This is a genomic window from Mariniradius saccharolyticus AK6 (assembly GCF_000330725.2).
Classification (GTDB): Bacteria; Bacteroidota; Bacteroidia; order Cytophagales; family Cyclobacteriaceae; genus Mariniradius; species Mariniradius saccharolyticus.
Genome location: NZ_AMZY02000007.1, coordinates 57,672 through 115,342, shown reverse-complemented (window position 1 = coordinate 115,342; position 57,671 = coordinate 57,672). Strand labels below are relative to the sequence as shown.

Here is a 57,671-nt window from a genome sequence, read left to right as displayed (position 1 = left end):
CGACACCCAATGAGTTGGTAGGGCTCAGGAATGGCATCGGCGTGCTCCAGGATACGCTCAAGGCATAGGTCAAAAGCACGGAAAGGTGCAGGGTCCATTCTTGCGTTTTGCTCAAATGGATCGTTTTTCCCTTTTCCTCCAGGTAATGCATCAGCACGCCAAATACCGCATAGGTAAACCAGCCGCTTAGCTGAAGGTGCAAAAACCACTGCACGCTCATGAAGTACAGGGGATGGTTGCGACCTAGGAGTACGCTAACGGGACCTATCGCCAAGAGCCCCAAAGTCGATAGCAACATCCAATAGATGCTGAACTGAATCATTCGTACGGCTGTGGAAGATGGAGCTTTCTTGAGGTCTCGTAGAATTTGGACGGAGAAATAGTAACTCGACAGCAGTTGGATCGTGCTGAAGAAGATACTCACGGCACCGTATCCCTGTATAGGGAAGCTCGCCAACATGCCCAAGCCGGCGACTACGTTGATTGTGAGCATCTTTTTGTATAGTCCGGCCCTTTTTTGATCCGAACCGAAGCTAAACACATAGTAGCCCATGATCAACATGTATCCCCAGCCCAGCAAAGCGATATGGGAATGGGTGTGCAGTAGATTCTTGTAGGCGAAAAATGGAATCTCGCCCAGAAAATAGTACCGCATCATCAATCCAAAAACACTGGCGGCAAAGAAGAAAAACAATGCCCAGCGCATCCAAGATTTCACCAAGTATTGGGTCGAATTCACTCCCGGTAAATTGGCTTCGATATGTGGTCGCTGGGTTGACATGGGATTATGAATTCAGGAGTTCAAAGGCTTCCAAAGCTTTTGGGAACAGGATGTTGTTTTCCAAATGGATGTGGGTGTGGAGGTCGTATTCAAATTCTTCGAGCATCGCAAAGGCCACTCTGTAGGTTTGGCACCCGTCTTTGGGCGGGGTGTAGCCATGACTGAGTTCAGAAATGATGCGGAATCTTTCGCCCTCGCCAGCATGATCATCTTCCATCATGTGGATGGGATTTTCGATATGTCCAAAGTGGGGTTTAGAAAGGGGGAAATGGCTCTTTTGGGCTTCTTCCATGGCTTTGATGTAGGGAAAAAGTATTAGTTCCTCCTTCTTCATATGGATTGTCAAAGCGTCGGCAGCTTCAAAAAACAGCCTGCGGATTTCGAACAGCTCAGGATGTCTGTCGCCATGTACATGCTCCAGTTTTTGGAGATAGGCCTTGAGGGCCGGGATGGTTTTCTCAACATACTTGTGGTGAGTGTCGACGATGTAGTCAATCAAGTCGGTCATCCCAAAATCTCTGAAATGGACCTCCTCGGGGGTTGTCATCGTTTTTTCCAAATCACTGAGGACAGATGCGACCGATGCACCGTTCAATTCACAGGCAGCCTTTAAGGTGATGCCACCTTTGCAGCAGAAGTCTATTCCGTATTGTGAAAAGACTTGTGCGGTTCGGAAATTGTCGGCCACGATTCGTCCGACTTTTTTTTCTGCGAGGTTTTCCATTTCTGTAGTCATTTTTGTGGGAGTTTTTTGTCTTTTATTGATTCAAATTTTTTTTAATACTTCAGGAAGCTGATGCCCACATTCACCCGCTCAGCGACATCTTTGAGACTTGTCGTCATTAGCATGCCCGTCAGGTGGTCGCGGATAGCCTTGAACTTATGATGTACAGGGCAGGGGTGCTCTTCGGAGCACTTTTCAAGCCCCAATGCACAGCCTGTAAAAAGCGTGTCTCCGTCGATCGACTCCACAATTTGGGAAAGGACGATTTCGGCGGGATTTTTTGCGATAAAAAAGCCGCCATTTGGGCCTTTCGTCGATGCAAGAAGCTCGTCCCTGACCAAGGCCTGCAGGATTTTTCCCGTAAAGGCTTCTGGTGAATTGATCGCTTTCGAAATCTCCTTCAAGCCGACGCGCTCCTGTTCGGTGGGTAGCGTTGCCACGTAGATCATGGCGTTGATGGCATATTTGCAGGTCTTCGAAAACATCTTCGGTTGTATTACAGGACAAATATATCCTTTTTATAAAAAAGACAAAAATATCCGATAATATTTTTTTAAAAATTTCGACTCAATAGGAAACCGGAAGAGGGCACCTCAATTGCGGGATTTTCTTTTCCTGTCTTGTTTACCTATTTTGGGATATGCATCCAGCGTTGAAAGCTTATTTCCAGGAGAAGACGAATATTTCTGAAGAGAGATTGGCTTTCATTTCTTCGTTTTTCAAAGAGAAGAAGTGCAGGAAAAACGAGTATTTGCTTAGACAGGGAGAGGTATGTCGTTTCAATTATTTTGTTGTCGCAGGCTGTATGCGGATTTTTTCGACAGGTGAAGGCGGAATGGAAAACACAAGATATTTTGCGTTTGAAGGAAAATTCGGCACTTCGTTCATGAGTCTGATTAGTAGGGAACCATCGATCGAGTCCATCCAATGCCTCGAAAAAACAACCGTCTATTATATATCGAGGGAGGATTTTTATTTTTTGGTGGAGAGCGAACCGGCCGTCAACAAAATATATCGGAACATTCTCGAATCCGCCTACATCACCACCCAAAAACGGATTTACAATCTCCAATCCGCAGATAGCCTGGATCGGCTTAGGTGGCTGCTGAAGGAATATCCGACGATTTTGAACAGGCTCTCAAGCAAAATCGTCGCCAGCTACCTCAGTGTATCACCCTACACGCTCAGCCGCCTCAAAGCAAAGCTGTAGCTTTCAAATCCTTGCTTTGGAGCAACTTTTTACCGCTTTCAATTCCGGAACTTTGTCGGGAAATAATCCTTATATCATGAAAGACGCTATTCGAAATTCTCCCCATTCCAGATTTTTTGTCCTTTTACTGCTTGTTTTTTTCAGTGCACATTACCAAGCCATAGCCCAAGCGACTGCACCGAAAGTTCCAACACCTGTTGAATTTATGGCTGGCAACAACCGGCTCTTTTTCCAAATGGTAGTGAAAAGGAAATTCAGCCCAAATAGCAAATTTGGGTTTCTTAACGTGTCTTCATTTTCCACGAGTTATGACAACGAAAGGGAGGAATTGGATTTGGTTGCGCCGGTTTTGATCAATTATACGCTGTACAAAGGTTTTGGCCTGGTGGCAGGAACGACCATTAATAATCGGGTTGGGTTTTCTCCGCTTGTCGGGGCACAGCACTCATTCACAAACCAAAAGTGGGTCGCAGTGACGATTGCATCTTTGTTTCTCAACTCCAGCCGAAACGTGGAGCTTTTTGGAATTTATGAGTTCAAACCCCAGCTTACTCCAAAGACCAACTTGTACACCCGGGTGCAGTTTATGTATATCCATAACACGGCCCAGAATTTCCATGCGCGTAGTTTTTTGCAATTGAGGGCTGGCGTTAAGAAAGACGCGCTGAATTTTGGCCTGGGTGCCAATTTGGATCAATATGGGCCAGAAAAGGACTTCAAGCCAAATTACGGGCTTTTCGTGGGTTGGGCATTTCTCTAGTAACCAGCTAGAGTGACATAGATTTTGTTAAAGTGCAAAAAAGAAAAGCGATTTAGTCTCCGCGGTTTTGATCGAATAGCTTGAAACAGCAAGTAATTCTAACAAAACAAAAAAAGCCCGAGCGATCGGGCTTTTTGGTGAAATATGGGAATCTGCTTAGCTATTTACCAGCTCGTTTTCTTTGACAGACCACTCTGCCCATCCACCTGCATAGTTTAGGATATTGTCAAATCCATTGGCAGCCAAGATGGAATAGCCGATTGCAGACCTTGCGCCACTTTGGCAATGGATGATGACCGGCTTGTCTTTGGATATCTTGTCCAGGTTTTGGGTAAGTTTTCCTACAAAGATATGTTCCGCGCCTTCGATGTGGCCTTTTTGGAACTCTGAAGCAGCCCTCAAATCCACGACTTGTACCTTTCCTTCCGCAATTTTTTGTTGTGCGGTTTCAAAATCGATAGGTGCGTAGCTTTCGAGCTTACCGCCTTCATAGGCATTCAGCTGCGCAGGCGTGATGTATCCAGCGAGGTTATCCAATCCGATACGCATCAGTTTTCTGGTAATATCTTCTATTTGCGCGTCTTCGGCAATGACGTAGAATTCCTCATCATAGCTGACGTACCAGCCCATCCACGTGGAGAATGAGTTGTTGTTGGTGATGCTCAAGGTTCCTCCCAGATATCCTTTGGCATAGTCGGGCCAAGGTCTGGTGTCGATTATTTTTGCTCCTTGGGCTTTGACTTGTGCGAATTCAGTTTGGCTCAGGTTTTTGATTGTTGGGACTGTGGTCACCAGTTTTCTGTCCACCTTGTTGAGTTTTTTCATCATCGCAAAATACTTAGGCGGCTCGGGCTGACCTGCTAGAAGTTCCTGTGAGAAGGCTTTCTTGTCGTTCAAGAGCTGCAGTGCCCAGTTTCTGATTTTCTCATACCCGACAGTGGTCATCGGTACAGCGCCCAAGGCCTTGCCGCAAGCAGAACCTGCCCCATGGCCCGGCCAAACTTGAAGGTAATCCCCCAACTTGACGAATTTGTGTAGGGAATCAAACATCTGTGCAGCGCCGATATCCTGCGTGCCTTTGATACCCGCAGCTTGTTCCAAAAGGTCAGGTCTTCCAACGTCGCCGACGAACACGAAGTCTCCCGTAAAGAGCATCACGGGTTCAGTGGTAGCCGGTTTGTCGGTCAAAAGAAAGCTGATGCTTTCTGGTGTATGTCCTGGGGTATGGATGACTTCAAAGGTAAGGTTGCCCATTTTGATGACATCTCCGCCCTTGACTTTGTTGTGGGGGAATTCATATTTCCAGTTTTCATCGCCCTCGTCGGACAGGTACATTTCGGCACCGGTCAAGGCCGCCAATTCCCGCGAACCACTCAGAAAATCCGCATGGATATGCGTTTCCAAGATATGGGTGATTTTCATGTTATTGGCTTTTGCAATGTTGAGATAGGTATCCACATCTCTTTTTGGGTCGATCACTGCGGCGACACCTTTTGCTTGGCAGCCAACTACGTAGCTGGCTTGTGCCAAACTTTTGTCATAGACTAATTCGAAGAACATATGATATGATTTTTGACTTGTTTCAATATACCTGAGATCGGACCGAAAACCTCGTCATCGGTGATTCCGACATTCACGATACAAAACAAGGGATAAGATGACATTTGTCATGTGATAAAAATTACTCAGGCAACCCTGAAGTCAGCATAGGATAGTGATTTTTCGGCTTTATGGGTAAAGTCGAGTTGTTTAGCTTGGAAATGCTTGGTTTTGCGTGATTTCCTTATTTGATCGATTTCAAGCCTTCCAGTGCAGACGCATCTTCCGGTGAGTTCAGCAGGACCTTTTGGAATAGTACTTTTGCTTCCCTGGTTTTTTGGAGTTTCAGCTTGTTCCACGCTAGCAAAATCAATCCATCATAATCAAAAGGATACAGGTTCACCACTTTTTCCAGATAAGGATCCGCCTTATCATAGCTTCCCCTGTTGTAATAGATCAATCCCAGTCTGTAATTGACCAAGGTGTTTTGTGGATCAATTTGAAGTATTTTTTGATAGATTTCTTCCACTTCGTTCCATTTGCCCTGTACCGAAAGGGGCAAAACCAGACCTAATTTGGGCTCGATGGCATAAGGCTTCAAGGCAACCGCTTTGTTGTAGTACTCCAATGATTCGGATAGCTGTCCGGCAAGGTAGGTCAGCCAACCAAGCCGCAGGTTGATTTCGTATCCATCTGCCTCATACACCTGCCCTAAGGAAGCAATTGCTCCTTTGTAATCTTGGCTTTTTTCCAAAGAATAGCTTTGCTTGAAGGCCTCAGTGGTTTTGTCTTGTGCAAAGGCTTCCATAGCGACAAACCCACTAAATAGCAGGGAAAGCACAATGGTATTTAAGAAGTGCCGCTGATAAGACTGACTTTCATTTGAAGGTTTCATGATCTTTTTGGTTAGAATGTCCATGTGATGATGCCTGTGATTGCCTGTGTGTTGTAAGTCTGCGTGTTGAGATTTTCGCCCGCAGAAACAGGAAAAAATTCACTTTGATTTTGAAAAAGGGTATAGTCCAACGTCAGTTTTAGATTGGAAGAAGGAAGGATCAAAAGCCTCCCGCCGAGTCTTTGCTTGATGGTATCCATGCGGTTAAAAACCAGCAAACCGTCATTCATGAAGAAGTTGTTCATATTGCCAAATGTCCCATACCCTTCCACCCAAAGCCATCTTGTAGTTTTCAATCCGATTTGTTGGTCAAAAACAAAGTTTGCGCTGTTATTCCCTCCCCCGAAATCCTGCTGATGCAGGGAAGCGGTAGATGCGGTATAAAGGTTTAGATTTCCGAAAGGGAAAATGATGACTTTGCCGTCCGCTTGGTTTTGGGTGAAATTGCCCAATGAACCTCTGTAATAGGAAGCTCCAATGGTGACTCGATTCAGTCGCTTGTAAAGCGAGACGAATCCGGTAAGGTCATTTTCTCCCGCATTTGAAATTACGGTGGATTCCACGGATGGACCGGGAGGCCCGGAGGTGATGGTGCTGGTCACAGGAAAAATCCTTCTGACGAAATGTAACCCTCCCAGGAGCGTGAGACCCTTGCCAATAAGCAAGTTGGCCGCCACATAGTATTGATGTACAGATGAGGCAAACGTTTTGTCCAGAATTTGTTCGTTTGCCGATTGACTATACAACAAATGACTTACCTGGAGATAGGAGTATCCTTGATAAATCGAGAAACGTGGAGAAAGGTCTAGCCCCAAGCCTCCGAAATAGTAATGGTGGTAGTCTGGGATAAACTGTGAACCGTCCGTACCGATCGGAACATCAGGATTGAAGTCTTCAATCACCGAGGGGTCGATTTGTCCCGTAAAATTGTAGGCAAGATCAAGTCTTGAAACTACGGGAAGTTTCTCAATTCCAGTCTTTTTTTTCAAGACTGGATCAAATCCCGCGGCAATTACTTTGGCTTCCGCAGATCTTCCCGAAAACAAATTGGCATAATAGAGGTATTCCTGGACGTAGGATTCAGAATCGTTTAATTTTCTTGCTTTTTCAAAGTGTCGAATGGCTGCGTGGTAATTTCTTTTTTCATAATGGGCAATGCCCATTCTTACCCTGAGGTAATAGAAATCTATACCCTGCTGAATGGCCTTGTTGCCTTCCTCGATCAATCTGTCCCAAGCACCTTGTTGAAATAGCTCATAGGTTTTGGCATCCACCTGTGGAAGGCTCTGCTGGGCCTGGACAAATGCCCCGGGAATTGCAAGCAGTGCGATGAAAATCAGTCTGCGGTACATGTTGCCTTAATTTGGGAGTGTCTGTTTTTGAATTCAAAGCTTTGAAGGCCGTTAGCTGCAATCAGGAACTGGAAGCGTGAAGTTTCCATTTCTTGCCCAAATGCCGATTTCGTGATCTTTCCATCCAATTGGATCGGCTGAAAGCCAATTCCCCGGGCTTTTTCGGGATAATTGAGCGTGTATTCTCCCTTCAGGTATCTGTAGAACGGTGCAAATAGATCCTGTACGAAAAGCCTATTCGGTTGGAAGACCATATTGATGGCGAAGGTGTCCTGCAATCGAAGCCTATTGGAGTACCCAAAACTCACTTTGTAGGCTGATAGAAAGAAAAAATACAGGAGCGATTCCCGATCGCCGGTAAAATGAATGAAATGCAGGGTGCCTTCGTCCAATTTGTAAAAGGCCTTGGAACCGGTCGCCTGACATTCCAGGTAGGTATTGAGCCAGTAGTCTCTTTTCACTTCCCACACCACAGCTTCACCCTTGTTGGTTTCCCAATGGAATTGGTTTCCAATGACAAATGAGAATGCTTTCTTCAATTGCATATTTGTTGTAAGTGAAGAAACTACCGCATCCAATGGTGGAATGCCTACTGCCTCGAGGCTTTCGGTTCCTGCATATCTCATCCAAAAGTCGGAGATCGGGTAATCGATCGTCTTTGAGCCGATGAATGGCGTCGCCTGCAGCTGGAAATGAAGGTGGGGAAATGCGGAATTGCCGGAATTTCCCACTTTGGCGATGATTTCGCCTTTACTGACTTTATCTCCGATTTTGGGTAGGATAGAGCCTTTTTTCAGGTGGCTGAGTTTGCTGTAGAGAAATTCCGAATGTTTGATCACCACGGTGTTTCCCCAATTCTTGTCGAGGTTTCTGGTTCCGACGGTATTGTCTTCGATGTCATTGACAAGGACCTCTACTACTCCGTCGGCGGGTGCAAGAACGTTTTTGTCAAAACAGAAGTAATCCGAAGCAAAATCACCCTCATCGCGAAATGTTTTGCCCTGATCGTCCCTGATCTCAAAATCCCAAGCATGTTTCCAGTCATCTTTGTGGGTGAAGGCACCATTGTGGCCCTGGGTGACTGACCATTCTCCGAAAAAGGGAAGATAAATTGGGATAGGGCTTCCGTTGCCAAACCGTTCTTGGTAATTGACAAAATTGTAAAGATTTTTTTCAGGTGATTGCTGCTGCCAAAAGATCGTGCTGAGACCGATACGGTTGTCAACCCTAAATTTTAATCCATACAAAAACAAAAGGACCGTGATATTGAATGGAAAAGAATATACCGGCAAATAGAGCTTGTCAAAGACCTGTTGCAGGGAGATTCCGATAATGGCTGTGATCGGAATAATGAATAGCAGGCTGAGATAGGTGTTCCTGTTTGGAATAATGAAGTATCCCCCAAGCGCAATGGCCGTGAGGATATAATTGAAGCCGATGTAGCTGTAGGATATTTCGGAAAAGGGTATTCCTAAAGCAATATAAAAAAGGTAGGCGATATAAAATCCAAGAAGTGAAAGGGTGAATCCGATCCGGGAATAAATCAACAGGCCAAGTGCAGCAAAAAAACCCGAAAAGATGTTTTGCTGGAAAAATATCGCTCCGATGGAAAGGAAATATGCCTTGATGGAGGTGTGGAAAGGGATTTGGTTCCACCATTCGTACATATCGACGAGGTTTTTTCCACCCAACAAATAGAGTTCATTGAGGAAATAGACACCCCGTTCGCTCAATCCCAAAGCCTCAAATTGACGCGTAGCCAGCCTTAAAGTCCAAAAGACAAGAATAAAAGGAATGCTCAGGAATGGCAGTCCATATTTGCCCAGAATTCCCTCAAATGCCAAGGCCACAAAGACGGTGAGCATGCCGGAAAAAACCACCAAAACCAGCAGCAATGGCCTTGGCTCGAAATAGATGGATAGACCGACACCTACCAAAAGGGAATTGAAACCATAGTATCCCTGCCGTACGTTGGGTTCGTATAGACCCAAAAAATGACCTGTCAGCAAGGCTGTACTGACAGCGAAAAATCCATACATTCCCACGTAAAAATCCACAAAAGTCACCGCCATCAGGATAGTTCCAAACCATTTGTTGTTGGAAAAGAATACCTGTGCATAACTGTTTAGGAGCGCTTCTATGAACCATTCCAGCCTTTTCATGGCTCCGTAGGGATTTACAGGTCAAATTTCGCCAAGTGATCCGGCGTGATTTCTTGGGAGTTGATCGTTTCCAGTGTTTCTGCTTTTCTGATCAGATGTGGCTTACCCTTGCCGTCCAACACCACCACGTTTGGTCGCATATTGATGAATTGCAGCCATTGTGTATTGTTATATGCACCAACTCTTCGGATGACATAGTGGTCCCCTTTTTTCAGAAGAGGGAACATGATATTGCCGCGGATGACATCTATGTTCATGCAAAGCGGCCCATAGATCGTCGTGTCTTCGGATTGTTCGGAGACAGGTTCCACAGGTCTGATGTCATGTTCATACCAAAATGCCGTAAACAGCAGGTTTACACCGGCATCAATGATTGTAGCCCGACGACCGTCTGCCAGTCTTTTGTTGGCGATTACAGTCCCAGCCAGATATCCCGCATCGTCGATCATTGCACGGCCGGTTTCCAGTATCAGCAAAGGAAGATGGTCAGGTTTGATTTCACTGCTCATGAGCGCGGAGGTGATCGCTTCCGCAAAGTCATCGAAAGAAGGCGCTGTATCGGTTCCTGGATAGTAGGCGCCACGAAGCGTGTTTTTGGAAGCAAATCCGCCACCTAAGTCAAGATATTGGAGTGCCTGGCCAAACTTCTTTTCGATCCTCACAGCCAAATCTGCCAACTTTGTCGCAGCTACTTTGTATGCCTCTGTGGTCATGATATATGTGCCGATGTGGGTATGTAGGCCGACGAGATCCAGCTGCTTGCTTGCCATGATCCGATTCAACGCATCCCAAGCTTCGCCATTTTCATAGTTGAAGCCAAAACGGTCCCATTGTGGGTAAATACCTGTATTCATGTTTACACGGATGGCGACTTTGGGTCGCAGCACGGATTCCTTGCTGAGCGAAATGATTTCATACAGTTCGTCAAAATGGTCAATATGGATGAGGGAGCCGTTTTTGATCGCTTTGGACAGGTCTTCCCGGCTTTTGTCCGGGCCGTTGAACACGATCAAATCTCCCGGAACGCCATTGGCAATTGCCTTTTCATATTCGAACCCTGACACGACTTCCGCCCAGGCGCCTTCTTGATGGAATACATTGCATACGGCATTGAGGTAATTGGTCTTATAGGACCATGCAAACTGTACCTTGGGGTACCGCGAGCTAAAGGCCCGATGTGCAGTTTTATAGGTTTTCCGAATAGTGGATTCGGAGATGATGACCAATGGTGATCCGTAGGACTCAAGCAAAGACTTGATGGAAACACCATCGATATGGCTGACAGGCTCCAGTTTATGCGCCATTCCATACTTACTGGGAAGACCCGCATTGATTCGCTGGATGATGGGCCGTTCGAATGTTAGCTTTGTCATGGTTTCAGTTCGGGTTAGAGTTCTCCCTTGGTAGAGAGTTGTTCAAATTCCTTGAGGTCACAAATCATATCATACGAATAACGGATAAACATTTTTCCGACTTCGTAGTGGGTAAAGGGTTTGACCTCCATGCCCATCGCCAGCATGACCAGCGCTTCGGGTAGGTTTTGCCCGGCCGCCACGGCCAGATATACCCATGCAGGAAGCCTTGGATTGATTTCGATCATGTAAAGCTCGTTTGCCGCAGTCCTGATCAGTTCGAGCTCCATCCCCCCACGCCAATGTGTTTGTGAGATAATCTTGTGGGTCAAGTCCAGCATCGCGGGATCTTGGAGTGTAATTCCGCCCCAGCCTTTGCCTTTGTCGGTGATATAGGTTTTGCGCATGGGGACAGCGCCGACGGTATTGCCATTGCCGTCACCGAGGGCGACTACATTGACCTCTGTACCTCTGACAAATTCCTGGATGACGATGGGTAGGCCCCATTTTGCTGCAATCTTATTGAAGTAAATCCCGACTTGCTCCAAGTCATAAGCGATATAGGCATCGTAGAATTTACCCTTCACGACTACGGGATAATCAAATTTTTCCTCGATTTTCCGAAAGTCCATGATGCTGCCAATGGGCTCACTGTAGGGGACTTTTACTCCGTATTTTTCTCCGTACTGGGGGAGATTGGATTTGTGCCTTTCTTCAAACTGCTGCAGGGTAGGGAGGAATGTCCGGATGCCCATGTCGCGCAGGACCTTTTCGGACTTCATGAAAGTGAACAGTTCGGAGTCAAAATTTGGGATCAGCACATCCACGTGCTCTTTTTCCTGGATGTATTTGATCCTATCGAGCAAGGGTTCCACGCCATCCGACGGATAGGGTACTTTGTAGGTTTTGTCCACGAGCTCATGCATGTAGGGCCCAGGTTCCAAATTGTCGTATGCCAGTCCAATGATCCTGGCATCGATTTTCGTCGAATCTCTGATTCCTCTGATCACGGGGATTCCCGGTCCGGGACTATCAATATTATTGAGTCCCGATAAGGCGATATTGAGTTTAATCTTCTCCATCGGATTCTGTCAGCCGCAACTGCTTGAGCGTTGTTGTGAAGTCGTAGTAGTACCTTTCAAATGATTCAGGATCTACTTCATATTTTATCGACATTTCTGCCAGGACCTGCTGGAAATCTTTCCCCGATTTGATCAACTGTACGATTTCCAAGCCTGTCGGATTGAGCGAATACGAATCACCTGTACCCGGGTCAAAAACAAATCCCGAATCACTGATTGCGATATTTTTCTTGATTCTTGTCATAGCAGGGATGTGAAGGGTTCAATCTTTATTGATGGTTAAAAATTAGAAAGATTTAGGGAGGGAAATTATGACATTTGTCACCCAATAGAGAAAATCTATCGTGTTTTGAGTCAACCAGACAAATCCATTCATGTGTGGATTTTGATGCTTCGAAAGTTTATTGAAGATAGCTTATGTAGATACCGTTTCTTTCAATTGGGTTGAGTTTCGGCCAAGTTTCTCCCGTAATTTCTCGATCGCTTCATAAACCACCGGAACGAGGTACACCGTGAGTATCAGGGAAGAAAGAAGCCCTCCGATAATGACCCAAGCCAAACCGTTTTTCCACTCTGAAGCTGTCCCTGTCGCTAGCGCGATGGGAAGCATCCCAAAAACCATGGATAGGGTAGTCATGAGGATGGGACGCATCCTGCCTTTCCCGGCTTCAATCAGCGCATCGCGGACTGTGAGCCCCTTTTCCCGCAGTTGGTTGGTGAAATCCACGATCAATATCGCGTTTTTGGTTACCAGTCCCATCAGCATAATCAGGCCAAGAAGGGCAAATAGGCTAAGGTTATTCATTGAGAGGTTAAGTGCCAAAAACGCCCCGATCACGGCGACAGGGATCGAAAACAGCACCACAAACGGATACACAAAGCTGTCATACAATGCCACCATAATCAGGTAAATCAGCAAGAAGGAAATCAACAGTACCGAACCGAGCGCGCCGAAACTATCATTTTGTCTTTTGATGTCCGAACCCCATACATAGCTGATATTTTCTGGAAGGGGATTTTGTTTCAAAAAGGCAACCACTTCGTCAGCAACGGTGCCGGATGGCCTTCCCAACGCATCTGCGGTAAGTGTCACAGCGGGTTGTCGGTCTTTTCTTTCGAGTAGTGACGCTGACTTTGTCTGAACAATAGCTGCCACTTGGGAAAGGTTAATTGGCATCCCCATGGGATTTACCAGCAACACACGGTTGATGTCATCATAATTTTGTCTGTTAAAATTGTCCAAAAGGATTCTGACGGGATATACCGTCCCCCCTTCGGTCAATGTCGCGTCATCATTCCCGCTCAATGCATTTCGTAGGGTAATGCCCACATAGGCATTGTTCAGTCCTAGGCGTTGCAGGCGGTCAGGATCGGGAATGACTTGGAATTCAGGACTTCCTTCCTCTACCGATAGTCTGACATGGTCTGCACCGGGGATATTTTCAATTACTTTTTTCAATTTGTTGGCTTCTGCCATGACCTCTTCATTGTCAGGACCGCTGAGTGTAAGCTCGATGGGAGCGGATCGGGGAACCAAACCCAAGGCTGCCATGGAATAGCTGATTCCGGGGTAGTCCTTTTTCAGCACTTCACGGATTTGCTTCATATTGCTCTCCGTCGGAATGTTGTTGCGCTCCTGAGCACCTTTGAGCTGTATGGTAAGTTCTGATTTGTAGGCCGAGCCAACTCCGAGGCTTCCAATGCCCGTGGAGGGACCGCCTACGTTGCTGAACACGGTCGAGATCTCGGGCTGTTGGAGTAAGAACTGCTCGATTTCCAGTGTTCGGACGTTGTTTTCCTTGATGCTGGTGGATTTGTCAAACTCCAAGTAAAGCCTAAATTTCCCCTGATCTCCGGTAGCGATCAACTCCTTTCCGATGATCCCCTGCTTCAGGGTGATTGCCGTGAAGGCAAAAAGGGCAAGGACGATTCCCACAAGAACGAGTTTGTGGTCCAATACCCAAACCAATTGACGTCCATACCAAGCGATGAAGCGATCCAACTGTTCTTCAAACCAGATCAAAAACCGATTGAATAGGTTTTTCGGTTGCAGGTCCTCGGATTTCCCGATCCGTGAAGCCATCCAAGGTGTCAGGGTGAAGCCGACCAATAAACTCGTCAAAGTTGAAGTGATGACCACTACTGAAAATTGCTTGAGCATATCCGCCACAAATACCTGTAAGAAAAGAATAGGAAGAAATACAACTACATCGACCAAAGTGATTGAGATTGCCGAAAATCCGATTTCCATCCTGCCGTCCAAGGCGGCGGCGCGCTTTTCTTTGCCCATATCCAAGTGTCTTTGGATATTTTCTAACACTACCGTGGCATCGTCCACCAAGATCCCGATGATAAGCGACATAGCCAATAAGGTCATCAGGTTGAGTGTATAGCCCAGTATCCACATCACGGCGAATGCCGTCACAAGAGACGTAGGTATCGCGACCAATACAATCATCGAGTTCCTGAAACTTCGCAAAAACAACAGCATCACCAATGAAACCAGGATAACTGCGAGGATGAGGTCAAACACAACCGAATCTACCGCCGCAATAGTGTTGTCCGTGCTGTCGTCGGCGATGATAAAATCGACCCCATCTGCGGCATTGAGTTTTTCAATCTGTTCCAACTCGGCCCTGACGGCACGTGACACGTCCACTGCATTGGCATCCCCCTGTTTTTTGAGCATCAGGCCGATTCCTTCTTTTCCGTTGTAGCGACTGATCGACGTGATTTCCTTGATCCCATCCTTCACCACGGCCAAATCCCTGACGTAAATCGGGCTTCCGGGTATTGGCATGGCTACCTGTACCATTTCGATATCTGACAAAGTCCTGAATTTCCCGCTTAATCTTACCGCGCTCTGCTCTTTTGCAGTCTGTACGATACCTGCTGGGATATCTAATCCAGAGCGGTTGATTGCTTCAACTACCTGCTGCAGCGACACGCGGTATTGGCGCAACTTTTCTTGGTCGATCTTTACCTGAACTTCCCGCTGTTCGCCTCCAAGAATGGTGATTTCTGCCACGCCTTTGATCTGTTGGATTTGAGGGAGATATTCGTCGATCATATTTTGGAAAAACTCCGTGCTGCTCAGCTTGCTGGTCGCAGTGATGGACATGATGGGTAAGTCATTTGGCGACACTTTGGACATCTCGGGGGCCATCACCTGCTCGGGCAAGTCCTTCCTGATATTGTCGATGTAGCGTTGCGCATCCAGCATGGCTTGATCCAGATTGACGCCATATTTCATGTTGGCTATGACGACGGAGGCATTGGGAAGGGATTTTGTCACGAGATAATCGACACCTTCCAGGTTAGAAAGCGCATCTTCAATTTTCTTGGAAACGGAAGTCTCGACTTCTTCAGGTTCTGCCCCTGGATAGACAGTCTTGATCACTACAACAGGTTGGTTGAAGTCAGGCATCAACTCGTATGACAGGTTGGTGAAGCCTATGTAACCCAGGAGAATGAAAATCGAGAAGAGTACAATGACCAGCGAGGGCCTATTGATCGATATGGATGTAATGTTCATGGCTTCTTGGATTAGAGTTTTTTGGTCACGGGGGCGCCTTCGAAGACATTGATCAGTCCGCCTGTGATCAGGATTTCGTTCTCCTGAAGTCCTGAGTGTAGCAGGACTTGGTCTCCGATTCGATTTTGGATGACAATGCTCTTCAGGATTGCCTTGCCTTCCTTGATTACAAAAACCTGTGGAGCAAGATCAGAACCGACGATGGCTGAGGATGGGATCACGATTCCTTTAATGGCAGAGACACTCTGCAGGCGCAGATGACCAAACATCCCTGCTTTGATCTTTTGGTCTATGTTGGCAATTGTAATTTCTACAGGGAAACTATTGGCCGGATTGCCTCTACTGCCGATCAGACTTGCTTCGCCTGTTGTTTCCAAATTGAGGGAAGGAATGGCGATGGGGTAATCATGGCCTATTTGAAACAAGATCAGATCCTTTTCTGGAACCTGAATGCTCAACTTCAACCAAGAAATATCGGTCAACTGAAGCAGTGGCTTTCCGGGTGCAGCAAAGTCCCCTTCTTCGGTAAGCTTGGCCGTCACGATACCGTCAAATGGAGCCCTGATTTGGCATTTATTGATTTGTTCATTCAACGTATTGATTTGGATCTTTGCAGTTTCCAAGGCCAACTCGGTTTTTTCAAGTTGTATTCCTTGGACTGCGTCATTTTCAACAAGGATTCGAAATCGGTTCAAGTCGCGCTCCAGCCCTTTCACTTGCACCTCAGCGGTTTTGCGTTGCCATTGCAGCAAGGCATCGTCCAATTGAATCAGCACCTGCCCCCTTCGTACGGTTGCTCCATTTTCAACCAAAACCTTGTTGACCTTACCTTGCACTTCAGCGCTGAGTTTACTTTCGCGATTAGGCTCCAAGGTTCCCGTGTAGTCGTATGATGGCTGCACTTTTGAGACGCTGATTTCCATCGTAGCCACCTCGACGGCCTTTGAAGGATCAAATTTGTAAACCCTTTCTTCGGCGGTTTTTTTGTTGGTGGCCAATTTTCCGATGACCAAGCCGACTAGAGCTATTGGGATTAGGATATAGAGTATCTTTTTCATGGGGATTTCATTTTAGGAGGTTTCCTGATGTTTTTTTGATTTCAAGATCGGCTTTCAGGTAGTCGACCATGCTGCTGAGGTAATGCTGCTGCGCTTCTCTCAGGGTATTTTCTGCCAATAATACCTCTGTAAGGTTGACCAAACCCTCCCTTTGTTGTAGCAGGGTTCTTTGGTAAACCGACTCGGCAAGCCGAATTTGGCCTTGGGCAGTTTCAAGCTGCGTTTTGGAAGCCTTTAGCTGAAGCTGTGCGTTTTCGTACAGCATGGAGGTTTGCGCACTTATCCATTCCTTTTGGAGCTGTTGGTTTTCGAGTTCAATTCGCTTTTGCCTTATTTTCTTGTTGGTGATTGTACCATTGAAAACTGGGAAATTGAGTTGAATGCCTGTGAAGCTCACGGGGTAGAAATTCAAGAAGGATTGTGGGTCGCCTGTGAAGCCAAAGCCGGTTCGACCGTAGCTGCCATAAAGGGCAAGGGTAGGGATTCGGGTATTTTGCAGCGTCTTGAGTTCCTGTAGGGTAAGTGCTGCCTTTTTTTCTTGGATTTTATGGTCGAGGCTTTTCTGGAATTCGCCATGGTCGGAAATAGCACCTTCAATATCCATAGGGACATCAATTTCTCTTTCCGAGTCTAGGCCAATTACAAATTTCAAAGCATTGAGCACCGACTGGAATTGGCTTTGTGCCTGCGTGATCGCGCTTCTTAACTGTGTCTCCTGTAGGACTACTTTGTCCCAATCCGTGCGCTGTGCGAGTGTCTGTTCGTAAAGAAGCCGGGTGTTTTTTTCCAGTCGCTGACTATTCGCCAAGTTTTTTTGAAGGAAGTCCAGCGTATTTTTCAAGATCTGCGCATTGTAGTACAGATTGGCTACTTCCAGATAAACTTGTTCTTTGGTTTTCTGTGCCTGCAACGAGGATAGCTCCTGGAGTGTTTCTGATGTTTTGATCGCTCCGGTAACCTGCGGGTCGTAAAGGGGCATTTTGAATCCGAGGTTCGCACTGATATTGTGTGGAACTCCAAATTGGATTTCCTTAAATACTCCTTCCGGTCCGCCAAATGCAGATTGGGGCATCAATTGGATCGGAAGCTCTGTGAAGTATCTGTAATCGCCCTGTAAAAACACCTTGGGTAAAAGCGAGGCTTTCGCTTCTTGGTTTTTAAGCACCGCAATGTCCTGGTTATTCTGGGCGATTTGCAACGTTTTATTGTAGGCCCAAGCGGAATCGACACATTCATCGAGGGTCCACATTTTTACCTGTGCACTTACGGGCGCACTGGCTAACAGAAGTCCAATTAGAACGCTCTTCTGTATGTAAATATTTACTAACATATAATTGAAAATTTTTTTAGGACGCCATCAAGGTCAACAACGCCGCGATCATGTTTTTTCCCTGACGGATGATATCAAACTGAAAATTGGCTATTCGCCACTTGAACATTTGCAGGCGGAATGAGCCCATGATGATATGAACGAGTTCTTCCGTAGTGATCGCCTGTGTAAACGTACCGGACTGCTGCCCTTGCATGACCAAGGGTGTAAGGTATTTCATTTTGACCTGCATGAGGTCCAATATCGCTTGGTTGATTTTATAGCTTTCCTCCAATAGCCCGTCCGAAAACACAGCGACAACGAAATGGGGATTGTCTCTGAAAAACTCGAATTGACTTTGGAATATCGCCTGAAACTTCTGTTGAGCCGAAGTATCTACCATGTAAATGCGTCCAAGTCTTTCGTCCATGTTGGATTTCAAAAAACCGAGCAATGCAAGGATTATTTCCTCTTTGCTATCGAAATGCCTGTAAATGGCTGCTTCGGAAAATTCCATTTCCTTTGCAAGGTTTTTGGTCGTAAGTCCACTTAGGCCTGCTTGGGTGAGGATTTTTCCTGCCGCGTTGATAATTTCCTTTTGTCTTTCCGAGACTTCCATTGGCATATGTGAATATTCACTAACAAAGGTACCGTATTTTTTTCAAGCCAAAAATTTTGATGAATTATTTTTTTATCGCTTGTTGATTTTCTCAAAGGCAGGATAGACGCCGAGGTTTATCCTAGTTCGATTGAATCGTTAGTCACCGCGGTTTCGAATAACCTGCAAATAGGTTGAGTCGTTCCTAGGTAAAGATTTCATATTTAGAGCGATTTCCAATTATTCAAAAAGCATCCCTTTGCAAAAACAAGTTCAGAACAATCTGATTCCGAAATCAAAAAATGGCCGCACATTTTGTTCTTCTAAAAAATTGTTTTTTATTTCGGATAAAATTGTCTGAATAATGAAAGTCCTTTCCCAAACCAGTAAATACGGTATTCGCGCACTCCTTTATATGGTGTCCCATCCAAGTGGGTCGGAATACATGAGTATAGGCGAAATCGCTCGGGAAATAGACCTTTCCTTTCACTTTCTGACCAAAATTTTCCGGGAACTCACCGCTAAAGGCATCCTTTATTCATACCGTGGCCCCTCTGGCGGCATAGCCTTGGCAAAACCCGCCTCAGAGATCATGCTCGTTGATATCGTGTTTGCCCTCGAAGGGAAAGACTATTTCGACCAATGCCTGCTTGGTTTGCCGGGATGCGGACACGCCAAGCCTTGTCCGGTCCACGATTTCTGGAAGGACGTCAAGCATGACATCCGTGTACATCTCAGTGGTACCAGCCTGCAACACCTATCTGAAAAAATAGTCTCAGAGGAGGTCCGCCTCTTGCTGTGATTTTTTTTCTTTATAAATAAGAATAAATACTCCGAAATATGAAATAAACTTTACTGCACAAAACCATGAAATCCGAAACTACCTTTCTGCATTACCTGATGAAGCCCAAAAACTGGTGGGTTCCCATTGGTATCATTTTCCTGGTCAGCATCATTGGGCTGGGATTCATTGCCTATCAGACCTATGAAGAGGCACCACCAATCCCTGATTTTGTGGATGAAAATGGTAATAAAGTCATGAGCGAAGCCGAAATCTTGAAGGGGCAGGAGGTTTTTCACCGGTACGCACTCATGGAATACGGCAGCATGTTTGGGGACGGGGCACTTCGTGGGCCTGATTTCACCGCCCAAGCGCTGAATGTCCACGCCAAGGCAATGAAGGAATACTATATAAAAAATCTCCCCAATTATCAGGGGCTTCAGGAACTCGGTGAAGCAGCCGTCACTGGAAAAGTACAGCAGGAAATAAAGGCAAATACCTATCAGCCAAGCGATAATTCTGCGGTTTTGAACTCGGCGCAAATTGCCGGCGTTCGGGCGGTGGAAGATTTCTATGTGCGTGTTTTTACAGATGCAGGTTTTGGCGAGGCGTTCAATCCCACCGGATATATCCAAAACGAGGAAGAAATCCGGAATTTGGCTAGATTCTTTTATTGGGGCGCTTGGGTATGCAGTGTGCAGCGTCCGGGCGAAAAATACAGCTATACCCACAACTGGCCCTATGATCCTGAGGCGGGTAACGTCCCAACCCCCTCCACTATGATTTGGAGTATTGTAGGGCTTTTGGGTTTAGTGTTGGGTCTTGGGATTGTGATGTACTATTACGGCCAGTTTGAGCAGCTGAACCAGGAGTATTATTCCAAGGGCGCGTCCGAAATGGTCACGGAAGAAAAGCTCCATGCCTTTACGCCAAGTCCCACTCAGCGGGCAACTTTCAAATTCTTCTATGTCGCGATTCTATTGTTTTTGGTTCAAGTCCTAGCTGGGGTACTCACTGTGCACGACTTTGTGGGCTTCACCAATTTCTTTGGGGTCGACCTTCAGGAGGCGATTCCGGTGACGATTTCGCGTAGCTGGCACGTCCAATTGTCGCTTTACTGGATTTCCGCCTGCTGGGTTGGGATTTCGTTTTTTGTGTTGCCTTTGCTCGCTAAAAAGGAGCCCAAAGGACAATTGTTGTTGATCAATTTGCTGTTTGGGATATTCTTCGTGATGGTGGCCGGTTCATTTGTGGGGATTTTCCTCGGCCCAAAAGGCATGTTGGGATCCTATTCCCGCTGGTTGGGCCACCAAGGTTGGGAATTCGTCGAGTTGGGCAGGCTTTACCAATATTTCCTCTTGGCCATATTTGCACTTTGGGCCCTGATCGTCTATCGGGGAGTAAAAAATACATTTCGCCCTGGCATGCCCTGGGCCTTGCCAAATTGGCTGGTGTATTCGATAGTCTGTATCCTGATCCTGTTGATGTCAGGATTTGTGGCAAGACCGGAGACTAACTTTGTGATTGCTGACTTCTGGCGCTGGATGGTGGTACATATGTGGGTGGAGGCGTTTTTTGAAGTGTTTACGACGATCATCGTCGGATACATGATGGTAATGATGGGCTTGGTCAACCGACAGGCTGTTGTGAAGGTGGTCTATCTGGCGGCTTTGTTGTTTTTAGGTTCAGGTCTTTTGGGTATTTCCCACAATTTCTATTGGAATGCAAAGCCTGTCGGAACCTTGGCCTTGGGGAGTGTTTTCTCCACCCTTCAGGTAGTGCCATTGATCCTATTGACTTTGGAGGCATGGAAGATGCAGAAAATGCCGCATCTCTTGGAGGATAAGTCCAACGGACGCGGGCGGTCTTCGTTGTTTGCCATGCCAGGAGTGTTTCTCTATATACTCGGTGTGACATTTTGGAATTTCTTTGGGGCGGGCGTATTTGGTTTGATCATCAACCTTCCTATCGCCAATTACTACGAGCACGGCACCTACCTCACAGTCAACCACGGGCATGCTGCTTTGATGGGCGTGTATGGCAATCTGTCCATTGCAGCTTTGCTGTTTTGCCTGCGGTATTTGATACAGCCCGAAGCCTGGAATCATCAATTGATCAAAGCGTCGTTCTGGTCCATCAATCTCGGCCTTCTGCTGATGGTCGTCTTGGATTTGTTTCCCGCCGGGATCCACCAATTGGTCACCGTGATGGAAGAGGGGTATTGGTATGCGAGGTCGCAGGAGTTTATCCAAGGCACTGAATTTCAAAGCATGACTTGGCTTCGCATAGTGGGTGGCTCGATATTCTGTGTGGGAGGTTTGTTCCCGCTCACTTGGTTTGTGCTTCGCAGTGCGCGGTATGTCAAAAAGCAAGGGCCTTTGAACCTAAGTGAAATCGAAAAAAATGAAGAAGAAGTAGTGGAGGTAGTTTGATCGCCCAATATCAATGCCAACGGGAGATGTCCGTTACGGATGTCTCCCAAATTCCGAAGAGCAAGTTCACAAAAATCAAAAAACAAATAATTGAAATTCTATGTTCGATTCGCATGATTACGAAGTAAGTGTCCATTGGAAACATGGACGGGTGGGAGAATTGTCTTCACCCCATTTGGATAACACGGTGACTTGTGCCACGCCGCCTGAATTTGAGGGAGGGGTACCCGGAATTTGGTCCCCCGAACATCTCTTTGTCGCAGCGGTAAATTCCTGCCTGATGACGACATTCCTTGCGGTTGCCCAACATTCGCGGCTGGAATTTGAGGGCTTTACCTCCCATGCCAAAGGGAGGCTTTCCCGTGAAGATGGCAAATTCCAAATGACGGAAATCATCCTCAGTCCTGAACTTTCCCTGCCGCCCCACGAAAATCCCGAGAAGGCGCTCAAGGTTTTGGAAAAAGCCAAAAAGGCCTGTTTGATTTCCAATTCCATCCTTACGAGGGTTTTTATGGAGCCGAAGATTTTCGTGAAGGAATTCCAACCCTGAGAAATATTGACTGACATACCTTTTTCATCCCAAAAGGCCGGGCCATTGGCTCGGTTTTTTTTCCTTTTTCTGATAGCTTAATTCCTCCAAACCACCTCAATTTCTTGGCTGGAATAGTCATCGAGGACTTCATTCTTTAAACTTTTGGGAAGTGGCTCCAATGTTTCGGATTCAGCGACGAAATGCTGTAGGAAATATTTGCCGCGATACCCGAAAGCCGCTAGTTTGCCTACCATCTCGTGCAGGTCTGTTTTTGAAAGTAGCCCCGCGTGCACTGTCGTGCGGACTTCAAAGGGAATGTTGGACGAAAGGAGCAGCAGGAGGCTTCTTTCGAACTCTGGAAAAAGTGGGCTATTGGTAATCGATCGGTATTTGGCAGGCATGGCTTTGAAGTCCAAAGCCACGTAGTCCACCAAACTGTCCTCAATCAGGCGGCGCACCACATCGGGTTTGGATCCATTGGTATCGACCTTGATGCGCATGCCGATTTTTTTGACTTCGGCCGCAAGCCATGGTAGGTCGGGGTGAAGCGTACATTCTCCGCCGCTGAACACGACCCCGTCGAGTAGGGTTTTTCTTTTATTGAGAAAAGTCAATACTTCCTTAAACCCGATCTTGCCTTTGCCTTTGACAATCTCGGGATTGTAACAATATCCGCAGCGCATATTACAGCCTGCAAACCATAGGATGCAGGCTGTCTTGTCTGGATAATCCAATAGCGTAAATGGACTGATGCTGAATATGGGCCTAGGATCGGTCACCTTTTTCTTCGAAATGCGTACGCTGTTTGTGTTCGCCTTTTTTGCCGATGTTGAAGCTCTCGACGGGTCTGTGATAGCCCATGACCCTGGTATAGACAAGGCATTTTGTTCTGGATTCTGTGTGCTTTTCAAGGATGGATTGTGTTTCAGGATAGGTTTGCATAATCGTTTTGGTTTTGGATTTTTTGGACTAGGATTTCATCGCATTTTGGGCAGAACTCGTGCTCGCCATTGAGGTAGCCATGTACCGGGCAAATACTGAATACCGGCGTGACCGTGATATAGGGCAACTTGAAGTTGGTCAGTACCTTCTTTACCAGATTTCGGCAGGCTTCGGCTGTGGATATTTTTTCCCGCATGTAGAGGTGGAGGACTGTGCCTCCTGTGTATTTGCATTGGAGCTCATCTTGGTGGAAAAGGGCCTCAAAGGGGTCGTCGGTAAAGTTGACGGGCAGTTGGGAACTGTTGGTATAGTAAATGTTTTCCTCCATGCCGGCCTGAATGATTTCGGGATACCTTTTCCGGTCTTCTTTGGCAAAGCGGTAAGTAGTTCCTTCCGCAGGTGTTGCTTCGAGATTATATAGGTTGCCCGTTGTTTCTTGGAATTCCCGCATTCTCCCGCGAATATGGTCCAAGAGATCCGCAGCCAACTGCTGTCCTTCGATGGAGGTGATGTCAGACTGTCCTTCTGTGAAGTTCAAAATCATCTCATTCATCCCATTGACCCCAATCGTGGAGAAGTGGTTGCGGAAGTGGGGCAGGTATCTTTTAGTGTAGGGGTAAAGACCCCGATCGTGCATTTCTTGAATAAACTTTCGTTTTTTCTCCAAAGTGGATTTGGCCAAGAGCAGCAGGTGGTCCAAGCGTATCATCAGGGCTTTTTTGTTTCCTCTGTACAGATAGCCCAACCTCGCCATATTGATTGTCACCACGCCGATGCTGCCGGTCATTTCCGCCGATCCAAAGAGGCCGTTGCCACGCTTGAGCAATTCTCTCAGGTCAAGCTGTAGTCTGCAGCACATGCTTCGGACAGCATTTGGCTTATAAGCATTCGGGTTTTCGACTTTGTAGCCGTTTTCGTCAAAGGTGTACTGGCTGCCGATGAAGTTTTGGAAATAGGAGGAACCGATTTTGGCCGTGTTTTCAAAAAGCAAATCCGTATTCTCCCCATGCCAATCAAAGTCTTCCGTGATGTTGACCGTCGGGATTGGGAAAGTGAAGGGTTGTCCATTGGCGTCTCCCTCGGTCATGATCGTGTAGTAGGCCTTGTTGATCATGTTCATTTCCCGCTGAAAATGTCGGTAAGTCATATCCTCCAAACTACGCACACCGCGGTTTTGGGCACTTTTTTCCAATTCACCATTACTGAACCCCCTGAAAAGGTGCAGGTTGTTTTTGGTGGGGATTTGGTCGGCCAAGTCGTTGGGTACCACCCAGTCCAAAGTAATATTTGTGAAGGGAGATTGACCCCAGCGGGCAGGGACGTTGAGGTTGTAGACAAATGAACGGATCGCCTTTTCCACGTCTTTTTGGGAAAGTTGATCCTTGAAAACATATGGTGCCAAGTAGGTGTCAAAAGAACTGAATGCTTGGGCGCCCGCCCATTCGCTTTGCAAAATGCCGAGGAAATTGGCCATTTGGCCCAATGCTTCCCGGAAGTGGGAGGGAGGACGACTTTCTACCCGACCGCGTACGCCATTGAAGCCGTCATTTAAAAGCACCCGCAGACTCCAGCCGGCGCAGTACCCCGTTAGGCAATCCAAATCATGGATATGGTAATCCCCGTTGCGGTGGGCATAGCCTTCCTCTTTCGAATACACCTTGTCCAGCCAGTAGTTGGCGATGATTTTTCCGGCCACGTTGTTGACCAGGCCGGCATTGGAGTAGGAGGTGTTGGCGTTGGCGTTGATCCGCCAGTCGGTGGCGTGGATATATTCCTCTATGGTTTGGGTGCTATCGACGTAGGTCGTATCCTCGTTGAGGCCGGCGACATGTTCTCGTTGTAGCTTTCTGGTATGCCTGTAGAGCATAAATGAACGCATGACTTCAAAAAAGCCGGCATCGAAGAGTTCTTTTTCGATCAGGTCTTGGATCTCTTCGACGGCCCAAGTGGTCTTTTTACTAAGCCCTTCGAGGATTTTTCCGAATATATAAGGGTCATAAGCTTGGTGGACGGAGTTGAAGCCTTTGACCAAGGCATCTTTGATTTTGTAGGATTCGAAAGGCACAAAAGCGCCGTTTCTTTTGATGACAAATTGATCCATAAAGGAGTCGGGTTGATGGTTCTACTTTAAAATTTGTCCAAAGTAGAAATAGACCATTTTTTCGAGTATGGAATTGATCATGATTCACGGTGATATAAATCATACTTTTTTGTCCTAAATAAAATTGCGTTTAAAACTTGAGTTTCCGAGCTTGCTATTCTTTTCTAGTGAATTTTTGGACTAAGTAATTCAACAGGTCAAGGAAGGTTAAGTTAAAATGCGATTTGGAATCGCATGCCTTATCTTCAAATTAATGGCCGTTTTCCATGACCAAAATCACCTTTAATTACCCTCTAAAAATTCTTCTTTCCCAAAAATGGCGGATAGCTTTGTCCTTTTATTGGCATGGCCTGTTCGGGTCAATTGCATCAAGTTCAATCTGCGTACCATGAATACATTGCATTCCTTCCACATCCCGGTCATGGGACTGGGCTACACGGTAGATTCACCCCTCAAAGTCGCCCGATTTGGTATTTCATCCGTCGTTTCCATCATGGACGACCACCTTCTAGAGGAAATGCGGAGAATTTACAGCCGCAAGGGCGGGATTCCTTATCAATATATCGACGAAAAGGAAGAGGATTATCGGGCAAAAAGAATTACCGCCTACCTCGATTTTCTCCACGAGAGGGTCGAAGCCCATATGACGGAAATGAAGTCCCAATCGTTTGGGGAAGGGGCCGATATTGACAAATATTTTGAACTGCTGCCGAGTGAAAACCCGCTTTTCAACCTGTATCACGAGATGCTGGGCGCCAAAGGTCCGGAGCGTCTTGCTTTGGAGGAATTGTTGAGAAATGCCATTCAGCCCGGTGCGATCGATGTCAACATCATGACTAAGGTGGACAAAATCAACAGCGATAAGGAGGGGAACGAACTTCCGAGGGAATTTTCTGATGCGCTGTCAGCCTTGCGCGGATTTGCCATGAGTAGAGTAGACGGTGCGGTCGTTTTTTCTGCTGGTCTGAATCCGGCTTTGTACAGTTATGCGGCACAGTTTCCGGGGTTTTTCCCGGATCAGTTTGGAAGGATTACCAAAAGAATCATCCTTAAGGTATCCGACTATCGCTCTGCACTGATCCAAGGAAAATTCCTTGCGAAAAAGGGCCTTTGGATTTCCGAATTTAGGATCGAGTCGGGATTGAATTGTGGCGGGCATGCCTTTGCAACCGATGGTTTTCTGGCTGGGCCGATTTTGGAGGAATTCAAAACCAAAAGGGAAGAACTCAGCCAAGCACTGCATGCAGCCTGTCAACAATACCTTTCCGATACGGGAGGATTTATTCTTCCTGCCGACATCCAACCAAAAATCACTTACCAAGGCGGGCTTGGAACCGCAACCGAAAACCGTTTCCTGACTGAATACTATGCACTCGATGGTACTGGATGGGGAAGCCCGTTCCTACTTGTTCCCGAAGCCACTTCCGTGGATAAGGACACGCTGGATCGCTTGATTCAGGCTAAGAAGTCGGATTTTTACCTCAGCCATGCTTCACCGCTGGGTGTTCCTTTCAACAATCTGCGTACCAGTAGTGGCGAGCAGCAGCGGGTCGAAAGGATCGAAAAGAACCGTCCGGGCAGCCCTTGCTACAAGAAGTTCTTGGCCTTTTCGAAGGAATTTTCGGAAAAATCCATCTGCACCGCATCCCGGGAATACCAAAATCTCAAAACCAAACTTTTTGAAAGAAACGAGATTTCAAGGGAACAGCTAGATGAGACTTTGGAAAAAGATTGCCTCTGCGAGGGACTCAGCGCGCCTGCAATCCTGGCACTTGGAGAAACGCCCAAGAGAAACCTCAAGGCCGTCACTATTTGCCCTGGACCCAATTTGGCATATTTCAAGGGCGTCTTCAGCCTTCGGGAAATGGTGGATCATATATATGGAAAGATCCAGATTACCATCGATGCCTCCCGTCCCCATGTATTTATCAAGGAGTTGGAACTTTATGTCGCGCATCTGCAAAAAGAAGTGACAAAGGCGCTACCCGAACCTACAGCCAAATACGAGGCTTATTTGTCTAAATTCAGGGAAAACCTGACGGCGGGCATCCAGTATTACAACAAACTTATCGACGAAGTCAGCTTAGACGCGGAGGAAGTCATGCTGCAAATGAAGGAGCAGTTACGATTCCTCCAAGAACAAATCGAAGGCTTGGTCCCCAGCGTATCCTGAGTACTGATCGAAGTTTTGATTTTAAGCATTGATGGAGAAAATAATAACGGATAAATTTGTCCCTTTATATTTTCTTTCTAAATTCGAAGCATCAAACAAAGGGAGAACCTATCTCCCTTTTCTTTGGAAAAAATAAAGGATAAAAATATCCCCTATTTGTTATGAAAGTTCTCAAACCCATATTGGTATTTCCACTGGCAGTCGCTGCCTTGCTAATGGGGGTTTTGGGAGGATTCAATCGCCTTGGATATGTAGGTTGGATTGTCCCTGAAGCTGCTGCCGGGCATGGGTTGTTGATGGTTGCAGGATTTTTAGGCACTTTGATCAGTCTGGAAAGGGCCATGGTGATGCAGGCAAAGACTTGGATGCTGGTTCCGGTCTTCAATGGTCTGAGCATTGCGGTTGTGCTGCTGGGATTTTCGCAGACAGGATCTGTTTTGTTGATTTTGGCAGGCCTTGGTTTGATGGCAATGATGTACCTGCAGACGGTCAGGCATCCACTGATGCACCAATACGTGATGGCTGCCGGCGCGGCATTTTACCTTATAGGTATTGTAGCTTGGGTCCAAAAAGGCCTGATTGCCGCGGCAGTTCCTTGGTGGATAGGTTTTGTATTCTTTACCATCATTGGGGAGCGATTGGAACTCAGCAAGTTCCTGCCAACTCCGACTTGGGCAAAAAAGGCGCTTCTCGCCATACTCGGTCTTTTCTTTTTGGGTATGTTGTTGCCTTTCCATGGTCATGGCAGGTGGTTGATGGGATTTGCGGCGGTGGCGGTTTCCTATTGGTTGCTGCACTTTGACATGGCAAAAATTGCCGCCAAAAAAGAAAAGCAGTTTCGCTATATCGGTGTAGGCCTTCGGGTGGGTTATGTTTGGCTGACGCTGCATGGGCTCGCATTGTGTTTTCTGGACAACCACGGGTTTTTCTACGACCTATACCTGCATACCTTCTTTTTGGGATTTGCATTTTCGATGATATGGGCACATGCGCCGATTATCCTGCCGATGGTGCTGAACCTTAAGCTTTCCCTATACCATCCTTTGCTGTGGATAGGGTGGATAGTATTTCAACTATCGCTTTTGGGAAGGACCTTGGTCTCGCTCATGGGTTGGGCGGAATTGCGGCTCTTTTTCGGTATCGTCAACGGCCTAAGCATTCTATCAATGTTTGTATTGATGGCATTGATTGTCCTGTTTCGAACCATTGGCGCAAGAAAGGATTTTGTCCGATTGTCCCACCCACGGCTAAGAAACCATTCTGGTTTTCCGGAAAAGAATCTCAAGATTTCCCCTCAGGATTCATTCAAAAAGAGTTCAAATCCATTTGAGGTTGATAATCTTAACAGTTTAGAAAGGATCGGTTCTGACCCGTTTTCCCAATGATGCCATGCTGAGAAGCATCCTCCATATCGCCCTTGCTGCCCTCATTCTCCTGAATGGTCTCGGGTATTCGCTGATTCAGGCGGATTTTCTCCTCAATCAGGAAGAAATAGCGGCGCTTTTTTGCATCAACAAGGAAAAACCCGAGCTCACTTGTGAAGGTAAATGCGAACTCGAGAGGAGATTGGGCGAGGCACAAGACCACGAGGAAAAGAAACAACAACTGACCCAAGAGGAGGCACAGATATATGTTCTACCCAGCCATTGTACGGCACCTCAGGTCATCTGGAAAGAAATTCATCCTGTATATGGGGTTTGGGATGATGATGAAAACGAATTGTTGGAAGCATTCGACTTTTTCCATCCCCCCAGCTTTTCCTGATTTTTGGTTTGGCTAACTCAGGCCTTGCCCTGATGAAAACCCTCATTTTACCCAATTAACACATTGGCTGGACCACCGTGTCCTTTCCGATCATCTCAAATTCCAAAATCATGAAACCGCAAATACATTTACCCCTCCGCCTACTTTTGGTGGTGCTGCTTCTGTGCATTTTCAGCTTGCCATCCTTTTCCCAAACAACCCGACAGCTTCGTCTGCTAGACCAAAAATCCGGTCAGCCGATCATTGCCGCTACCTTTCATCACGACAGCCAACAAGGCGTTTCCGATGAAAACGGCCTGATTTCATTTGTTTTGGTTGAAAATGCCAGGCTACAACTCAGCCATGTTCTCTATGGGAAATGGTTCCTGACGCCAGAGGAACTCATACTTGCCTTGGAGCGAGGAAGTGTTTCCCGCACAGAACAAGTCATCAATCTGCAACCTGTTTCGGTTATTTCCCTGAAAATGACCAGCGAAAAAGACGACAAAATCCAAATCTCCGACCAGGAGCGACTCCACCACGATGCGGGGGCGATTTTGAATCTCAATCCAGCTGTTGCTTCTATCCGAAAAAGCGGCGCATTTGGCTTCGATCCGGTGATGAGGGGCTTTAAGTACGAGCAACTCAATGTCGTCGTCGATGGTCTTCAATCCGCCAACGCCGCTTGCCCCAACAGGATGGATCCGCCGACTTCGCAAATTGCACTCAATCGGATCAAGCAAATTGAAATTCTGAAGGGTCCACATGCTTTACGTTATGGAATTGGATTGGGAGGTACCATCAATTTCATCCAGGAATCGCCCAATTTCAATCCCTCACCCGGGGCCTACGGAAGACTCTCTTCGATGTACGAGTCCAATGGACAGGTTTTCAGAAACGAGGGCAGGGTTGGTTTTTCGGGACAAAACCATGACATCGGAATCCTCGGATCTTGGTCCCAAGGATCGGATTATTTGGATGGCAACGGGGCAGTCGTACCTGCCGAATTCCGAAGAGGAACGATTGGAATGTACAGTGACTTCAAATTGAACGCCAGCAACCTGCTCCAAGTAAACGTGAACCGCAACTTTGCACGCGATGTGGATTTTCCGTCCTTGGCCATGGATTTGAGGTCTGACGATACTTGGATGGGCAATGTCCGCCATACCCGATTTTTTAGCGGAAGGCCGCTCCAAACATGGACCACCTCGGGCTATTTCACTTTGGTGGACCATTTTATGGACAATTTCAGCCGCGAGCTCAATCCCCGCATGATGAATGCGAGCACAGCAGCCAATACCCAGAATATCGGTGCCCGGACTGAAGGTTTCTGGTTGCTTGGTAAGGGGAAACTCTATGGCGGAGGCGATTTCCGGCACGAAGCCGCTCAAGGACAGAGAGCCCGGGAGTTTTTGATGGGGCCCAATATGGGCAAAACCATGTACGACAATGCATGGCAGGATTCAAGGATCGACAAATTGGGAATTTTTGCCAGCTACCAACTTCCAATCGGGATATCTACCTTGAGCTTGGCGGGCCGACTCGATGCCAACAAAGCGCAAGCCCATGACGTTGCGGGGGAATTCACCCAAGTCAATCAAGACGCCGAGATCATGCAATTGAATCCCGGACTATCAGTCGGCCTGCAGCGTGACTTGGGCAGTCATTTTCATGGCGGTATTTGGTTGGCAAGGGTCAAGAGAAGCGGTAGCTTGACTGAGCGTTTCATCAATTATTTCCCCGTTGGTGTGGATCCCTATGAAATGGTAGGGAACCCTACTCTCCAGCCAGAGGCCAACAATCAAGCGGATTTGATTTTGGGCTTCCACAGCAAAAGCATTGAGGCCGAAGTCAATTTCTTTGCTGCCTACCTCACCGATTACATCACTGCGGTAAAGACCGACCTGAAACCCAGGATTGCCACAAGTCCCGGCGTCCGGCAATTTGTCAATGTGGATCAGTCGCTGAAAACAGGTTTCGAACTGTCCTTCAGACAAAACCTCGCTTGGGGTTTGAGTCAGCAGATGATGGTGGCATATACTTATGGTCAAAATTTGGTTCTCTCAGAAGCCCTACCGGAAATCGCACCCTTGGACTTGCGGTATGCACTCTTGGGTAATTACTTTGACGGAAAACTGCAAGCTGCCGTGCGACTAAGGCATGTGATGGGGCAGGATCGCGTTTCCGAGAGTTTTGGCGAAAAGTCAACCCCCAAATTCACGCTCTTTGATGTGGATGCCAGCTACAACTTTACAGCAAATATCGGAATGAAGCTCGGGGTACAGAATCTATTTGACCAGGCTTACTACGAGCACCTCAATCGCCCCATCGGAACCAATCGGGTTCCCCTATACGCGCCAGGGCGCAACTTCTACGTGATGTTGCGATTGACTTTGCCCTGACCATAGGCGAAAAAGAAAATCCGGCCAGATCATGACCGGATTTTCTTTTTGTTCGATTATCATCTCGGGACCTATCCCAAAGCCACATCCAAGATCATCATGATCGTAAAGCCCAGCATAAACCCGAGTACGGCCAAGTCGGTGTATTTGTCCCTTTGGGTTTCGGGTATTACTTCTTCCACCACGACGAATATCATCGCCCCCGCTGCAAACGAGAGCGCAAAGGGGAGGATGTTTTGCATGTAAATCACCGCCACCGCACCAAGTACACCGGCCATGGGCTCGACGATCGCGGAAAGCTGCCCGTACCAAAAGCTCTTTACCCGGCTTACGCCCAGGCGCCGAAGCGGCATCGATACGGCCATTCCTTCGGGGATGTTTTGGATGCCAATCCCCACGGCCAAAGCAATGGCCGCCGACACTGTGGACCCGTCCAAATGCTCCGCGGCGGCACCAAAAAGAATTCCTATAGCCAAACCCTCGGGAATGTTGTGCAGAGTAATGGCCAGCAATAGCAACGTTGATTTATGCCAATTGGTCGGCAAGCCCTCGGTCTCGTTTTTGCCGAAATTGATGTGGAGGTGCGGGAGAAACTTGTCCAGCGAGAATATGAGCAGTCCGCCCAGCAGAAAGCCAAATGCCACAGGCAACCAAGGCATGCCACCGTATATCTGCTCGGCGTATTGGAGGCTGGGATTCAGCAGGGACCAAAAGCTCGCGGCGATCATTACCCCTCCCGTGAAACCCAGCATCGTGTCAAAAACCGCACGGTTGATCGTTTTGAAAAAGAGCACCACTGATGCGCCCACTGCGGTCATCAGCCATGTGAAAATGGTAGCAAATAGAGCCGCTTTGACGGGACCCAGTTCGACAGCCAAATTTTCCAATGTCTCTATCATCGCACTTGAAGGAATGGATTTGAAAAAGCCTTTTGCCCGAAGGTAGAAAAATCGGCTATATCTAAAAAATCAGTCCCCAGCCTTGATGTAAATCCAGCCTTGTTCCTGCTTGATGACCAACTCCAAGATCGCGGATGGCACGAATCCGGCCAGCGGAAGAAAAATGTCCTTTGCCAAGTTGCGCTGCTTGAGGGTATTTTCACAAACGACAAACACCACGCCCCTTTTGCTCAAATCTTCCAGGGCCGATTGGAAGGCATTGTTGTCCTTCAGCAGCAAATCCACACCCATGCCATGTGTCACGACCTCGATTTGGGCATTTGGCGCGGCCTCGAGGATATTGTTGAGTTGGCGGAGAAACTTCTCGTGCGTGGCAACCTGTCCGTTGCTCAGTTGGAAGATGATTTGATGGTTGCCGGAGGAGACAATCTGTGCCATCGCAGACCAACCGGCAAATAGCAACAGCAGGAGAATAAAGGATCTTTTCATATCGGATATTTGAATGATGGACAGTGAACCAATTTGCATCGAAATTAAAACATAATACACCAGATTCAGCTCGCATTTTGAAACCATTATCTTTTGGTGCATACCAAAATTGAATTGATTGCCGGCTTGTAATGTCATTTTTGATCTGGTCGCCAAACTGGTGTTTCATTGCGTTTGGGTTCGGTCGTCAGGCGGAATTTCTTTAGCGATTTTAAATGGATTACCCAAACGTCATATTGTTTCGAGGTACCGCTGGTATATGCAATCCATTTTCCATCGGGAGACCAGTCGGGTGAGTAGTCTTCCAAAATGTCGTTTGTCAAATTTACAACGTCTGTTCCATCAGCATTCATCGTAAAGATCTCAAAATTCTTAGAGGAGTCTTGTCCATAGAATGCAATCTTCTTGCCATTTGGTGAAAACTTCCCGCCAGAATCATATCCTTCCCTAAAAGTCAAACGCTTTTCATTTTTTCCGTCAATATCCATGACGAATAGCTCACCATTGGTGGTTTTTACCGTATCGACCATTTCTTCGAGCTGTCGGGTGAAAACTATTTGTTTGCCATTTGGCGACCAGGTCGGGACCTCCTCAAATAGGTCGTTGTGGGTTAACCGACGAACGTTGGACCCGTCAATTGCCATGATGTAGATTTCCCGATTATCGGAATCTCGGTTGGAAGTGAAAGCGATTGTTTTTCCATCAGGCGACCAAGCTGGGAGATAGTCATTTGCAGGATGGTTCGATAGGTTGGTAGGATTGCTGCCGTCTGCATCCATACGATAGATTTCATTGTTTCCGTCCCGATTGGAATAAAACAATATATACTTTCCATCGGGCGACCAGGAAGACCAGAAATCCAAGGCTTTATTTTGGGTGAGGTTATTTACTTCCCGTCCATCGGCATTCATCGTGTATACTTCGAAGTTCCCATCCCGCGTGGTTAGGAAAGCGAGCACACCCCTTGGAACCCCGTTTGCCTCATTATTTGCTGAGAGCTCAGTACTTGGTTTGCAGGATTGTATAAGCAAAAGAATACCAACTATCGGTCTCAAGAAGTGCTGAATGGATGGCATAGGATCTTTGGTTTTGCTTGGGTTATTGAATTTGAAGGTAAGAAAAATGATCAATTGAAGTGTTGTGTCAAGGGATGGATTTTGATTCTTCGTAAATGGTCCATAGTGAAAGTTGATGCTTGGTGTATCCCGATAGCCATCATTACTTTGAATGTTACATTCGGAAATGATTTTTTCCTACTAATTTGATAATAAAAAAACCGGAGGAAGATCACTTCCCCCGGCTATTCCCTTTACTTCGATTTCACGGTGGCCTGACTGACCGCCGACAGGACCGCCCCGCCCGTGACCAGGTAGCCCGCGGCGGTGACGAGCACCGCAGGAAGGCTTACCGGCGCCGCAAGGATGGCACCACCCACCCCCGCCAACACCAATCCGATCGTCCTCAGTTGCCTGAAAAAGGGCGGCGTCGGCTTGGAAACCCTTTCCCTTACTTCTTCCAGTTTCATAGTGGATCTGTTTTTAGGTTTGATCTAATCCCCGGATCTTGGGAGGCCCTGCGCCTCCCGCCTTCCAGGTACATCTTCAGTTGACCCTGCTCGGCCTTGAGCCAGATGCAGAGCTCCCGCAGGTCCATATGCTCCCGCTTCAGGTCGCGTATGTCCTGCACCAGCAGCCTCAGGAAGTAGGCTATCACCGACAGGAGGAAGGTCACCAGTCCCCCCAGCAAGAGCGTCAGTTCGCCAGTCTCCATCGCTCGGGGCGGTTTCGGGGTGGGAGTTCCAATACTTCCAGTTGCCAGTCCTCGTCCACGAACCTCCCGAGGCGGTCAAGCAGCTTCCGCAGCTCAAGCTTCGAGAACTTCGCACCACTGCCATACCGCGCCACGGGTGCCAAGGCCCCGAGGGGGACTCCTTCTCCGGAATCTTTTGACACGATCCGACAGACCGTGTTGCCTTCGTGGGAGACTACTTCCACCTGCCAGCCCTTTTCCTCGGTAAATCCCAGCCGCAGGCCGTAACACCCTTTCGGAAGGGAGCCGACTGTCGCAGGGATACCCAGGAGCCTTGTCCAAGGCCGGGCCCCGTGGTACAGCAGGGCCCGCCTTTGGTCCAATCGCCACATCAAAAGCCTCACGGCCTAGCTCCTTTCGGTGAACACAATCGCCCCGGAGGCATTCGAGCCGTTGTTCAAGGGGTAGAACTCCCCGTTGACGACCTGAAGGAACTCCACCCCGACAAGGACGATCTTGTGGCTTTGTGGAAGGCCGCCCTTTTGGACTGCAAGGCTGAGGCCTGCGCTCGGCGTGGCGACCGGTACCTCGGCGGATTGCGCAATCTGGAAGGACTTCTCGCCGGTGGCGAAATCCACCGCAGCGCCCGCAAGGATGACCCGCATGTGCGAGGCACCCTCCGGGATCAGAACATCATCCTTCGGAATGAAGGCAGGGACATCGATGCCCCATTCGGTGGCCCCGTCACTGATCGTATAGGCCATTTTTAGGGTGCCTGACAAGGGGGTAAGTCCATTCATCTCCAATCCCCTGAGCAGGCTCCAATCACCCTCGGCTACTTGGCGCTCGCCCCGGACGTTGACGGGATCGGATTTCAACACCTGCATCATCCTGCTGGTAAGCCGCAAATGCAGCCGCGTGTCCTTGAACCGCTGGATCGCCGGACGGATGGCGTCTTTCAGCATCCGCGCCGCGGCAGCGTTGTTGCTGAACTCGGCGATGTTCTCACGGGTACGTGCAAACTTCGGGTCCGACATGATCCGCGACTTGGGGACTCCACCCTTTTCCCGGGCCTGGAACCCGGTCCTGTTTTTGAAGAAGTTGATCCTTCCGATGTTACCGCTGAGGGTAAGCACACTCATCTGTTTTGCCATAGCTGTATGGGTTTTAGGTTGAACATGCAGCCAATTTGAGGGAAGGAATTTTGAAAACTAAATGAATGTGCGTTCCCTGCGCATTCTGCGCGTTTTTGACCATCCTGCGCACCAAAACCCCAATAAACTGCCCTTTATTCAACCAAATCGAGGTTATTCATCCAACCAGACTTCTTAATGAGGAAATTTGCGGACCAGAAAAAACCAAGACGTGTTTGAAATAGGGATACCTATCCGCCATGAAGGGGCTCCCGACTGTACCCCAGTAAAAAAACAAAGTGGGTTGGTCCAGCCCCGAGGCAGTTGAAAAATAGAAAACCTGGACCTTATTGATTCGATCGTAATAAGAATATCCGCACGTAAATATACTCCGGACCCGGCCAATAGCCCTGATTCGGACACCGCGCAAAAAAGGCATCCATCAACCTTTACTGAAGGAGCCGTTCAATATCATCCTCGGGTATCCCCGAAAACCTCGAAAACTCGGTCAGGGTCACAAACTGGTCCGGGTCCTTCTTGCACAGCTTCCTGATCTTGCAGAGAAGTGCCTGACTGTACCGTTGGCTGCGTCCGGTCAAAACCATGACGTCCTTTGGATAAATTACGCATCTTTTCTTCAACATGGCTTCAAGTGGTTTATGGATGATCTTTGTGTATCTTATTACTTCGTTTGCGAAACGGCTCCGTTCAGGTGCTGCATGTACCGGTTGGTTTCAAGCAGGCTCCAAGCGTTTGAGCCCGCCACCATACGCATCAGCGACCTGAGATACACGGCCTCAGTTTCCGGGATTTGACGCTTTTGTCCATTTGCCAAACGCAGCAGGTTCCCGACATTTCTGTCGTGGAGCGCCTTCGTCTTTTCAAGCGCCTGCTCCTTGGTTTGCCCATATCTCCGCATCAGGATGATCGGATAGCTGTTTGCTTCCCCCGCCTCCAACTCTTTTTCAAGCGAACCCAAGTCGTTGGCAAGGCAGATCAAATTGGAAGCATACACCTCCGCAAAGTCAAGGCTGCAATCCCAGACAAATCCGGAATCATACCAGCCCCCGAGCCAACGAAGGAAAAACAATGCAACCCCACAACCAGAAGAAATCCTCCTCCACCGCAAATACTCATTGATATCTGCTACCCGCATTTCGAGGCGGTGGCCGGATTCCCAAAGCTGTCCCTCCCAGTAGTTTTCCAAGACCTCAGCCAAAACCCTTCGCCCCTCAGCTTCCAAGTCGCCTTCGATTTCCTGCCACAATCCGACGTAGGCGATCAGGAATGCGTCACGGAATTGACCTCCCACAGTACTCCTCCGACGTCGCGACGTAGTGGCCAACATACGTTTTACCTGCGAATGTGCCCTCCTTGGGGGCTCGGCAGCCATTTTGTCGTCCAACAGGAAGAGTAACAGGAAAAACCTTGAGATTTTTTCGAGCTGCTTGGGACCGGCATCGGGATACAGGTACCCCGCGAAGTAATTGAGCCTGCCGGAAACGACGGCGAGCCTGGCCTGTTCGCCCTTCAGGAGCCCACAGCCCTCTGCCCAAGCAGTAACCAAAACATCGATTTCGGGGACAAAAGGATTGACGGAATAGGGAAAGGGGTATCTTATTTCCATGGCGACAACATCTTTGGAATGATTATTTTGAACCCCGCAGCCGGAACATCGTCCGTTCGGGTATATTGAGCAGACTGGCGATATCCTTCACCGCCAGCATCCCATATCGGGGAAACTGCTTCTGAAACATTTCGTAGCGTAGTGCATCCGGTTGCAAAAGCAAGTCCTTCCACTGGCTATCCCGGACCGTGATGCGCTGGTTGATCCGGATCGCAAGGCTCCCAAAGGAAGGGATCGCGTCAACTACCCGCAGCTCCTGGTCCTTGGTCAGATCACAGACAACACAGTCGGTCAATGCAACAAGCGAGAACCTTGACGGATTGCCCGTCGCATAGGACTCAAAATCACAGACGGTGTCGGTCTCGGAAAAAATCCGACGGCATTGGGGGACTCCGGACCAGTGGTCGTACATCGCCAACACCCCCTCAAAGACATAACGGCTGCGGTCCTCAGCCATTCCTTCCTTCCTGATGACCTCCTTCTTTTGGAAACGCCTAAATTCAAGGAATCCCAAAAGCTTCTCATAATCCTGCCAGCCAACCGGGTGAAGGGAATCGTAATCCTCCTTCATCTTTTTGATCAAATCATCCATAGCATCCTCAATTAAGTTGTACAGCTCCCCAAGGGTCGTATTACTCCCCGAGGGGCAAGGGCTTTGAACAGCAGCGAATGGCCCACACCATCACCTGATCAATAGTATGTCGATTAATTAATGTACTGTTTTTATCATTTGCAAATTAGTTATGTGCTTTTTTCGTTTTGTTGACGATTTCCTGCCACTTGGCAGTTTTTTTAGGTGATTCATGATTTCCTGCCAAAATTTTTAGGCTTAGGGATACCTCTGGGGTAATTTTCATTCATGGAAAAAGACCAAGCCATTCCGACCCGCAAAAACCTTCCGACAGAGGCTGCCGCAATCATCCTTGCGCTGGTATTCGTCTATACCGCGGGCTCCAAATGGCTCGACATGGAAGCTACCCGGAATGGGTTCATGAACCAACCCTTTCCGAAATGGATGGCGATGGCATTGGTTTACATAATCCCATCGGTGGAGTTTGTTTGCGGTATACTATTGTTGGTACCAGTTAGAAGGAAAATCGGATTCGGGATCGCAGTCATGTTGATGGGGCTGTTTACCGGTTACGTGGTCCTTGTGCTTACCAGCGTCTTCGGCCGTATCCCCTGCAGTTGCGGCGGCATCGTCTCCACCCTCGGCTGGTCGGAGCACCTGGTTTTGAACATCGTTTTGCTGGCAACCGCAATACTCGGTTACCGCCTCGAAAGGATTGGCCAATGAAAAATCAAAATTGAAAAATGAGGCATCCGAACCACAAACCCACACCAACCTATCCACGCTCCATGGACTATCAACTATGGACTATAACCTAATAACTATTTACCAATAACCAATACCCGTACCTATGGACTATCGTCTATCGACTATCGACTATCAACTACTAACCACTAACCAACAACAAGCAACCAATTCTCCGCCACCCCGGGTACCAGGTACCCGACTGGCTCCAGTGGGGGGAAATCACCGGCCGCCCCTCCCCGAAAGCACGAAGCCGAAGCGACCGGATCATTCATTCTAACTTAAACAAAACTATGAAAAACCAAATGATGAACCTCCTACGCGGAGGTGTTTTCCTCCTGGCAATGGCCGCCGCCTTTGCCTTTACAGCGCCCGTTGACCGGACAAGCGAAAAGTATGGTTTCCACAACGGGCAGTGGTACGACGCCACGGATGCCGAAATCGGCACGGACTACAGGTGCGACAACCCGACCACCCAAGTCTGCCTCCGTGCGCTTCCCCAACCTGGCGCTACCCCGGTAAGCAACGGCGTCTTCGTTCCGATCACGCTCTCACCGATGTAAACGGAAAGGCGGGCCCCAATCGGCCCGCCTTGACTTTTTCAGTCCCTCGGGTTTTGCTCCAACCCGTTCAGGCTGATCTCGCTGTCCGGGATCGGGAAGGTGTACCGCAGGCTTCCCGGCTGCAGTTCAAACACCTCTTCCCCAACAGTCCTCCTCAGTGTCTGCGCCCGCACCGGATCGGTGTTGAGGCGACGCAGGTCCATCCAGCGTATGCCCCGGTAAAGCAGGGACTTCCGCCGCTCGGACAACACCGTGTCCAATGCCGACACCGCATCGGAAAACGAAACCGGCCCAAAGGCCCCCGCGGCATACCTGCTCCCCACAAACTCGTTGTAGGCGGAAGCCGCCTCTTGCAGCCTCCCCAGGCGCACGAGGCACTCCATCCTCGTGATACGCACCTCGTCGGTGGCGAGTCCCGAAAACAGGAACACCTGCCCGGTATAGTTTCCCCGGAAAACCGCACCCCCGTGACCCTGAGAGAAGAACAGCTCCCTCCTGAGGTCGCCCTCGGCGTAGGACGACAAAAGCCCCCCGTCCACAAACACCTCGTTTGAAAAGAGGAAGCCATAGGCGGTCACTATGGACTGGAACAGTACCTCCTGTTGGTTCCCGGAGAAAGGGAATGCGGGAGAACCATCCACCGTTTTGTAGTCAAGCAGCGCAGGGTTGTCGGCCAGGGATTTTTCGGCATGGGCCAAGGAAGATGCATAGTCGCCCATCAGCAGGTAAACCCGTGCCAGTAGGGCATGTGCCGCCGCACGCGAGGGACGGGAGCGGAAGTCCGCCACCGGAGGCAGGAGCTCCGCCGCTCCCCTGAGGTCGGAGATGATCGCCGCATAGGTGTCACGCAGGCTCGACCGCGGTACGAGGTCGTTCACGTTGGCGTTCAATCTCAGCGGGATACCGGGGGTCGAGGCGGGATCGGAAGCGCCATAGGGCGCCGCAAAGCTTTCGGCCAAGCAGTGGAAGGCAAATGCCCTGTAGAATAGCGCCCTGCCCTTGACCGTGTTCTTTTTGGCCTCCTCGGCAGCAGTCCGCGCTACGACCTTCCCGATACGCTCCAGCACCAAATTGGCATTGAACACCTGTTGATAGGGGACATTCCATTCGGTGACGCCGGGCTGACCGGCGAAGACATCGCGCTGCCAGGTGTACACGTTGCGCTCAAGGTTGCTGAAGGAAGGCAGGGCCCCCTCGCCCGCAAACAGGTCGTCGGAGCTCAGTACCGGGATCCCCGGGCCCATGTTCATGCTCCTTAAGACGTCGTCGTCCAAAAGGGCCTCGAGCTCGTCCACGGTGCCCGGCACCACCATCGAGATGTCGGGCTTGACGTCTAGAAACTCCGCACAGCCGGGCAGGATGGCAAATGCCAACAGCAGGAGCGGATACAGGATATTGCTTATGGTGTTTTTCATGGTATCTGAATTTTTTGGTTTATCTGGTTCATTTTTGCAATCACCCGCAACAAGGTGGGCCCCGCATGGTGTGGGAAATGCGGGACGCCACCAAGTCCACGGGCTTTGTTGTCCGTCCCCGGCAGGTTCCCCGACCCGTAACCCCGTCACCTTTTGTGAATCCGAAAGCTACATTTGGGTACTTATCAACGTTAAACCTTATGGAAGAAATGGGCCGGGAACCCCGCTGCCCGGGTATTCCCTACAGGTCCAGGTGGATCCCGAGGGATAGGCCCAAGGGGGGACGGACGGTCCTGAAATCAGGGTCAAGATCGAGATCGGTAGCCTTCCAGAGGATACCGATGTTGTTGGCGTAGAGGAAGAACTCGGCGTTCCGGAAAACCTTCCCCTGACCGCTTCCCAGAGAGTAGGAAAGGCGGATATCCTGCAGCCTGATGTGGTCGCCGGGCTCCACAAGCACGGGTGAGGACCGGTACAGGGTCTCCCTGTTGGCATTGTTGGCCAAAGGCAGCGAAGGCACATCCGTCAGCAACTCATCGCCGGGGTTCCGCCATCGGCGCTCATAGTCCCGGTGGGTCGTGAACCCGTTCAGCAGGTTGGTATAGTTGACCGTCGGCCTGCGGAACACATAGCCCAAACGGTAGCTGATGTTGGCCGAAAGGCTGAACCGCCCCATCCTGAAATCGTTGCGCAAGGCCCCGAAAACGGTCGGCCTGCCGGAGCCCTCGAAGATGAGGTCGGAGGGCTTCGCGTTGGCGATGATGGCATTGTAGTCGGTGCTCGGTTCGCCGTCGAGGAACCCGACCGGGTTGCCCGTGGCGGGGTCAAGCCCGGCATAGGGCAGGCTGAAGACCGAAAACAGGGGATATCCCTCCAGGGGGCTCGGCGCGATTCCGGGACCGGATGCCCCGTAGTCCAGAAACTGCGTGATGAAGAAGCTGCCCTTGTAGTCGGTGACCTTTTCGTCGTTGTAGGTAAACATCAACGCGGTGTTCCAGCCAAGCTTCCTGTCGAGTACCTTGGCGTTGAGCGCCAGGTCCAGGCCAAGGGTACGCGTGTCGGCAAAGTTGCCCGTGAAGTCAAACACCCCCGAGGACGGCGCAAAGGGCACGGTCCCGATCAAATCACTGCCGTTCTTGGCGAAAAACTCGACATTGCCCCCAATCACGGAGTTCTTGGACTCGAAGTCGAACCCGAGGTTCAGGATACCGATGCGCTCCCAGCGGAGATCCGGGTTGCCCGGGTTGGCCAGGGCAAGGTACCGAAGGTTGGAGATCATCGAGCCCTGCCGGAAAAAGGCGGTCGGAAAGGCACTCAGCGAACTGTTCACGTTGCCGTTGTAACCAAAGGTCGCCTTGAACCGCAGGAAGGGCATTCCATTCCATCCATAGAAACCCTCCTCGCTCGGCGTCCACGAAAATCCCGTCGACCAGAGCGGCACGAGGCGCTGGTTGGAATTGACACCAAAAATGTTGGAACCGTCCTGCCGCACGCTCGCGCTGAGCGTGTACTTCCTGTCAAGGGTATAGGCCGCATTGGCGTACCAGGACACAAACCTGCTGACCGTCCCCGTCACCCTGTCGGGCCTCGGGATATTGGCCAGGCTGTTGTTGTGGAGGCGGCGGAAACGGGTCACCTGGTCCACGGGCAGGCTCGTGCCAAAGGCAGGATCGTACCCATACAGACGGCTGAGGCTTCCATCGGTCCGCAGGTCCTTGGCCTCGAGGCCAAACAGACCCACCAACTGGGACCTTGGCCCCAGCTCGCCGTTGTAATGCACCTGACCCCGCAGGTAGTTGGCCGATGAAAATCCCGAGCTGAAATCACGAACCGCACCGACGGGGATGTTCCTGGTCACGCTCGCATCGGGGTTGATGACGGAAAAGAGGTTCACGAGGTCCCGCGCAAAGTAACTTTCCCGCGCGGAAATGTTCTCTGTCTGCCTGCCGTTTGCCCAATACTGGTGGAGGATCTCCGCCCGCAGGGAGGGAGCGATTTTGTAGGCGACGGAGGTGTTTACCCTGATGTCGTTCTCGGAAGCGGTGAAGCTGTTGAGCCCCAATTCGTCGAGCGGCACGAAATTCCAGTTGAGCAGGCCCCTAGGCTCTGCGGTGGCCACAAACCGCGAGTTGTACCCGAACACGAGGGGCAAATGGGTCCCGTCCTCGGCGGCCAGCATCTCGTAGGGATAAAAGGAACTGGGCGCGGTGGCACCCGAACTGCGCCCGGAGCGCACAAAGTAGATCCCGGAGTTCAGCTCCAGCCGATCCTTGGCAAGCCTGAAACCGTTCTGCACACCCAGCGTCAGGCGGGAGTTGTCGTTTTCCACGACCCCTTCCCGGTTGGCATCGAGACCCGCCGAAACGGAGTAGGTATGTACCTCACCGCCGCCCCGGATCCCGAGGCTGTACTGCTGTTTGAACTCCGGACGGAAGTAGTACTCCGCAAGGTCGCGGCGCAGGTCGCCCCTGCCGTAGGCCTCGATACGCCGCTGTGCTTCCTCGGCGCTGATGGTGCCGTTGCGTTGTTGGATCAGGGTTTCCACCACGGGCGAAAGTATCGGCCGCGCATTGTTCGTTTCACGGCTCCTGAACTGTCCCCTGTTGAACAGGAAGGTCTCTGCCTCGATAAAAGCCGGGATCGACATGTTCTGGTCATAGAAAAGATCGCGCTCCTCCACGAGCGTGGTGTTGGAAACAAAGTTGATCCTCGGGGCCTTCGACGAAATCCCCCGCTTGGTCGTGATCACGATGACCCCGTTGCCTGCCCTTGCCCCCCAGATCGAGGCCGCGGCGGCGTCCCGCAGGACGGTCACGCTCTCCACGTCGTTGGGGTTGATGTTCTCCAAGGGGCCATCGTACGGAAAGTTGTCGATGACCACCAGCGGACGGGTATCTGAAAAGATCGTGGCGGTACCCCTGATGCTGATGTTGTTGGCCTGGTCCGGCCTGTCCCGGTTGAAGATAAGGCTGGGCGTCACGTCCTCCAGCCGCTCAAGCAGGTTGCTGCTTACCCGGCGGTTGACCATTTTCCGGTCAACCTGCACAAAGGAGCCCGTTGCCCGCTCCCGCGGGATTTCCTGGAAGCCCGTGGACAGCACCTCGACTGCACCCAGCTGCACCTCGTCCGGAGCCAGCCGCACCACCAAGGGGGAGGATCCCTCGAAGGGGACATTGACGGGCACTTCCTGGGCGACGTAGCCGATCGAACTAAAGACAAGTACATGCCCGCCCGGGGGAAGGGCAAGCACAAACTTTCCTTCCATATCCGCCACGGTACCCTTGGCGCTCCCCTTCAGCACGACCGTCGCGCCGACGGCGGCTTCGTTCCCGGGAAGCAGCAGAACCCTGCCCTCCAAGGTCTGGGCGTTTGCCCCTGCCATGGCCCCGATCGCCAACAGGAAGAGGCATAAGATGGTTGTTAGGTATCCCTTTCTCATAGGTTTTATGGTTTTTTGTTGATGGTTTGTTCCAATATCCCGATCAGCTCGCCGGGCCCGACCTGCATCCCCGACACACGGGCGACCCTGCCCTCGCCGTCGATCAGCAGTTGGGAGGGGAAGGCATGCAGGTTGTAGTGTTTGGTCAGGGGATGGTCGATCCCCAAGCCGCCCGTATAGGCATTGACCGCCTCGGGGGAGCTGTAGCGCCCGCTTTTCACGCTGTTCTGCCAGCGCCTGATGTCCTTGTCGGTGGACACCGACAGGAACACGATGTCCTCCCTGCCACGAAAATGCGATTCCACGGGCTTGAGGGTATTGGCATGGTAGGCGATGCAGGCCTGGCAGCCGGTAAACCAGAAATCGACGAACACCGTCTTGCCACGCAGGGAGGCAAGGCTCACCTCCCCGCCGTCGATCCCCGTCAACACGAAGGGGAAGGCCTCCCTCCCGACCGATAGGTTGTCCCTATACTGTACCAGGGAGGCACGGCTTTGCGGATCGGCCACATACCCCAAGGCATCCAACAGGTATTCCTCCCGCTTGGCGATCCGCTCGAAATATTTCACCAAATACTTCGTGACGAGCCTGTCCCTGAGCAGCGGATCCGCTTCGGCCTTCAGGGCCGCATAGGGGTGCGGGCCACCGGCGATAAAGCCCGCAATGGCTTTTTCCAACAGAAAATCCGTGAAATGGTGGGCCCGGTAAGCGGTATGGGGAGGGAAAAGTCCCGTAGGCAGCCCTGCGATGCCGCTATGGTACAGTCCGGTCCAAAGTCCCATATCGGACTTCTTGGCGACATTAAAGCCAAACACCGCCGACTTCATGACCGTGCCGTAAAGATTCGCCTCCATCACAGCCAGGAAATCCGGATCCACTTTTCCCCGGTACCGCTCGATCACCTCGTAACCCGGGTGCCTACGGTAGTCCGCTGCCAACAGCCGCCCGATATGGTTCAGCTGCGCACTGTCCCCCGTGATTGGGTGGAAAGCCTTGATCCCATAGGGGAGCCCTTCCTCCAAGGGGGCACGGGAAAGGAAACGCTCCATATTCGAGACAGCCAGCACCGCCGGCTGGTCCAACAGGTAGCTGCCCTGGGCGGATTCGAGTTCCCTTTGGAGCCGGTAACGGTCCGCATGGGGACCGGAGAAGGAAACCGTGTTCGCATGCCGGTCGAGCCGGATACCCACGGTATCCCCGGGAAGGGCCATGTAATGCTCGACAAGCACCCCACTCTTCGCACCCGACACATGGATATAGGCAAAGTCGGCAAAGGGCTTGGAGCTGAAACTGAAGGCCAGCGTACCCGGCAGTCCCCGCCTGCCGTCGCCCGCATAGGGGATAAGCGTATAGCTTTCGGGCCGGGGCATAAAGACCGACTGCCCAAGGTAGCCTTCATGGACACGGATGCTGAGGGTGTCCTCATAATGGTCGCCGATGATCTCCCCGTAAAGGACCAAAGGGGCGGACGGGCCGCCCCCCATGGTCTGGGCTTCGGCAACTTTTCCATTCAGGAACAACAGGCAGAGAAATGTCGGCGCAAGCCAGGATAGGCGGCTGCGGTTGTGGAGAAAGGCGAGGCGCGGCGATGTACGCGTAATCGCACTTCGCCCTTTGTTTATTTGTAAGGGAACGGTCTTACCGGGATCACCGCACCCATGTTTTTTCTTCGCTTTACTTTTTTGCTTGACCAAAAAAGTAACAAAAAAGTCAAGGATTTCGAATCCTTCCACGCGCTTGGCCGGCGCCGGCCCGGACGAAATCCATTCCCCCGCGCTGATCAAATCAGGTTGGGAACCTGCAGTTTGGGGAACGGGCAATCCCGGGATACGGGTAAGCCAACCACTCAGCCAGCGGAGGGCCAAAAGCGTTCGGGGATGGCGTGCGCCAAACCTGGCAAGGACAAGGAGGTCCCGCATATCGAGTGCCGCATTGGGGTACTTTTTTCGGTACCGGGGATGGCTTCGGCATAGGCATAGCAATACCGGGAAGCCGTTTTTTGGAAATAGCTTCATTGGGTAAATGGGTTTTTTGGTGAATAAATCGCGAGCGGAAGACGATGGCAGCAGTACGAAATCAGGAGTACGAAGTACGAGTCAGCAGTCTAGCATCTCAGCTCTCGCTTCTCGTGTCTCGGCTCTTGCCTCTCGCCTCTTGATTCTTGCTTCTTGCTTCTCGGCTCTCGCTTCTTGCTTCTTGCCTCTTGCCTCTCGCTTCTCAAAATAGACCGCCCTACCAGACACCCCCTGCAGCGGGTGAATGCGGTCTGCGAAAAAAGGAACGCCAACGATTGGCATTCAAACAGGTGCCTTGATAATGTTTTGTTGTAACTGCATTACACTAAGCAGCAAACCAACCTTGGTACAAACAGCACCACAACCCCCCTGATGGAGGGAGTAATTTTTGCCGGAATCGGCAACTGAAAGAATTAGATGAACTAATTGCATGCACAATTTTATCCAATATCCTTTGAAAAATTAACTCCTTTGGGTAGTTTAGCCCTCGCTAAAAGTAGTTTCAAACTACTTTACCTGATGTTTTTAAAAATATTAGAATAAGTTTTGGAGCTTTTGTTTAAAATTGGGTAAACGTTAACCTGCTTCCGGTATGAAAGAGAAAAATGAAAACGGTTTCACCATTTTGGAAAACCGAAATATTGGAAGGAACCTGTCCACCTTTCGGAAACTCAGGGACAAAAAAGCCATGGAGGTCGCAGACTATCTGGGGATAAAGGAGGCTGCCTATACCAAATACGAACGGGGTGAAAGCAAAATCACCATCGACCTGATCCAAAAAGTAGCTGAATTTCTTGAGGTAGATCCGCTTCAAATAGTCTCCGCAAATCCTGGACATGTAATCGAACATCTCACGAATTCTCCAATTTCCATTAATTCGTCAAACAACAATAATGTAATTAATGACAAGCAAACGGAAGTGATGATGAAGATGATGGAGACGATGATGCAGATGAACGAAGCGATCAGGAAGATTTTGGAGGGGAGGTAGAAAACTTATACCTCCTTCAATTGAGACATAGGGATTCACTTTGGTCAATTTGAAGATATCCATAGGTTGAGGATAGTGGGGGAAGTTAATCCAGCCGGGAATCGCGGTGATATTGAAAATCCTCGAACTAAGCAAGGAACCGATTTTTCAGTTTCAAAAGTCTTAAGTAACCCGATCCAATGACTATTAAAACCCTTTTGATCTTCAATGTTTGAGACATTTCAGGCTAGGAAACTGATGCGTGTGATCGAAGAGAGACACGGCCATACACAGCCTTGGGTAGTTCTTTGTGAAGGTAAGTCTGGGTTGAAGGAATTTGTGGTGAAAGTGTTTACAAACGATCACCTTCTAGATAAGCCTAGGGTTCACGGTGAATTTGTCGGCAGCTGGCTTTGCGGAGAATTTGAGCTTCTTACCCCAGACGTGGCTTGGATTGAAATGGATTCCTCATTCCTTTCCTCGCTCCCGCCTAATCTAGATTTGAAAATGGATCCAACAGACGATCGACCTAAATTTGGTTCAGTGGTTTTACCTTCATTTCAACACTTTTCACCGGGGTTGAATGATGGTTATTTCAGGTCCCTTCTTCCCGTTGATAGATTATACGCGTTCGATGTCTTTATTCGAAACGCAGATAGAGGTTCCTATAAACCCAATCTACTGATAAGCGAATCGAGCGCTTACTTGATAGACCATGAATTCGCTTTGGAAATAGACGAAACCACAATTGAAGGGATCAAGAACTCGATCTTGCCAGGCAAGTTCTCCTTGGACCATATTGCCTACGCTGTCCTTGCAAGAGCATCAACAAGGTCCAAGCGTGACTTCTTCGCTGACTTTAATGTTTACTTAAGGGCGCTTAACCTTAGTGACCTTAGAGCCGTTTTCAATGAAGTTCAAAACAAAGGCTACGATGCAAAGGTGGAAACAATCATGGATTACTTCATGTTTGTTAAAGCAAATCCTTCTATTTTTACCAATCTACTCCTGCGGGAAATACAATGAAAAAAGAGGTCTTTTATGCCATACTAAGATACCGTCATGGTTTATTGTTGGGAGAGTCTCTCAATGCAGGAATTCTTTTTTACGATGCTTCCAATAATCTATTTGCATTCGAAGTCGGGGATCTTTCAAGGATCAAGGCTGTTTATCCCGGATTGAATACGAGTTTTTTAAAGCGGTTTATCGCAACCTTGAATCAAAATATAAATAGGATTAACGAACCCAATTTGATTCAAGGATACCGTGAAAGTCTTGACGAAATCATAAGAAAGGAAATACTGTATTCCGACGCAGCAGGTCTATCTTTTGACCCGATTGAAAAAATCACATTATCCGGTGAGTCATCTTACACGCAAACGTTGAATTACCTTCGGCAATTATTTTTGGTTGGCACCGGTGGTGAGATAAAAACCAAAAAGAAGAAGAACGAAGAGTACATTTTAGCTGAAGTATACAAGATCTTGGATAGGAGAAAACCGAATGCAGTCAAACGAATTGAAAAAAACAAGGTAATTGAAACGCCCTTAGTCCAATTCACATTTGATTTTTTCTGGAAAAGTGCATCCAGTCATTTAGGAAAGGCCTTGGCATTTGACCTTGAGAATAGTTCTTTGATTCAAAACAAAGCCTTGCAGATTTATGGAACGCTAGAACAGTTGAAGCCGAATATCTCAAACGAACTGGGAAAATTCGAATTGGATTTCTTGGTTTCAAAACCGACCAACAAAGAGCTTTTCAATGAATTTGACAAAGCTTTAAAGATTGTTGTAAGTTCTACTGTCCAGTCCCGAATACTTTTTGAGGACGAATGGACCACCTATGCCGATGGGATAATTGAAGAAGCTGTTGACCTCGTAGTTTAAAAGATATCGATTAAGGTTTTTTTATCTTCCTTGCTGTATCTCCCAAGAACACAAGACGTCCCCTAAATTCTGTAAGATTCCTCCACATGAATCTCTCTTTGCAATTTTGGGTATCCAAATGATTGATGCTAATTCCGAAGAAGGTAACCTGAAGATCGACAAGGAAAACTCCCACACACTGCCCCAAAAATAGGATGGCGACTTTGGAATGTCACACCTAAGCACTTACAAAGTATGACACTTTATGTCAGGATTGTCCATAAATCGGTCATATTATGTTGGTTTTAAGTACTTTGCATGAAATTATTTAGCCACCGAAATTTAAAAAACCATGCCAAATTACGTAGTAAACAATCAAGCACAGGCCAATGGGGACCACGAGGTCCATCAGGTAGGATGTAACTATTTCCCAAGAGACTATGTAAGTCTGGGCTGGCACCTGACCTGCAACACTGCAGTCGCCGCCGCAAAAAGGTACCATCCTCGGAGTAATGGCTGCAAGTATTGCAGTCCAAGCTGCCATACAAGCTAAATGCTAGGGCCGGAGAGAATCCGGTTTTTTTTTCGTGATTTTTGACATTTTATGTGTAAAACCACCATTTTTTATTGAACAATTGCCCTACATCGGGATCTATTCGGACTTCAATCTAAACACAAGGTTCAAAAAATCGAGGAAGGAGTTCTTGAACTTCTGTTTCTACTCGATTCAATCGATTGATTTTTAATAGTTTAAATTCCATTCACCTCGATTGTAAAGGTGCAAAATGCATGCAATCACCATGTCCGAGGACATGATTTTTGCAGCAATTTCCCATGTCCTTTCCTGATTCTGGAATAAGCGTTTCTTTGTGAGGACATGGAAAAAACCTTGCTGAGTCAAATCAAGGCTGATTTTCTATGTCCCCTGACTAAAAACAAAGTGTCCAAACCTTTGTGCCTCGGTACAATTACATTCACGGAAAATTGAAGACTTATGAAAGACTTCTCGATACTTCTCTTGATTGGTGTTTTGAATGATCCTTTTTTTTCGGGTATAGTCTTGTTCATCGCTATAGCAAGGACTTTATTTCCGTTCTTCCAATCAATGATGGACAAATCGGTCCGGAGAATGGAACTTGATCAACAAATCGAGATTGAAAAGCTGAGGACATCAGCAAATGGCACATCCAAAAGTCCCGCAGGAAAAACCAAAAAACCACCACCGAAACGTTCCTAGCATTTAATCACATATGCCTGAATTTTTGACCAGGCCAATCCGCGTCCAGATGAATCAACAATTTTTGACTTTGGCCTATTGAAATTTTTGGATGGTTTATTTTTCTAAGTCCTTATAGACTTTTTACCTGGAATAAGGCAATTCACAACAAAATCCGTTGAATTTTCCGAGAAAACTCCTAAAAATACCCCAAACACGGTATATCACTGTTTCGACTAATGGACTAAATTAGCAAAAAAGAAAAGAAGGAGTCTTTAGCAATCATGGCCAAACAAAAGAAAGAGACCAAAGACAAAGCACTTGAAGTAACGCTGTGGGACGCAGCCAACAAACTCCGAGGCAGCGTGGAACCCGCCGAATACAAACACGTGGTACTGAGCTTGATTTTCCTCAAGTTTGCCAGTGACAAGTTTGAGGTGCAGCGGGCAAAACTCATCGCCGAGGGCAAAGGGAAGTATGTCGAAATGCCCGAGTTCTATAATATGAACAATGTCTTTTTCCTGGAAGAAACGAGCCGCTGGAACTTTCTGATCAAAAAATCAAAGCAAAACGACATTGCCCTGCTGATCGATACGGCCCTCCACACCATAGAGAAAAACAACAAATCCCTGCGGGGTGCCTTGCCTGACAACTACTTCTCACGCCTTGGGCTGGACGTCACCAAACTGTCCTCGCTTCTCGACACCATCAACGACATCGACACCACCAAAGACCCGAAACAGGACTTGGTAGGCAAAGTGTACGAATATTTCCTCTCCAAATTTGCCTTGGCGGAGGGAAAAGGAAAAGGCGAATTCTACACCCCAAAGAGTATTGTCAACCTGATCGCCGAGATGATCGAACCCTACAAAGGAATCATATATGACCCAGCTTGTGGTTCGGGCGGCATGTTTGTCCAAAGTATCAAGTTTATCGAAGCCCACCACGGCAACAAGAAAGAAATCTCCATCTACGGACAGGAATATACCAATACGACCTATAAGCTCGCCAAGATGAACCTCGCCATCCGGGGCATTTCGGGTAACCTGGGCGAAAAGGCGGCCAACACCTTCCTCGATGACCAACACAAGGACCTCAAGGCTGATTTCATCATGGCCAATCCCCCTTTCAACCAAAAGGACTGGCGTGCTGATACCGAACTCACCGACGACCCACGCTGGCAGGGCTACGAAGTCCCACCCAAAAGCAACGCCAACTATGCCTGGATTCTCACCATGGTAAGCAAGCTTTCAGAGAACGGCATCGCTGGCTTTATCCTTGCCAACGGTGCACTCAGCGGCGGCGGAGAGGAATACAAGATTCGACGAAAACTGATCGAAAACGATCTGGTCGAAGCGATTTTGGTACTGCCTCGAAATTTATTCTATACCACCGACATCAGCGTCACCCTGTGGATTGTCAACAAAAACAAGAAAGCCCAAATCAAACAGGTAGGCGACGCAGCCCGCAGCTACCGCGACAGGCAAAAGGAAATCCTATTCATGGATCTGCGGCAAATGGGCGAGCCTTTCGAAAAGAAATACACCCAATTTTCCGACAATGATATCAAGCGGGTGGTCGATACCTATCACACTTGGCAGACATCGACAAGCTCAGCCACCGCCGTCGGTACAGACTATCAGGATATCCCCGAATTCTGCTATTCGGCTTCGTTTGATGAGATAGCCAAAAAAGACTTTTCCTTGGTACCAAGCAAGTACATCGAGTTTGTCAACCGGGATGAAAACATCGACTTCGATGAGAAAATGAAAGGCCTGCAAACCGATTTCGCCGAACTGCTCAAGGCGGAGGAACAAAGCAGGCAGGAGTTAATGGCGGTATTCAAAGAGTTGGGGTATGAGATCAAGTTATAAACCTCTGGGGAACTACATTCAGCTGGTAGACGAGCGCAACATTAATTTGAAAGAATTGCCGTTGGTGGGCCTAAGTATTTCCAAGCAGTTTATCAATTCAGTGGCCAATATCATCGGAACCGATCTTTCCAATTACAAGGTAATTCGGCAAAACCAGTTCGCATGCAGCTTGATGCAGGTAAGTAGGGATGAAAAAATTCCGATAGCCATGTATCGCGATGAAAAGGCCATCATGTCCCCAGCATACCCAATTTTCAAAGTAATCGATCCTTTGGAATTACTTCCGGAGTACTTGATGATGTGGTTTTCGAGAACCGAATTTGATCGGCAAGCCTCCTATTTTGCAGTAGGCGGTGTTAGGGGAAATCTTCCTTGGGAGGATTTTTTGGATCTGGAAGTCCCCATTCCCCAAATCGAAAAACAGCGGGAAATCGTCAAAGAATACCAAGCAATCGAAAACCGCATCGCCCTTAACCAACAACTCATCCAAAAACTGGAGGAAACCGCACATGCGATTTATAGGGAGTGGTTTGTGGAGGGGATAGATAGGGAGAATTTGCCTGAGGGGTGGAGGGTCGGTCCTTTAAGTGAGCTATGTGAATATTCAACTAGAAGAGTTTCAATAAACGAAATTTCTTTGGAAACCTACATTTCAACTGAAAATATGTTACAAGACAGAGCAGGTATTTCTATAGCTAATGGGCTGCCAACAACTAATAGCGTAACTGGTTTTGAAAACGGAAACATCCTAATTTCCAACATACGGCCATATTTTAAGAAAATTTGGTTAGCCAACTTTAGTGGAGGTTGTTCAAATGATGTTTTGTGTTTTGTTCCAACACCCGCAATTCCTTCTTTGTACTTGTATCAAATAATTGAAAAAGACAATTTCTTTGAATATGTTATGGCTGGAAGTAAGGGGACAAAAATGCCTAGAGGGGATAAAAAATGGATTATGAATTTTGAAACTATAATTCCTAGTGACGAACTTCTAGAAAGGTTTAGCATAACTTCTAAGAAACTACAAAATGAAATTCAGCTTAGAAAAAAAGAAAACCAAAACCTAAATGAACTAAAAGATTTGTTGCTTTCGAGGTTGGCGACAATAGAAAATTAAATATGGAAAAGGATAACAAAAAGGTATTTAAATTTCTATCCAATGAACCGATTGGGTCTGATTTATTTGCCGGTAAATCTCAAGAAAAAACAGCTGAAGTTATTTCGCAGATTTTGAAGGACGAAAAATTCCAAATAATTGGAATTGATGGAAGCTGGGGAACAGGGAAAAGTAATTTAGTAAAAATTGTAGAAAGCAAACTAAAGACTTATAAATTCTTCATCTATGATGTTTGGGGGCATCAGGAAGATGATCAAAGAAGGTCAATTCTAATTGAGTTGACGGACTTTATTCGAGATAAAAAAAACAAGCTAATTGATAACGATAAAAAGTGGGAAGATAACCTTAAAAAGTTATTGGGTAAGGAAAGAGAAATCACAACCGTAAATAGACCTTATTTAAGCATAGGTTTTATTTTTTCCCTATTTTCGATCATTTACATTCCCTCGGTTAATACTTTTAAAGATTCAATTAAAGATTTTTTGGAAATACATAGTTTGGTTTGGAAACTCGTACTAGTTCTTTTCCCAATTTTTATAGTATTAGGGATTTATTTATTCAATTTTATAAGTAACTGGTGCAAAAGTGGAAGGTTTTGGTACTCATTCAAATTCGCTGCTCAACAAACATTTCAAGTTTATACAAACAAACAAGAACAAGAAACCAAGGTTGAGACTATTTCTGAAAATGACCCTCCAGTTAGAGACTTCACTGAATGGATGAAATCTATAGATAATGATCTCAAAAGCAATAAGCTCGTTATAGTCTTTGACAATTTTGATAGACTTCCCAAAAAACAGATTCAAAGCATTTGGTCATCTCTCCATGTTTTGTTTTCAGATAAAAAATATAATAATGTTAAAGTAATTGTTCCATTTGACCGAGAGCATATTAAAAACGCTTTTTCTGAAATGAATGGTAAAAGTGAAAAAGATTTTGCTGATGACTATATTAATAAAACATTTGATTTGGTCTACCGAGTCTCACCCCCCATCCTCTCTGATTGGAAGAATTTTTTAAGAGACAAATGGACCGAAGCCATAAAAAATTTTGATGAAAAGGAATATCTACGAGTAGTTCAAGCGTATGAGGTATATCGTCCTCAAATCACTCCAAGGGAGATAATAGCCTTTATAAATGAAATAGTCTCAATCAAACTTTTGAATGACGAAATCCCTGACCAATACACTGCTTTGTTCGTATTGCATAAGGCTCATATTCTAAAGGATCCACTGAAATCAATCACACATCCTGAAGAATACCTCGAAGGCTTATCCTACTTATATGAAGATGATGAGGATTTTCAAAAATACATCACGGCACTCGCCTATCAAATAAGCCCTGAAAACTCATTAGAAGTCATTTACAAAAAACAACTCAAAAACGCATTGATAAACGGTGATGAAACAAAATTCTCGGAAATCGCCAAAACGAATATTTTTCCTGTCATCATTCGTACAACCCTCAGAGATGGGATTGAGGATTTTTCGAAGCCGATTGAGGTATTGTACACATTGGAACCCTCAGAGAAAATTTCCAAATATTTGATTCAAGAAATATGGGATGACATTTTCAATAAAGTCAAGACTGTAGAAATTAGGTATTTGGAATTGACACGAGCACAGGGACTTCTTTTTGAAAAAATTTCAAATACTCAAAAAATAAAATTGGCTAAAAAACTGCTCGCTGATTACTCTAACGTAGAGGATTTTGACTCTGTTAAATATGCCTCCATAATTGAGGATTTAAAAAGCCTCATGAAGATCAATCAAGACGAGTGGGATTTATTCCAAAATTTACCTGCTAAAAAGGTAAAAGTTTACCAAATAATCAACCTCGTGCAAGCCTACCCAAATAGATTCCAATCATTCAGAATATCCTGTAATCAAAAAGAACTAAATGATTTTTTCATCAATAAAAAAGATACCGAGCTTAAGGAAATCGACCGATTGGAATACCTAAAGCTTGAATATGATCTCTCCGACTTTCGGGACTCCCTAATTGGGAGAGTAGGTAAAAACACAACTAATATAACACCACTGAGCGAGATGTTTCGACTTTTAAAGACGCTTTCAGACTCCAAATTGCCAGTAATAATACCTGACGACCAAATTTTTAGTATGTTTTCATCAGTAAATAAAGAAAGTGACTTCCATTATGATTTGCTTGCGATGAGGCTTGCGAGAGGAAATGAATTTCCATACAACTACAACACCCCTTTCGCGGATGTTATCAAACGTAGTGATCCAGAGGTGGTAGAGAGAACAAAGAATTCCATCTTGTATTTTATTGAGTATGATGATCTATTGATTAGTTCAATTTCCTTTAACTCAAGCGAATTATTAAAATCTGTTATACAGGATCTTGTCGTCGATGATTCCAAGCAAAAAACAGCAGTTGTCAACAATGTGTTAAAAAAATTCGATGAAATATGCGAAGCAAATGAAATTGAACCCCGCTTACTGTTGTCAGATTTAGATAGGTTTGAATATAACACCGAAGATTTAGAATTTGATAGCTACGGTGCGCACTTTTATGAAGTCATAAAAAACTATGACTTAGAACTAAGTAGAATATGTGTCTCTGGGTTAGAAAACTTTTTCGAGAACTACAGTAAAGAAAAATGGAAGAATGTGTTTAATGATTTCTCAACAAACAGCTTCAAGCTAGTGCGAGCGATTGATTATATCAAATGGAACAGTTTCGCAACGGAAGCGCTAGAGGAAATTTTGGGGGAAATCGCATCTTCTGGAAAGATATTGAACAAAGACTCAATCACCTATTTGATCGAGAGTTTTGAAAGGGGGAACAAGCCTTTGAAAAAAATATTCAAGACACTTCGAGATCAGTTTATAAACTCTTCGAAAAATAATCCACAGGTCTTTTCGATTATTGGAAACTGGTTGTTCGAATTCGGAAGTCTTGAGGAAAAGTCTTCTGATGCATTAAGAACGATTTTCAAGCCTTCTCTTTTCGACAATTCTGACTGCTTAAATATCCTGGAAGCAAATTCAGATCATTTGAAACAGATCATAGAAGTATCTGAGCAAAGTGAAACGCAGGCTATTAGTGAAGCTATTTTGTCAAGAGTTCAAAATGGGAGCACAAAGATTCTCGCCAAAAAACTCGGGTATATAAATGGAGACTAGCCAATTAGAATGATTGGAAATCGTAAAGATCTTTATTTCTGGAGTTATCTGATCTTAAAAGGATTTCTCGAGTAAACTACTGTTCAAAATTAATTCTCTAAAAGGCGCGGTCGAAGGTAATCAATTGACGAAAAACTACTCAATCCGATTTTGAAAATGAAATTCACCGAATCGCAATTGGAAAAGGCATTTACAGAGTTGTTGGGGCAGCAGGGCTTTCCCCACTCCTTGGGTATTGCCCTTGTCCGAAAGCCTGAGGAGGTCATCATTGAGGAGGATTTGCGGGGATTTTTGGCGGAGCATTACAGCCATCAGGGAATCACGACCTACGAAATCCAGTCGATCATCTTGCGGTTAAAGGCACTTCCCGCCTCGGACCTCTACGAGACCAACAAGCGGTTTTTGCGGATGCTCTCGGATGGGTTCATCTTGAAGCGGGAGGACCGCAGCCAAAAGGACATATATATCCAATTGCTGGACTACGCAGGCTTGAACTCACAGCGCAGGCCTTTGGAAGAGCATGCGGTGGCGATTGCGGCGGATGAAGAGGAAAGGGACTTCACCAGCCCCTTATCCGAGTCCTACGGCAAGGATACCAACCGCTACAGATTTGTGACACAAATGGAGATCCTGGGCGGGGAAAAGCGCATCCCCGATGGGATTTTGTACATCAATGGACTTCCGCTCGTGGTGTTTGAGTTCAAAAGCGCCATCAGGGAAGAAGCGACCATCCACGATGCCTATCGGCAGCTGACAGTACGCTACCGCAGGGACATTCCGGAACTTTTCAAGTACAATGCCTTCTGTGTCATCAGTGACGGCGTCAACAACAAGGCAGGCTCCTTCTTTGCCCCATACGAGTTTTTCTATGCGTGGAGGAGGGTAGCAGGACCGTCCAGATCGGCAGGAAAGGCAGATAGCGAAGTGGATGGAATTGATAGCATGTACACCTTGGTACAGGGGATGTTCCATAAAGATCGCCTTCGGGACATCCTCCGCAACTTTATTTACCTGCCCGATAACAGCAAGAAGGAAGAAAAGATCGTCTGCCGCTATCCTCAGTACTATGCTGCCCGTGCCCTGTACGAAAGCATCAAGAAGGCACAGAAGCCGGATGGAGACGGCAAGGGCGGTACCTATTTTGGCGCTACGGGCTGTGGCAAAAGCTTCACGATGCTGTACCTTACCCGCCTGCTGATGAAAAGCGAATACTTCGAAAGTCCGACGATCGTGTTGATTACCGACCGGACGGACTTGGACGATCAGCTTTCGGCCCAGTTTGTGAATGCCAAGCAGTTTATCGGGGACAATACCGTCGAGAGCGTGGAGAGTCGCGCCTACCTCCGCCTCAAGCTGCAAGGCAGGCAAAGCGG

49 protein-coding genes (2 of these 49 cut by a window edge) are annotated in these 57,671 nt (G+C 47.9%); 19 read left to right on the top strand and 30 right to left on the bottom strand.

Annotated elements, in window-relative coordinates; all coding sequences use genetic code 11:
- The 3 genes in view from C943_RS05935 to C943_RS05925 are tightly spaced (at most 41 nt apart) and all read right to left on the bottom strand, a layout consistent with a single transcriptional unit that may run on beyond the window.
- Window positions 1-781: the 5' portion of a c-type cytochrome gene (locus tag C943_RS05935; protein ID WP_008625343.1), read on the bottom strand. It extends 1,031 nt beyond the left edge of the window; the window shows 781 of its 1,812 coding nt (coding positions 1-781); the start codon lies at window positions 779-781; its stop codon lies off the left edge, out of view.
- A gap of 4 nt (window positions 782-785) precedes the next feature.
- The gene (gene ric / locus C943_RS05930; protein WP_008625342.1) at window positions 786-1,517 is read right to left on the bottom strand and encodes an iron-sulfur cluster repair di-iron protein; all 732 of its coding nucleotides are present in this window, start codon (window positions 1,515-1,517) and stop codon (window positions 786-788) included.
- A 41-nt stretch (window positions 1,518-1,558) separates the two neighbouring features.
- Entirely contained in the window at window positions 1,559-1,990 is a 432-nt protein-coding gene (locus C943_RS05925) for an RrF2 family transcriptional regulator (protein WP_008625336.1), read from the bottom strand.
- 155 nt (window positions 1,991-2,145) lie between these two features.
- Here C943_RS05925 and C943_RS05920 point away from each other — a divergent pair, with 155 nt between their 5' ends.
- Window positions 2,146-2,715, top strand: coding sequence for a Crp/Fnr family transcriptional regulator (locus tag C943_RS05920; protein WP_008625335.1), 570 nt, complete (start codon window positions 2,146-2,148; stop codon window positions 2,713-2,715).
- Between the two features lie 76 nt (window positions 2,716-2,791).
- Window positions 2,792-3,475: a hypothetical protein gene (locus tag C943_RS05915; RefSeq protein WP_157198452.1), complete on the top strand. Its 684-nt coding sequence runs from the start codon at window positions 2,792-2,794 to the stop codon at window positions 3,473-3,475.
- A 156-nt stretch (window positions 3,476-3,631) separates the two neighbouring features.
- On the opposite strand, the gene C943_RS05910 is transcribed toward C943_RS05915, so the two are convergent.
- From C943_RS05910 to C943_RS05860, 11 genes are all read right to left on the bottom strand, one after another.
- On the bottom strand, window positions 3,632-5,035 hold the full coding sequence (locus tag C943_RS05910) for an MBL fold metallo-hydrolase (protein WP_008625333.1): 1,404 nt from the start codon (window positions 5,033-5,035) through the stop codon (window positions 3,632-3,634).
- Window positions 5,036-5,258: 223 nt separating this feature from the next.
- Window positions 5,259-5,909 (bottom strand): tetratricopeptide repeat protein, encoded by a 651-nt coding sequence (locus C943_RS05905; RefSeq protein WP_008625332.1) that lies wholly within the window; start codon window positions 5,907-5,909, stop codon window positions 5,259-5,261.
- Between the two features lie 11 nt (window positions 5,910-5,920).
- A complete protein-coding gene (locus C943_RS05900) occupies window positions 5,921-7,261 on the bottom strand; it encodes a tetratricopeptide repeat protein (RefSeq protein WP_008625331.1) in 1,341 nt (446 codons plus the stop codon).
- Window positions 7,246-9,423, bottom strand: coding sequence for an urea transporter (locus tag C943_RS05895; protein WP_008625330.1), 2,178 nt, complete (start codon window positions 9,421-9,423; stop codon window positions 7,246-7,248). The genes C943_RS05900 and C943_RS05895 overlap by 16 nt, the downstream gene beginning before the upstream one ends.
- A gap of 14 nt (window positions 9,424-9,437) precedes the next feature.
- Complete coding sequence (locus C943_RS05890; RefSeq protein WP_008625325.1) at window positions 9,438-10,796, bottom strand: alanine racemase; 1,359 nt, start codon at window positions 10,794-10,796, stop codon at window positions 9,438-9,440.
- Window positions 10,797-10,810: 14 nt separating this feature from the next.
- A complete protein-coding gene (locus C943_RS05885) occupies window positions 10,811-11,857 on the bottom strand; it encodes an ATP-grasp domain-containing protein (protein ID WP_008625324.1) in 1,047 nt (348 codons plus the stop codon).
- Entirely contained in the window at window positions 11,844-12,101 is a 258-nt protein-coding gene (locus C943_RS05880; RefSeq protein ID WP_008625321.1) for a PqqD family protein, read from the bottom strand. The genes C943_RS05885 and C943_RS05880 overlap by 14 nt, the downstream gene beginning before the upstream one ends.
- A 171-nt stretch (window positions 12,102-12,272) precedes the next feature.
- Window positions 12,273-15,392 carry an efflux RND transporter permease subunit gene (locus C943_RS05875; protein WP_008625320.1) on the bottom strand — a complete coding sequence of 1,040 codons (3,120 nt, stop codon included), beginning with the start codon at window positions 15,390-15,392 and terminating at the stop codon, window positions 12,273-12,275.
- Between the two features lie 11 nt (window positions 15,393-15,403).
- Complete coding sequence (locus tag C943_RS05870) at window positions 15,404-16,450, bottom strand: efflux RND transporter periplasmic adaptor subunit (protein WP_008625317.1); 1,047 nt, start codon at window positions 16,448-16,450, stop codon at window positions 15,404-15,406.
- 7 nt (window positions 16,451-16,457) lie between these two features.
- Window positions 16,458-17,780: a TolC family protein gene (locus C943_RS05865; protein ID WP_040479251.1), complete on the bottom strand. Its 1,323-nt coding sequence runs from the start codon at window positions 17,778-17,780 to the stop codon at window positions 16,458-16,460.
- Window positions 17,781-17,796: 16 nt separating this feature from the next.
- Window positions 17,797-18,384 carry a TetR/AcrR family transcriptional regulator gene (locus C943_RS05860; RefSeq protein ID WP_008625313.1) on the bottom strand — a complete coding sequence of 196 codons (588 nt, stop codon included), beginning with the start codon at window positions 18,382-18,384 and terminating at the stop codon, window positions 17,797-17,799.
- A gap of 337 nt (window positions 18,385-18,721) precedes the next feature.
- Here C943_RS05860 and C943_RS05855 point away from each other — a divergent pair, with 337 nt between their 5' ends.
- The 3 genes from C943_RS05855 (at window position 18,722) to C943_RS05845 (ending at window position 22,120) form a co-directional block, all read left to right on the top strand.
- Entirely contained in the window at window positions 18,722-19,159 is a 438-nt protein-coding gene (locus C943_RS05855; RefSeq protein WP_040479246.1) for an RrF2 family transcriptional regulator, read from the top strand.
- A 65-nt stretch (window positions 19,160-19,224) separates the two neighbouring features.
- Window positions 19,225-21,570, top strand: a complete 2,346-nt coding sequence (locus C943_RS05850; protein WP_008625308.1) for a nitric-oxide reductase large subunit — start codon at window positions 19,225-19,227, stop codon at window positions 21,568-21,570.
- A 100-nt stretch (window positions 21,571-21,670) separates the two neighbouring features.
- Window positions 21,671-22,120: an OsmC family protein gene (locus C943_RS05845; RefSeq protein ID WP_008625305.1), complete on the top strand. Its 450-nt coding sequence runs from the start codon at window positions 21,671-21,673 to the stop codon at window positions 22,118-22,120.
- 77 nt (window positions 22,121-22,197) lie between these two features.
- Here the strand turns inward: C943_RS05845 and C943_RS05840 are convergent, their stop codons facing one another.
- From C943_RS05840 to C943_RS05835, 3 genes are read right to left on the bottom strand one after another with little or no spacing between them, the layout of a single operon-like run.
- Window positions 22,198-22,881 (bottom strand): anaerobic ribonucleoside-triphosphate reductase activating protein, encoded by a 684-nt coding sequence (locus C943_RS05840; RefSeq protein WP_008625304.1) that lies wholly within the window; start codon window positions 22,879-22,881, stop codon window positions 22,198-22,200.
- Window positions 22,868-23,044 (bottom strand): anaerobic ribonucleoside-triphosphate reductase, encoded by a 177-nt coding sequence (nrdD, locus tag C943_RS22570; protein WP_008625303.1) that lies wholly within the window; start codon window positions 23,042-23,044, stop codon window positions 22,868-22,870. The genes C943_RS05840 and nrdD overlap by 14 nt, the downstream gene beginning before the upstream one ends.
- Window positions 23,028-25,145 (bottom strand): ribonucleoside triphosphate reductase, encoded by a 2,118-nt coding sequence (locus C943_RS05835; protein ID WP_008625302.1) that lies wholly within the window; start codon window positions 25,143-25,145, stop codon window positions 23,028-23,030. The genes nrdD and C943_RS05835 overlap by 17 nt, the downstream gene beginning before the upstream one ends.
- A gap of 388 nt (window positions 25,146-25,533) precedes the next feature.
- On the opposite strand from C943_RS05835, the gene C943_RS05830 reads away from it, so the two are divergent.
- The 4 genes from C943_RS05830 to C943_RS05815 all read left to right on the top strand — a co-directional run bounded on the left by C943_RS05830 (window position 25,534) and on the right by C943_RS05815 (window position 31,463).
- On the top strand, window positions 25,534-27,318 hold the full coding sequence (locus tag C943_RS05830) for a hypothetical protein (protein WP_008625300.1): 1,785 nt from the start codon (window positions 25,534-25,536) through the stop codon (window positions 27,316-27,318).
- Between the two features lie 161 nt (window positions 27,319-27,479).
- Entirely contained in the window at window positions 27,480-28,703 is a 1,224-nt protein-coding gene (locus C943_RS05825) for a hypothetical protein (RefSeq protein WP_040479243.1), read from the top strand.
- A gap of 4 nt (window positions 28,704-28,707) precedes the next feature.
- Window positions 28,708-29,082 (top strand): hypothetical protein, encoded by a 375-nt coding sequence (locus C943_RS05820; protein WP_008625296.1) that lies wholly within the window; start codon window positions 28,708-28,710, stop codon window positions 29,080-29,082.
- 110 nt (window positions 29,083-29,192) lie between these two features.
- Complete coding sequence (locus C943_RS05815) at window positions 29,193-31,463, top strand: TonB-dependent receptor domain-containing protein (RefSeq protein ID WP_040479383.1); 2,271 nt, start codon at window positions 29,193-29,195, stop codon at window positions 31,461-31,463.
- Window positions 31,464-31,534: 71 nt separating this feature from the next.
- Here C943_RS05815 and C943_RS05810 read toward each other — a convergent pair whose 3' ends face one another.
- From C943_RS05810 to C943_RS05760, 10 genes are all read right to left on the bottom strand, one after another.
- Complete coding sequence (locus C943_RS05810; protein ID WP_040479241.1) at window positions 31,535-32,362, bottom strand: ZIP family metal transporter; 828 nt, start codon at window positions 32,360-32,362, stop codon at window positions 31,535-31,537.
- A gap of 69 nt (window positions 32,363-32,431) precedes the next feature.
- Window positions 32,432-32,851, bottom strand: coding sequence for a DsrE family protein (locus C943_RS05805; protein WP_008625289.1), 420 nt, complete (start codon window positions 32,849-32,851; stop codon window positions 32,432-32,434).
- Window positions 32,852-32,985: 134 nt separating this feature from the next.
- Entirely contained in the window at window positions 32,986-33,927 is a 942-nt protein-coding gene (locus C943_RS05800; RefSeq protein ID WP_040479380.1) for a TolB family protein, read from the bottom strand.
- A gap of 233 nt (window positions 33,928-34,160) precedes the next feature.
- Entirely contained in the window at window positions 34,161-34,376 is a 216-nt protein-coding gene (locus C943_RS05795; RefSeq protein ID WP_008625285.1) for a hypothetical protein, read from the bottom strand.
- A complete protein-coding gene (locus C943_RS05790; RefSeq protein ID WP_008625284.1) occupies window positions 34,373-34,621 on the bottom strand; it encodes a hypothetical protein in 249 nt (82 codons plus the stop codon). Before C943_RS05790 ends, C943_RS05795 begins: the two co-directional genes overlap by 4 nt.
- Complete coding sequence (locus C943_RS05785) at window positions 34,603-35,004, bottom strand: hypothetical protein (protein WP_008625281.1); 402 nt, start codon at window positions 35,002-35,004, stop codon at window positions 34,603-34,605. Before C943_RS05785 ends, C943_RS05790 begins: the two co-directional genes overlap by 19 nt.
- 3 nt (window positions 35,005-35,007) lie before the next feature.
- The gene (locus C943_RS05780) at window positions 35,008-35,742 is read right to left on the bottom strand and encodes a hypothetical protein (protein WP_245545516.1); all 735 of its coding nucleotides are present in this window, start codon (window positions 35,740-35,742) and stop codon (window positions 35,008-35,010) included.
- A 440-nt stretch (window positions 35,743-36,182) separates the two neighbouring features.
- Entirely contained in the window at window positions 36,183-36,377 is a 195-nt protein-coding gene (locus tag C943_RS05770) for a hypothetical protein (RefSeq protein WP_008625274.1), read from the bottom strand.
- 38 nt (window positions 36,378-36,415) lie between these two features.
- A complete protein-coding gene (locus C943_RS05765) occupies window positions 36,416-37,360 on the bottom strand; it encodes a terpene synthase family protein (protein WP_008625273.1) in 945 nt (314 codons plus the stop codon).
- Between the two features lie 22 nt (window positions 37,361-37,382).
- A complete protein-coding gene (locus tag C943_RS05760; protein WP_008625271.1) occupies window positions 37,383-37,952 on the bottom strand; it encodes a Crp/Fnr family transcriptional regulator in 570 nt (189 codons plus the stop codon).
- A gap of 267 nt (window positions 37,953-38,219) precedes the next feature.
- On the opposite strand from C943_RS05760, the gene C943_RS05755 reads away from it, so the two are divergent.
- Window positions 38,220-38,657, top strand: coding sequence for a MauE/DoxX family redox-associated membrane protein (locus C943_RS05755; protein ID WP_008625267.1), 438 nt, complete (start codon window positions 38,220-38,222; stop codon window positions 38,655-38,657).
- Between the two features lie 311 nt (window positions 38,658-38,968).
- Window positions 38,969-39,238 (top strand): hypothetical protein, encoded by a 270-nt coding sequence (locus C943_RS05750; protein WP_008625265.1) that lies wholly within the window; start codon window positions 38,969-38,971, stop codon window positions 39,236-39,238.
- 38 nt (window positions 39,239-39,276) lie between these two features.
- Here the strand turns inward: C943_RS05750 and C943_RS05745 are convergent, their stop codons facing one another.
- The 3 genes from C943_RS05745 to C943_RS05735 form a co-directional block, all read right to left on the bottom strand.
- Entirely contained in the window at window positions 39,277-40,653 is a 1,377-nt protein-coding gene (locus C943_RS05745; protein WP_008625263.1) for a RagB/SusD family nutrient uptake outer membrane protein, read from the bottom strand.
- 241 nt (window positions 40,654-40,894) lie between these two features.
- Window positions 40,895-44,092 (bottom strand): SusC/RagA family TonB-linked outer membrane protein, encoded by a 3,198-nt coding sequence (locus C943_RS05740; protein WP_008625261.1) that lies wholly within the window; start codon window positions 44,090-44,092, stop codon window positions 40,895-40,897.
- 5 nt (window positions 44,093-44,097) lie between these two features.
- On the bottom strand, window positions 44,098-46,107 hold the full coding sequence (locus C943_RS05735; protein ID WP_040479233.1) for a TlpA family protein disulfide reductase: 2,010 nt from the start codon (window positions 46,105-46,107) through the stop codon (window positions 44,098-44,100).
- 592 nt (window positions 46,108-46,699) lie between these two features.
- Between C943_RS05735 and C943_RS05725 the strand changes: the two genes are divergently transcribed.
- From C943_RS05725 to C943_RS05690, 8 genes are all read left to right on the top strand, one after another.
- Entirely contained in the window at window positions 46,700-47,098 is a 399-nt protein-coding gene (locus C943_RS05725) for a helix-turn-helix domain-containing protein (protein ID WP_008625254.1), read from the top strand.
- Window positions 47,099-47,305: 207 nt separating this feature from the next.
- Window positions 47,306-48,103 (top strand): HipA family kinase, encoded by a 798-nt coding sequence (locus tag C943_RS05720; RefSeq protein ID WP_008625252.1) that lies wholly within the window; start codon window positions 47,306-47,308, stop codon window positions 48,101-48,103.
- Complete coding sequence (locus C943_RS05715; protein WP_008625250.1) at window positions 48,100-48,963, top strand: DUF3037 domain-containing protein; 864 nt, start codon at window positions 48,100-48,102, stop codon at window positions 48,961-48,963. The genes C943_RS05720 and C943_RS05715 overlap by 4 nt, the downstream gene beginning before the upstream one ends.
- Window positions 48,964-49,294: 331 nt before the next feature.
- On the top strand, window positions 49,295-49,495 hold the full coding sequence (locus tag C943_RS21680; protein ID WP_081610450.1) for a hypothetical protein: 201 nt from the start codon (window positions 49,295-49,297) through the stop codon (window positions 49,493-49,495).
- Window positions 49,496-50,442: 947 nt separating this feature from the next.
- Window positions 50,443-52,032 (top strand): type I restriction-modification system subunit M, encoded by a 1,590-nt coding sequence (locus C943_RS05705; RefSeq protein WP_008625245.1) that lies wholly within the window; start codon window positions 50,443-50,445, stop codon window positions 52,030-52,032.
- On the top strand, window positions 52,016-53,149 hold the full coding sequence (locus C943_RS21675) for a restriction endonuclease subunit S (protein WP_081610449.1): 1,134 nt from the start codon (window positions 52,016-52,018) through the stop codon (window positions 53,147-53,149). Before C943_RS05705 ends, C943_RS21675 begins: the two co-directional genes overlap by 17 nt.
- Before the next feature lie 2 nt (window positions 53,150-53,151).
- A complete protein-coding gene (locus C943_RS05695; RefSeq protein WP_008625237.1) occupies window positions 53,152-56,298 on the top strand; it encodes a P-loop NTPase fold protein in 3,147 nt (1,048 codons plus the stop codon).
- 156 nt (window positions 56,299-56,454) lie between these two features.
- On the top strand, window positions 56,455-57,671 hold the start of the coding sequence (locus tag C943_RS05690; RefSeq protein WP_008625236.1) for a type I restriction endonuclease subunit R. It continues 2,047 nt past the right edge of the window; the window shows 1,217 of its 3,264 coding nt (coding positions 1-1,217); it begins with the start codon at window positions 56,455-56,457; its stop codon lies beyond the right edge, outside the window.

Excerpts from the sequence above, each read along its gene's own strand:
- ric (WP_008625342.1), bottom strand. The coding sequence starts at position 1,517 with ATGACTACAGAAATGGAAAACCTCGCAGAAAAAAAAGTCGGACGAATC.
- C943_RS05925 (WP_008625336.1), bottom strand. The coding sequence starts at position 1,990 with ATGTTTTCGAAGACCTGCAAATATGCCATCAACGCCATGATCTACGTG.
- C943_RS05920 (WP_008625335.1), top strand. The coding sequence starts at position 2,146 with ATGCATCCAGCGTTGAAAGCTTATTTCCAGGAGAAGACGAATATTTCT.
- C943_RS05915 (WP_157198452.1), top strand. The coding sequence starts at position 2,792 with ATGAAAGACGCTATTCGAAATTCTCCCCATTCCAGATTTTTTGTCCTT.
- C943_RS05910 (WP_008625333.1), bottom strand. The coding sequence starts at position 5,035 with ATGTTCTTCGAATTAGTCTATGACAAAAGTTTGGCACAAGCCAGCTAC.
- C943_RS05905 (WP_008625332.1), bottom strand. The coding sequence starts at position 5,909 with ATGAAACCTTCAAATGAAAGTCAGTCTTATCAGCGGCACTTCTTAAAT.
- C943_RS05900 (WP_008625331.1), bottom strand. The coding sequence starts at position 7,261 with ATGTACCGCAGACTGATTTTCATCGCACTGCTTGCAATTCCCGGGGCA.
- C943_RS05895 (WP_008625330.1), bottom strand. The coding sequence starts at position 9,423 with ATGAAAAGGCTGGAATGGTTCATAGAAGCGCTCCTAAACAGTTATGCA.
- C943_RS05890 (WP_008625325.1), bottom strand. The coding sequence starts at position 10,796 with ATGACAAAGCTAACATTCGAACGGCCCATCATCCAGCGAATCAATGCG.
- C943_RS05885 (WP_008625324.1), bottom strand. The coding sequence starts at position 11,857 with ATGGAGAAGATTAAACTCAATATCGCCTTATCGGGACTCAATAATATT.
- C943_RS05880 (WP_008625321.1), bottom strand. The coding sequence starts at position 12,101 with ATGACAAGAATCAAGAAAAATATCGCAATCAGTGATTCGGGATTTGTT.
- C943_RS05875 (WP_008625320.1), bottom strand. The coding sequence starts at position 15,392 with ATGAACATTACATCCATATCGATCAATAGGCCCTCGCTGGTCATTGTA.
- C943_RS05870 (WP_008625317.1), bottom strand. The coding sequence starts at position 16,450 with ATGAAAAAGATACTCTATATCCTAATCCCAATAGCTCTAGTCGGCTTG.
- C943_RS05865 (WP_040479251.1), bottom strand. The coding sequence starts at position 17,780 with ATGTTAGTAAATATTTACATACAGAAGAGCGTTCTAATTGGACTTCTG.
- C943_RS05860 (WP_008625313.1), bottom strand. The coding sequence starts at position 18,384 with ATGCCAATGGAAGTCTCGGAAAGACAAAAGGAAATTATCAACGCGGCA.
- C943_RS05855 (WP_040479246.1), top strand. The coding sequence starts at position 18,722 with ATGAAAGTCCTTTCCCAAACCAGTAAATACGGTATTCGCGCACTCCTT.
- C943_RS05850 (WP_008625308.1), top strand. The coding sequence starts at position 19,225 with ATGAAATCCGAAACTACCTTTCTGCATTACCTGATGAAGCCCAAAAAC.
- C943_RS05845 (WP_008625305.1), top strand. The coding sequence starts at position 21,671 with ATGTTCGATTCGCATGATTACGAAGTAAGTGTCCATTGGAAACATGGA.
- nrdD (WP_008625303.1), bottom strand. The coding sequence starts at position 23,044 with ATGCAAACCTATCCTGAAACACAATCCATCCTTGAAAAGCACACAGAA.
- C943_RS05835 (WP_008625302.1), bottom strand. The coding sequence starts at position 25,145 with ATGGATCAATTTGTCATCAAAAGAAACGGCGCTTTTGTGCCTTTCGAA.
- C943_RS05830 (WP_008625300.1), top strand. The coding sequence starts at position 25,534 with ATGAATACATTGCATTCCTTCCACATCCCGGTCATGGGACTGGGCTAC.
- C943_RS05825 (WP_040479243.1), top strand. The coding sequence starts at position 27,480 with ATGAAAGTTCTCAAACCCATATTGGTATTTCCACTGGCAGTCGCTGCC.
- C943_RS05820 (WP_008625296.1), top strand. The coding sequence starts at position 28,708 with ATGCTGAGAAGCATCCTCCATATCGCCCTTGCTGCCCTCATTCTCCTG.
- C943_RS05815 (WP_040479383.1), top strand. The coding sequence starts at position 29,193 with ATGAAACCGCAAATACATTTACCCCTCCGCCTACTTTTGGTGGTGCTG.
- C943_RS05810 (WP_040479241.1), bottom strand. The coding sequence starts at position 32,362 with ATGATAGAGACATTGGAAAATTTGGCTGTCGAACTGGGTCCCGTCAAA.
- C943_RS05805 (WP_008625289.1), bottom strand. The coding sequence starts at position 32,851 with ATGAAAAGATCCTTTATTCTCCTGCTGTTGCTATTTGCCGGTTGGTCT.
- C943_RS05800 (WP_040479380.1), bottom strand. The coding sequence starts at position 33,927 with ATGCCATCCATTCAGCACTTCTTGAGACCGATAGTTGGTATTCTTTTG.
- C943_RS05795 (WP_008625285.1), bottom strand. The coding sequence starts at position 34,376 with ATGAAACTGGAAGAAGTAAGGGAAAGGGTTTCCAAGCCGACGCCGCCC.
- C943_RS05790 (WP_008625284.1), bottom strand. The coding sequence starts at position 34,621 with ATGGAGACTGGCGAACTGACGCTCTTGCTGGGGGGACTGGTGACCTTC.
- C943_RS05780 (WP_245545516.1), bottom strand. The coding sequence starts at position 35,742 with ATGAGTGTGCTTACCCTCAGCGGTAACATCGGAAGGATCAACTTCTTC.
- C943_RS05770 (WP_008625274.1), bottom strand. The coding sequence starts at position 36,377 with ATGTTGAAGAAAAGATGCGTAATTTATCCAAAGGACGTCATGGTTTTG.
- C943_RS05765 (WP_008625273.1), bottom strand. The coding sequence starts at position 37,360 with ATGGAAATAAGATACCCCTTTCCCTATTCCGTCAATCCTTTTGTCCCC.
- C943_RS05760 (WP_008625271.1), bottom strand. The coding sequence starts at position 37,952 with ATGGATGATTTGATCAAAAAGATGAAGGAGGATTACGATTCCCTTCAC.
- C943_RS05755 (WP_008625267.1), top strand. The coding sequence starts at position 38,220 with ATGGAAAAAGACCAAGCCATTCCGACCCGCAAAAACCTTCCGACAGAG.
- C943_RS05750 (WP_008625265.1), top strand. The coding sequence starts at position 38,969 with ATGAAAAACCAAATGATGAACCTCCTACGCGGAGGTGTTTTCCTCCTG.
- C943_RS05745 (WP_008625263.1), bottom strand. The coding sequence starts at position 40,653 with ATGAAAAACACCATAAGCAATATCCTGTATCCGCTCCTGCTGTTGGCA.
- C943_RS05740 (WP_008625261.1), bottom strand. The coding sequence starts at position 44,092 with ATGAGAAAGGGATACCTAACAACCATCTTATGCCTCTTCCTGTTGGCG.
- C943_RS05735 (WP_040479233.1), bottom strand. The coding sequence starts at position 46,107 with ATGAAGCTATTTCCAAAAAACGGCTTCCCGGTATTGCTATGCCTATGC.
- C943_RS05725 (WP_008625254.1), top strand. The coding sequence starts at position 46,700 with ATGAAAGAGAAAAATGAAAACGGTTTCACCATTTTGGAAAACCGAAAT.
- C943_RS05720 (WP_008625252.1), top strand. The coding sequence starts at position 47,306 with ATGTTTGAGACATTTCAGGCTAGGAAACTGATGCGTGTGATCGAAGAG.
- C943_RS05715 (WP_008625250.1), top strand. The coding sequence starts at position 48,100 with ATGAAAAAAGAGGTCTTTTATGCCATACTAAGATACCGTCATGGTTTA.
- C943_RS21680 (WP_081610450.1), top strand. The coding sequence starts at position 49,295 with ATGCCAAATTACGTAGTAAACAATCAAGCACAGGCCAATGGGGACCAC.
- C943_RS05705 (WP_008625245.1), top strand. The coding sequence starts at position 50,443 with ATGGCCAAACAAAAGAAAGAGACCAAAGACAAAGCACTTGAAGTAACG.
- C943_RS21675 (WP_081610449.1), top strand. The coding sequence starts at position 52,016 with ATGAGATCAAGTTATAAACCTCTGGGGAACTACATTCAGCTGGTAGAC.
- C943_RS05695 (WP_008625237.1), top strand. The coding sequence starts at position 53,152 with ATGGAAAAGGATAACAAAAAGGTATTTAAATTTCTATCCAATGAACCG.